Source organism: Micromonospora haikouensis (assembly GCF_000876225.1).
Lineage (GTDB): Bacteria > Actinomycetota > Actinomycetes > Mycobacteriales > Micromonosporaceae > Micromonospora > Micromonospora haikouensis.
In genome coordinates this window covers 3,965,273-4,022,943 of the sequence record NZ_JXSX01000001.1, presented here as the reverse complement: position 1 = coordinate 4,022,943, position 57,671 = coordinate 3,965,273, and the positions used below count along the sequence as shown (strand labels likewise).

Annotated in this window: 28 protein-coding genes and 1 pseudogene (1 of these 29 cut by a window edge); 4 read left to right on the top strand and 25 right to left on the bottom strand. The window is 74.6% G+C overall.

Annotation, left to right across the window (positions count from 1 at the left end):
• Positions 1–16: 16 nt before the first annotated feature.
• Entirely contained in the window at positions 17–2,131 is a 2,115-nt protein-coding gene (locus tag TK50_RS16350) for a cellulase family glycosylhydrolase (protein ID WP_422119932.1), read from the top strand.
• A 99-nt stretch (positions 2,132–2,230) separates the two neighbouring features.
• Here TK50_RS16350 and TK50_RS16345 read toward each other — a convergent pair whose 3' ends face one another.
• The 7 genes from TK50_RS16345 to TK50_RS16315 form a co-directional block, all read right to left on the bottom strand.
• On the bottom strand, positions 2,231–2,833 hold the full coding sequence (locus TK50_RS16345) for a hypothetical protein (RefSeq protein ID WP_144420259.1): 603 nt from the start codon (positions 2,831–2,833) through the stop codon (positions 2,231–2,233).
• Positions 2,834–2,863: 30 nt separating this feature from the next.
• On the bottom strand, positions 2,864–4,057 hold the full coding sequence (locus TK50_RS16340; RefSeq protein ID WP_043963512.1) for an ABC transporter permease: 1,194 nt from the start codon (positions 4,055–4,057) through the stop codon (positions 2,864–2,866).
• Positions 4,054–4,794, bottom strand: a complete 741-nt coding sequence (locus tag TK50_RS16335; protein ID WP_043963511.1) for an ABC transporter ATP-binding protein — start codon at positions 4,792–4,794, stop codon at positions 4,054–4,056. The genes TK50_RS16340 and TK50_RS16335 overlap by 4 nt, the downstream gene beginning before the upstream one ends.
• Positions 4,794–6,029: an efflux RND transporter periplasmic adaptor subunit gene (locus tag TK50_RS16330; RefSeq protein ID WP_043963510.1), complete on the bottom strand. Its 1,236-nt coding sequence runs from the start codon at positions 6,027–6,029 to the stop codon at positions 4,794–4,796. The genes TK50_RS16335 and TK50_RS16330 overlap by 1 nt, the downstream gene beginning before the upstream one ends.
• Before the next feature lie 46 nt (positions 6,030–6,075).
• On the bottom strand, positions 6,076–7,695 hold the full coding sequence (locus TK50_RS16325; RefSeq protein ID WP_229406268.1) for a sensor histidine kinase: 1,620 nt from the start codon (positions 7,693–7,695) through the stop codon (positions 6,076–6,078).
• The gene (locus tag TK50_RS16320; RefSeq protein ID WP_043964726.1) at positions 7,692–8,456 is read right to left on the bottom strand and encodes a response regulator transcription factor; all 765 of its coding nucleotides are present in this window, start codon (positions 8,454–8,456) and stop codon (positions 7,692–7,694) included. The genes TK50_RS16325 and TK50_RS16320 overlap by 4 nt, the downstream gene beginning before the upstream one ends.
• 70 nt (positions 8,457–8,526) lie before the next feature.
• Complete coding sequence (locus TK50_RS16315) at positions 8,527–9,789, bottom strand: efflux RND transporter periplasmic adaptor subunit (RefSeq protein WP_043963509.1); 1,263 nt, start codon at positions 9,787–9,789, stop codon at positions 8,527–8,529.
• A 209-nt stretch (positions 9,790–9,998) separates the two neighbouring features.
• Between TK50_RS16315 and TK50_RS16310 the strand changes: the two genes are divergently transcribed.
• Positions 9,999–10,559 (top strand): hypothetical protein, encoded by a 561-nt coding sequence (locus TK50_RS16310; protein WP_043963508.1) that lies wholly within the window; start codon positions 9,999–10,001, stop codon positions 10,557–10,559.
• A gap of 49 nt (positions 10,560–10,608) precedes the next feature.
• Here TK50_RS16310 and TK50_RS16305 read toward each other — a convergent pair whose 3' ends face one another.
• From TK50_RS16305 to TK50_RS16285, 5 genes are all read right to left on the bottom strand, one after another.
• On the bottom strand, positions 10,609–11,331 hold the full coding sequence (locus tag TK50_RS16305) for a hypothetical protein (protein ID WP_043963507.1): 723 nt from the start codon (positions 11,329–11,331) through the stop codon (positions 10,609–10,611).
• Positions 11,332–11,455: 124 nt separating this feature from the next.
• Positions 11,456–12,613, bottom strand: a complete 1,158-nt coding sequence (locus TK50_RS16300) for a serine hydrolase domain-containing protein (RefSeq protein ID WP_043963506.1) — start codon at positions 12,611–12,613, stop codon at positions 11,456–11,458.
• Between the two features lie 3 nt (positions 12,614–12,616).
• On the bottom strand, positions 12,617–13,444 hold the full coding sequence (locus TK50_RS16295; protein ID WP_043963505.1) for a carbohydrate ABC transporter permease: 828 nt from the start codon (positions 13,442–13,444) through the stop codon (positions 12,617–12,619).
• Positions 13,441–14,400 (bottom strand): carbohydrate ABC transporter permease, encoded by a 960-nt coding sequence (locus TK50_RS16290; protein ID WP_043963504.1) that lies wholly within the window; start codon positions 14,398–14,400, stop codon positions 13,441–13,443. Before TK50_RS16290 ends, TK50_RS16295 begins: the two co-directional genes overlap by 4 nt.
• Complete coding sequence (locus tag TK50_RS16285) at positions 14,397–15,758, bottom strand: ABC transporter substrate-binding protein (protein ID WP_043963503.1); 1,362 nt, start codon at positions 15,756–15,758, stop codon at positions 14,397–14,399. The genes TK50_RS16290 and TK50_RS16285 overlap by 4 nt, the downstream gene beginning before the upstream one ends.
• 359 nt (positions 15,759–16,117) lie before the next feature.
• On the opposite strand from TK50_RS16285, the gene TK50_RS16280 reads away from it, so the two are divergent.
• Positions 16,118–17,173 (top strand): LacI family DNA-binding transcriptional regulator, encoded by a 1,056-nt coding sequence (locus TK50_RS16280; RefSeq protein ID WP_043963502.1) that lies wholly within the window; start codon positions 16,118–16,120, stop codon positions 17,171–17,173.
• Between the two features lie 66 nt (positions 17,174–17,239).
• Positions 17,240–18,187, top strand: a complete 948-nt coding sequence (locus tag TK50_RS16275; RefSeq protein WP_043963501.1) for a glycoside hydrolase family 68 protein — start codon at positions 17,240–17,242, stop codon at positions 18,185–18,187.
• Positions 18,188–18,226: 39 nt separating this feature from the next.
• Here TK50_RS16275 and TK50_RS16270 read toward each other — a convergent pair whose 3' ends face one another.
• The 13 genes and pseudogenes from TK50_RS16270 to deoC form a co-directional block, all read right to left on the bottom strand.
• Positions 18,227–19,678: an MFS transporter gene (locus TK50_RS16270; RefSeq protein WP_199486080.1), complete on the bottom strand. Its 1,452-nt coding sequence runs from the start codon at positions 19,676–19,678 to the stop codon at positions 18,227–18,229.
• A gap of 154 nt (positions 19,679–19,832) precedes the next feature.
• Positions 19,833–20,567: pseudogene (locus TK50_RS34930) on the bottom strand (thioesterase II family protein); the annotation flags it as partial.
• Between the two features lie 14 nt (positions 20,568–20,581).
• Positions 20,582–21,679 (bottom strand): class II histone deacetylase, encoded by a 1,098-nt coding sequence (locus tag TK50_RS16260; protein WP_043963499.1) that lies wholly within the window; start codon positions 21,677–21,679, stop codon positions 20,582–20,584.
• Between the two features lie 97 nt (positions 21,680–21,776).
• Positions 21,777–22,082, bottom strand: a complete 306-nt coding sequence (locus TK50_RS16255) for a hypothetical protein (protein WP_043963498.1) — start codon at positions 22,080–22,082, stop codon at positions 21,777–21,779.
• Between the two features lie 96 nt (positions 22,083–22,178).
• On the bottom strand, positions 22,179–26,147 hold the full coding sequence (locus TK50_RS32975; RefSeq protein WP_043963497.1) for a bifunctional SDR family oxidoreductase/pyridoxal phosphate-dependent aminotransferase family protein: 3,969 nt from the start codon (positions 26,145–26,147) through the stop codon (positions 22,179–22,181).
• Positions 26,144–27,265 carry a DNA alkylation repair protein gene (locus TK50_RS16245; RefSeq protein WP_043963496.1) on the bottom strand — a complete coding sequence of 374 codons (1,122 nt, stop codon included), beginning with the start codon at positions 27,263–27,265 and terminating at the stop codon, positions 26,144–26,146. The genes TK50_RS32975 and TK50_RS16245 overlap by 4 nt, the downstream gene beginning before the upstream one ends.
• Positions 27,262–33,645, bottom strand: coding sequence for a type I polyketide synthase (locus TK50_RS35445; RefSeq protein ID WP_043963495.1), 6,384 nt, complete (start codon positions 33,643–33,645; stop codon positions 27,262–27,264). The genes TK50_RS16245 and TK50_RS35445 overlap by 4 nt, the downstream gene beginning before the upstream one ends.
• Positions 33,646–33,682: 37 nt before the next feature.
• Positions 33,683–42,871, bottom strand: coding sequence for an SDR family NAD(P)-dependent oxidoreductase (locus tag TK50_RS16235; RefSeq protein WP_052503807.1), 9,189 nt, complete (start codon positions 42,869–42,871; stop codon positions 33,683–33,685).
• Positions 42,872–42,881: 10 nt separating this feature from the next.
• The gene (locus TK50_RS32290; protein WP_052503806.1) at positions 42,882–52,424 is read right to left on the bottom strand and encodes a type I polyketide synthase; all 9,543 of its coding nucleotides are present in this window, start codon (positions 52,422–52,424) and stop codon (positions 42,882–42,884) included.
• Positions 52,421–53,581, bottom strand: a complete 1,161-nt coding sequence (locus tag TK50_RS16225; protein ID WP_198956574.1) for an aromatic ring-hydroxylating oxygenase subunit alpha — start codon at positions 53,579–53,581, stop codon at positions 52,421–52,423. Before TK50_RS16225 ends, TK50_RS32290 begins: the two co-directional genes overlap by 4 nt.
• A gap of 99 nt (positions 53,582–53,680) precedes the next feature.
• Complete coding sequence (locus tag TK50_RS16220) at positions 53,681–54,916, bottom strand: NAD(P)/FAD-dependent oxidoreductase (protein ID WP_043963494.1); 1,236 nt, start codon at positions 54,914–54,916, stop codon at positions 53,681–53,683.
• Between the two features lie 1,511 nt (positions 54,917–56,427).
• A complete protein-coding gene (locus TK50_RS16215; protein WP_043963493.1) occupies positions 56,428–57,195 on the bottom strand; it encodes a GntR family transcriptional regulator in 768 nt (255 codons plus the stop codon).
• Between the two features lie 76 nt (positions 57,196–57,271).
• On the bottom strand, positions 57,272–57,671 hold the 3' portion of the coding sequence (gene deoC, locus TK50_RS16210) for a deoxyribose-phosphate aldolase (protein WP_043964721.1). 308 nt of this gene lie beyond the right edge of the window; only the last 400 of its 708 coding nucleotides appear in the window; its start codon lies beyond the right edge, outside the window; the stop codon is at positions 57,272–57,274.

Here is a 57,671-nt window from a genome sequence, read left to right as displayed (position 1 = left end):
CCCGGCAAGGAGTGTCATGATCGGCACACGAGGCACCACCCGACGGACCCGATGGCGGGTCGGCGCGTTCACCAGCGCGGTCACGATGCTGCTGGCCGCCGTCGGCGTCCTGGTCGCGGGCACCGCGCAGGCGGCGGCGGGCTGCGCGGTGACCTACCAGGTCAGCAGCCAGTGGCAGGGCGGGTTCGGCGCGAACGTGAGCGTGACCAACCTCGGCGACGCGATCAACGGCTGGCGCCTGACCTGGACGTTCCCCGCCGGGCAGCGGGTGACCCAGGCGTGGAACGCCACCGTCACCGCCGCCGGCGACGACGTCACCGCCGCCAACGTCGGCTACAACGCCGCCATCGCCACCAACGCGTCGGTCTCGTTCGGCTTCAACGGCTCGTGGTCCGGCACGAACCCGAGCCCCACCTCCTTCGCGCTCAACGGGGTCGCCTGCACCGGCGGCGTCGGCCCGACCACGGTCCCGCCGACCAGCACGCCCCCCACCACGCCGCCGCCGACCACTCCCCCGCCCACGACGCCCCCGCCGGCCGGCGACGCGATGGCGGCCGTGGCCGCGATGCAGCCCGGCTGGAACCTCGGCAACTCGCTCGACGCCGTCGGCGCCGACGAGACCGCCTGGGGCAACCCGCGCATCACCGAGGCGCTGCTGGACAACGTGAAGGCGCAGGGCTTCAAGAGCGTCCGCATCCCGGTCACCTGGAGCGCGCACCTGGGCAGCGCGCCCAACTACCCGATCGAGGCGGCGTACCTGAACCGGGTCAAGGAAGTGGTCGACTGGGCGCTCGCCGACGACCTCTACGTGATGATCAACATTCACCACGACTCGTGGCAGTGGATCAACACCATGCCCACCGACCGGACCACCGTGTTGGCCAAGTACAACGCCATCTGGACCCAGCTGGCGAGCACGTTCCGCGGCTCGTCGCCGAAACTGGTGTTCGAGAGCGTCAACGAGCCGCAGTTCACCGGCAGCTCCGGCGACGCCCAGAACGCCACCCTGCTGGCCGAGCTCAACACGTCGTTCCACCGCATCGTGCGCGCCTCCGGCGGCAACAACGCCACCCGCCTGCTGGTGCTGCCCACCCTGCACACGTCGTCGGAGCAGGCCCGCATCGACGAGCTGGTCGCCACGTTCAACGCGCTGAACGACCGCAACCTCATCGCGACCGTCCACTACTACGGCTACTGGCCCTTCAGCGTGAACGTCGCCGGGGGCACCCACTTCGACGCCACCACCCAGAAGGACCTCACCGACTCCTTCGACCGGGTGTACGACGCCTTCGTCGCCAAGGGCATCCCCGTCATCGTCGGCGAGTACGGCCTGCTCGGCTTCGACCGGCACACCGGCACCATCGAGCAGGGCGAGAAGCTGAAGTTCTTCGAGTACTTCGGCCACTACGCGCGGGCCAGGAAGCTCACCACCATGCTGTGGGACAACGGGCAGCACCTCGGCCGGACCTCGTTCCAGTGGAGCGACCCGGAGCTGATCGCCCAGATCAAGTCGAGCTGGACCACCCGCTCCGGCACCGCGTCGTCGGACCTGGTGTTCAACTCGAAGTCCAGCGCCATCAGCGCCAAGACGCTCACCCTGAACCTCAACGGCACCACGTTCCAGGGCCTGCGGCAGGGCAGCACCGACCTGGTCCAGGGCACCGACTACACCGTCAGCGGCAGCCAGCTCACCCTGACGGCGGCCGCGCTGACCCGGCTGACCGGCAGCCGGGCGTACGGGGTCAACGCGACCCTGCACGCGCGGTTCTCGGCGGGCGTGCCGTGGCGCATCAACATCATCACCTACGACCGGCCGGTCCTGGGCAACGCCACCGGCACCACCAGCGCGTTCACCATTCCGACCCAGTTCCGGGGCGACCAGCTCGCCACCATGGAGGCGAAGTACGCCGACGGCAGCAACGCCGGCCCGCACGACTGGACGTCGTTCAAGGAGTTCGACGTCACGTTCCAGCCCGACTACACCGGCAACTCCATCGCCCTGACCTCGGACTTCTTCGCCGCGGTCACCGACAACGCCCCGGTCACGCTCACCTTCCACTTCTGGAGCGGCGAGAAGGTCACGTACAAGGTGACCCGCTCGGGCAGCACCGTCACCGGCACCACCGCCTGAGACGATCGCACGGACACCGCGGGCCCGGTCCCGCCCACGAACGCCGTGGGCGGGACCGGGCCCCGCGCGTCGACCGCCACGGGCCGCAGGAGCCGCGGCTCAGCCGCCGGCGGTGACGGAGGTGGCGGTCATGGCGTTGTCCGTCAGCGCGCCGCCCTGCACGGTCACCTTCTGGCCGCGCTTGATCGCCGTCAGCTTGCTGGCCCGGGTGGTCCGCACGGCCGTGTCGTCGGTGGTGCGGACCGTGACCACGGTGCCGTCGACGGTCTCGACGTAGAGGGTGTCGCCGTCGACCAGCGTCACCGTGCCGGTGGTGGTGCCCGCCGTCGCGCCGGTCGCGGCGGCGCTCGGCTGGTCGCCGGGGCCCTGGCCGCGTCCCGAGCCGGCCGCCCCGTTGGCCAGACCCGCCGGGAACGGCCAGGACGGGACCGCGGCGCCCGCCGCCGGCTCGCCCCACCGCTGTTGCACCTGCACCCCGCCGCCGAAACCGGCGACGACGAGCACGAGCGCGCCCAGGACCAGGGTGCCCCGGTTCCACCACCGGCGCGGGGCGGCGGCGGCCAGCGCGGCGGTGAGGCCGTCGTCGGGTTCCGCCGCCACGGCCGGCGACGCGGCGCCGCGGTCGTCGTCCGGCTCCGCCGGCCCGCCCGGCGCCGTGGCGCCGCCGACCCGGGCGAAGACGACGGTGTCGCTGTTGTCCATGTCTGATCCTTGCCTGTCGGGCACGCTGGCCTACTCGTAGCGCAGGGCGTCGATGGGGCGCAGCCGGGCCGCCCGCGCCGCCGGCAGCCCGCCGAAGAAGAGTCCGATCGCGATGGAGACGCCGAGGGCCAGCGCGACGGAGCTGGGCACGATCACGGGCCGGACACCGACGATGGTGAACCGGGAGCCGAGCAGCGCGGCGGCCACCCCGAGCGCCCCGCCGAGGAGGCTCAGCAGGGTCGCCTCGATCAGGAACTGGGTCAGCACCGTCCGGCGACGGGCACCGAGCGCCTTGCGGATGCCGATCTCCCGCGTCCGTTCGGTGACGGTCACGAGCATGATGTTGGTGATCCCGATGCCGCCGACCAGGAGGCTGATCGCGGCGACCGCGCCGAGCAGGGTGGTGAAGGTGTCGGCCGTCTCGGTCTGGGTCTGCAACAGCTGCGCGGCGTTCTGGATCCGGTACGGCGCGCTGGCCGAACCGGTGGTGGGCAGCCGCTGGGCGAGCACCGTGGAGATCTGGGCCTGCACGGCGTCCACCTCGCCCGGGTCGGCCGCCTCGACGAGGATCGAGCTGATCGGCCCGTACCCGGTGAGCACCTCCCGCACGGCGCTCAGCGGCGCGACGGCGGTGTCGTTGGCGTCCTGGAAGCCGGTCGAGGACTTCGGCGCGAGCACCCCGACCACCGTGAACAGGGCCCCACCGGCGGTGACCTGCCGGCCGACCGGGTCGAGGCCGGCGAACAGCTCGTCGGCGACGGTCTGCCCGATGACGACCACCCGGCGGGCCTGCGCCTCGTCGTCGGCGGTGAACGCGGCCCCCGCGGCCACCGGCGAGTTGGACGCGGCGAACCAGCCCGGCCGGGTGCCCACGAACTGGGCGACCTCGTGCTCGGCCCCCTCGTAGGTCACCGTGGTGGAGGTGGTCGCCAGCGGGGACACCGAACGGACGCCGGGGGCGAGCACCGGGTCGGCGAGCGCGTCGGCGACCTCGACGGTCAGGCCGCCCGGCCCCGAGCCGCGGTTGGTGCCGGTCACGGTGAGGGTGTTGGTGCCCAGCGCCTCGATCCGGCTGGTGACGGCCTGCGCCGACCCGTTGCCGACGGCCACCAGCAGGATCACCGCGGCGACGCCGATGAGGATGCCCAGCATGGTCAGCGCCGAGCGCAGCTTGTTGGCGGCCACGCCGCGCAGGGCGAACCGGATCGTCTCGGTGACGGTCATCGGCCGGCCACCGCCGCGTGCCGGCCCGTGCGGTCCTGGCGCTCGTCGGAGCGGACCCGGCCGTCGAGGAGCCGGATCAGCCGCCGGGCGCGGTCGCCGACCTCCGGCTCGTGGGTGATCAGCACGATCGTCCTGCCAGCGGCGTTGAGCTGGTCGAACACCGCCAGGATGTCCTCGGTGGAGCGGCTGTCCAGGTTGCCGGTGGGCTCGTCGGCGAGCACCAGCGCGGGCTCGGTGACCAGCGCGCGGGCCACCGCGACGCGTTGCTGCTGCCCGCCGGAGAGCTGATTGGGGTGGTGGTCGGCGCGGTCGGCCAGCCCCACCGCGTCCAGCGCGGCGAGCGCCCGCCGCCGCCGCTGCCCCGCCCGCACGCCCGCGTACGCCAGCGGCAGCTCGACGTTGGCCACCGCGCTGGTGCGGGGGATGAGGTTGAACGCCTGGAAGACGAACCCGATGAGCCGGTTGCGCACGAGGGCGAGCTGGCGGTCCGCCAGGCGACCGACGTCGACGCCGTCGAGCAGGTAGCTGCCGCCGGAGGGCGCGTCGAGGCAGCCGATGATGTTCATCAGGGTGGACTTGCCGGACCCGGAGGATCCCATGATCGCCACGTAGTCGCCGGCGTCCACCGTCAACGACACCCCGCGCAGCGCGTGTACGGCGGCGGGGCCCTCGCCGTACACCTTGGTCAGCGCGCGGACGTCCAGGACCGGACGGCGCGGCGTGGTCCGGGGCTCCATCAGCGGGTCCCGGTGCCGGCCCGGGGGCCGCCCTGTCCCCCGGCGGGGAAACCGCCGCCGGGGAAGCCTCCGCCGCCGGGGAAGCGGCCCCCGCCGCCGGTCAGGCCGCCGCTGGTGCCGGAGGTGCTGGTCTCGGGCAGCACGACCCGCTCGCCCTCGGTGAGCCCGGAGGTGATCTCGTACGCCCGGTCGCCGGCCAGGCCGACCTGCACCCGCCGGGTCTCCTGGCCGGTGTCGGTGAGCACGGTGACGATCCGCCGGTCGCCGCTGCCGGTCACCGCGGCCGAGTTGACCAGCAGCACGTTCTCGGCCGTGCCGGTCACGACGGCCACCCGCACGGTCTGCCCCGGCCTGGCCCCGGCGGGCAGGTCGGCCACGTCGAGGGTGACCCCGTAGGTGACCACGCCGTTGGCGGTGGTGGCCTGCGGGTCGATCGCCCGCAGCTCGCCGGTGGCGGTGGCCCCGTCCAGGGCGTTCCAGGTGACGGTGGCCGGCTGACCGGCCTTGAGCCGGGTGGCGTCGGCCTCGGCGACCGCGGCGGTGACCTGGAGCTTCGACAGGTCGGCGAGGTCGACGAAGCCGGACGAGGTGCCGCCGGACGACCCGCCGGAGGCGGCCCCGGACGAACCGGAGCCCGACGAACCCGACGAACCCGAGCCCGAGGAGCCGGAACCCGACGAGCCGCCGGACGGGCCGCCGACGGTGCCGTTGACGGCGACCACGGTGCCGGCCATCGGCGCGGTGAGCCGGGTGCCCTCCACCGCGGCCTCGGCCTCGTCGACGGCCAGCTCGGCCTGGGTCACCTCGTTCTCCGCCGTGGAGGTGTCGGAGCCGGCGTCCCGCGCCCGGTCCAGCGCGTCCTCGGCGGCGTCCAGGTTCGCCCGGGCCACCTTGAGGTCGCGTCGGGCGTCGGCCGGGTCGACCTCGGCGAGCAGCTGCCCCTTGCGTACCTTCTGACCGACGGTCACCGCGACCGAGGTGACCGTCCCGGCCGTGGCGAAGGTGGCGGTGGCGGTGGCGGCGCTCTCCAGCGAGCCGTCCGCCGTGACCGTCGCGGTCACCGTGCCCCGGGAGACCTGGACCGTCCGGGTGCCGCCGGTCGTCCCGGCCCGCGCCGACGCGTCGCCGCGCACGGACAGCCAGGCCCAGGTGCCGCCGCCGACCAGCATCAGGGTCAGGACGGCGTTGACCGCCACGGTGGGCCGGCGCAGGGCCGCCGGCAGGCGTGCACGCATGGAGGGGATCCTGGCGGCCCTGCCTCGGAGGATCTTCGACGTCACCTCATAGCTGGCTCGGAGTCGGCGGCGGCGCGTCGGGGACCGGCCGCGCCGGCCGGTCGCCCTCCGCCGGGGAGCCGGCGACGGGCAGCAGTACGCGGAAGGCGGTGCCCGCCCCGGGGCCGCTGTGCAGCTCGATCCAGCCGCCGTGGGCGTGCACGATCGACGCCGCGATGGACAGGCCGAGCCCGGAGCCGCCGCCGTCGCCCCGGCCCCGGCTCGCATCGGCCCGGTAGAGCCGCTCGAAGACCCGGGTGGCGTGCTCGGCGGGGATGCCCGGGCCATCGTCGTGCACCTCCAGCACGGCCAGACCGCCGGTGGGCGGTGCGGGCGCCGGCCCGGACCGGACCACCACGCCGCCCCGGGCCGGCGCGGGCGGCGGGCCGGCCACGGCGGCGGGCAGCCGGCCGATGCGGACGGTCACCCGCGCCCCCGGCCCGGTGTGCTGCATGGCGTTGCCGACCAGGTTCGCCGCGACCTGGCGCAGCCGGTGCTCGTCGCCGAGCACGGTCGGCGGCTCGAACGTCTCGTCGTCCTCGGTGAGCGTGGTCAGCCGGACCCGCCGTCCCGGGGCCCGGGCGTGCGCGTCGCGGATGGTGTCGGCGGCGACCTCCAGCACGTCGACCGGGCGCAGCACCGGGGCGCGGTGCCGGTCCAGCCGGGCGAGCAGCAGCAGGTCCTCGACGAGCACCCCCATCCGGGCGGCCTCGGCCTCGATCCGGCCCATCGCCTCGTCCAGGGCCGGTCCGGGCGGGGCGCCGCCCCGGCGGTACAGCTCGGCGAAGCCCCGGATCGAGGTCAGCGGGGTGCGCAGCTCGTGCGAGGCGTCGGCGACGAACTGGCGCAGCCGGCGGTCGGCCGCGGCGCGGGCGGTCATCTCCGTGCCGATCCGGTCCAGCATGAGGTTAACCGCCGCGCCGAGGCGGCCGGGCTCGGTGTGCGGGTCGGTGTCGTGCAGCCGGCGGGCCAGGTCGCCGCCGGTGATGCCCGCGACGACGCGTTCCATCCTGGTCAACGGGCTCAGCCCGAGGCGGACCACGAAGGCGGCGAGCAGGCCCAGCACGATCAGGACGCTGCCGGTCACCGCGACGTCGATCACCACGAGCCGGTCGACGGTCCGCTCCGCCTCGGCCAGGGACGCGCCGAGCACCACGACCTCCCCGCCGTCGCCGACCGGGACCGCCAGCAGCCGCCACGCGCCCCCGTCGCCGGCCACGGTGTACGGGCGGCCGGTCCGGGCCCGCGCCGCGACCTCGGCCAGCGGGCCGGGATCGGGCGCGGCGGCCGACGGCGTGCTGCTGCGGTCGGGGTCCCGGGTGCCGTCGGCCCGGTAGTGGACGACCAGTTGGTCCGGCCCGAGGCGCGCGAACCGGCCGGGGTTGCGCGGCCCGCCGGTGGTCGCGCCCCCGGCCGGGAACCCGGAGGCGGCGCGCGGGGCGTCGGTGAAGGGGCGGGCCAGCCCGGTGAGCTGCTGGTCGACCCGCTGCACCAGGTATCCGCGCAGCAGCACCAGCCCGGCGGCGTTCGCCCCCAGCAGGGCCAGGGTGGCGAGGATTCCGACGAGGAGGACCAGCCGGGACCGCAGCGTCCAGTGCGCCCAGGGGCGGATCGGCCGCCGGCTCACTCGTCGCCGCGCGGCAGCCGCAGCGTGTAACCCACGCCGCGCACGGTGTGGATCAGCGGCGGCCCAAGCTTGTCGATCTTGCGACGCAGGTAGTAGACGTAGGACTCGACGATGCGCCCGTCCCCGCCGAAGTCGTAGTTCCAGACCCGGTCGAGGATCTGCGCCTTGCTGACCACCCGGCCGGCGTTGGTGAGCAGGTAGCGCAGCAGCCGGAACTCCGTCGGCGACAGGTCGACCGGACGACCGGCCCGGCGCACCTCGTGCGCGTCGTCGTCGAGTTCCAGGTCGGCGTAGCGCAGGACGGCCGGGGGCGGGGGCACGGGCGGCGCGGCCACGGGCTGCTCCGGGTGGCTGCGCCGCAGGATGGCCCGGATGCGCAGCACCACCTCCTCGAGGCTGAACGGCTTGGCCACGTAGTCGTCCGCGCCGACGACCAGCCCGGTCACCCGGTCCTCGACGGTGTCCCGCGCGGTGAGGAAGAGCACCGGCACCGGCCGGCCGGCCGCGCGCAGCCGGCGGGCGACCTCGAAGCCGTCCACGTCGGGCAGCATCACGTCGAGGACCACGAGGTGCGGGTCGAACTCCTCGACCAGGGCCAGCGCCGCCCGGCCGCTGGCGGCCACCCGGGTCTCGTACGAGACGAGCCCCAGGGTGACCGCGAGCAGCGTGGAGATGTTCGGTTCGTCGTCGACCACGAGGACCCGCGCGGCGCAGGCGCCGTCGACGGCCGTGGCGGCCCGTCCGGTGGGTGGCCGGAGAATGTCGGTTCGCACCACCACTGCCTACCGGAGGCTGCTCCACGCGCCCTGTGCGGAAGCTGTGTCCCCGCTGTCACCAGGAGCGGAGCACCAGCTCACCGGTGGTGAGGCCGGAGGTCACCTCGGTGAACCGGCCACCCCGCAGCCCGACGGTGACGGTGCGCGGCGTGCCCTCGACGCCGACGCGGACGGTGCCGGTCCCGCCGGCGACGTCGCGTACGGCCGTGGACGGCACCCGCACCGCGTCCGCCACCGCCGCGGTCTCGACGGTCACCGCGGCGCTCTGCCCGACGAGCAGGTCCTGCGGCGCCTCGGTGAAGGAGAGCACGACGCCGTAGCGGACCAGGCTGCCGTCGCTGACGCCGACCGGGTCGACCTGGACGACGGTCGCCGGGAAGGTGCGGTCGGGTCGGTCGGGGAGGGTGAGCGTCGCCTGCTGCCCGACGGCCAGGGCCACGGCGTCGGCCTCGGGGAACCTGGCCTCGACCTGCATCGCGAACGTGTCGGCGAGGGTGATGAAGGTGCTGCCCCGGCCGACCTCGCTGCCCACCTTCCCGGCGACGGACAGGACGGTGCCGGCGATCGGCGCGGTGATCGTGGTGCCGGCCAGCGTCTCCCGCGCCTCGGCGAGACTCGCCTCGGCCTGGTTGACCCGGCGCTGGGCCTGCAGGATCGGGTCGGCGGCGGCGCCGGCCGCGCCGCCGCCGGCGCAGGTGCCGCCCGGGGCGGGCGCGGTCGGGCCGGACGCGGACGGGCGGGCCGACCGGCCGCCGGTGGCCGTCGGCGCGGGCGTCGACCTGGTGGCCGTCGGCGCCGGGGAGGCGGTCGCGGAGCTGGCGGAGGCACCGGGAGTCGGCGCGGTCGCGGTGGCCGAGCGCAGGGCGACCGGTCGTACGCCGGCACCGGTCGGGCAGTCCGCCGCCCCGTCGGCCGTGTCCTCGCGGGCCCGGGCGAGCGCGTCCCGCGCCTCGGTCAGGTCATCCTCGGCCTCGTCCACCGCCTCGGCGGCCGTCGCGGCGTCGTCGTCGGCGACCGCGGCCAACCGCTGTCCCGCCCGCACCACGTCGCCCGGCCGCACCGAGATGGTCTGCACCGTGCCGACGACGGAGAAGCCCAGGGCGCGGGTGGTCGCCGGCGCCACGGTGCCCGAGGTGGCCACCTCGACGGCGACGGGGCCCCGGTCGACGGCCACGGTAGCCGGGCGGGCGGGCGTCGGATCGGCGCTCGTGGTCAGCAGCCACGCGCCGCCGGCCACGAGCAGGAGCAGGGCGGCGCCGCCCGCCACGACCCGACGAGCACGCCGGGTGCGCCACCGTCGGTTCAGGCCGTCTCCCATGGGCGGCCAGTCTGCCCACCACGGCTCGGCACCGGCTCGGCCTCAGCTCGGAGTTGCCTGGGAACGCCCCGGCCCGGCGGGTTGCCGCGCCGACGAGCCGTCGCCGTGGTGCGGCGCGGACTCCGAGGCAACTCCGAGCCGGGACCGAGCGGCCGGTGAGGTGGGCCCGGTTACCTGGACGGGCCCCGGAGAAGGTTGAGGAGTTTCCCATGTCGTTGTCTGGAAGAGGCCGGCTGCTCGCGACCGCGCTGACCGTCGTCGCGTTGGCGCTGTCGACCGCATGCGCCGGCACGGACGACGCGGCGGCCCCGACCGGCGACAACGGGCAGGGCGGCCAGAACGCCTTCGCCGCCTACCGGGACTGCCTGCAGGACAACGGCGTCACCCTGCCCTCGGGCGGCGCGCGGCCGTCCGGCTTCCCGACGGCCCGGCCGTCCGACTTCCCCAGCGCGCGTCCCTCGGCCCGACCGGACGCCTCGGCGGGCGCGAGACGCGGCGGACCGGGCATGGGACGCCCCGACGGCGTCGACGAGGCCACGTGGGAGAAGGCGCAGCAGGCGTGCGCCTCGGTGCGGCCCAGTGGCGGCCCGGGCGCCCGGCCGGGTGGCTCCGGCGCGCCGGGGGGTGGGCAGGACGACGGTCGCCGCGCCGCCTACCGCACCTGCCTGAGCAACCGGGGCGTCGACCCCGCCGACATCGACTCCGGCGACCCGAAGACGACCGAGGCGCTGGCCGCGTGCGCGGCGGTCAGCCCGTCACCGGCGTCCTGAGCCGCCGCCTCCCGGCCTCCTGACCGCCCGGCGCGCCCCCGCCGGGCGGTCAGGAGAAGCGTTCGACGGTGACGGGCAGCAGCCCGGCCATCCGCAGCGTGGTGGTCAGCTCCCGCAGCATCGGCCGGACGGTGTCGTCCCGCCCGCCGGCCAGCTCGGCGGTCAGGTCCAGGCACCACGGCCCGCCCGCGCCGATGCGGCGCAGGTGCCAGGTGAACGCGTCGTCGCCGACGCGCCGGCGGGCGACGCCGAGCACCCGGGCCGCGGGGTCGGCCGCGTCGCCCGTGACGGTCATCCGCCACGTGGCGCGCAGGTGCGCCAGGCCGTCCGGCCCCAGCGCGTCGGCGAACAGGACCCGGTAGACCCGGGTCTCGGCGAACCCGGCCGCGCTACGGCCGGGTGCCAGCGGCAGCGGTGCCGTGGCCAACGGGGTCGAGTCGTGGAAGTGGCCACGCAGCGTCGCCTCGTCGGGCAGCTCGCCGCCGCCGAGCTCGCGATAGGTGGCCGCCGCCGCGCGGCGGGGCACGGCGACGACCCGGCTGCGCAGGGCGGCGTCGAGGCGCATGGTCCGGCTGAAGTCCGCCGAGCTCCACCAGCCGCCGTCCTGCGGGGTCCACGCGGCGCTGTGCAGGCGCACCGCCGAGTGGTCCGCCGCGAACACGAACTCCTCGACGACCACGCCCTCCGGCCGGCCGCGCGGCTCACCGCCGGCCGGGCCCGGATGGACCAGGTGGTAGTCCAGGGCGGCCGGCCCACCCTCCCCCACGCTCATCGCGCCATTGTGGACCTCGCGGCCGCCCCGTCCGGGCCGACCCGCCGCCCGGCACCCGACGGGATCGGCGGGGGGGCGACGGATCGGGCCGGACGGCGTCCGCATCGCCGTACCCGGTGCAGGGTCAGCCCTCCAGGCACCGGCGCACGGCGGCGACCAGCCGGTCGCCCCGCTCGTCGTCCACCCCGCCCATCTGGTTGACCACGTACGCGAAGCCCACCTCGTGGGCGTCGTCGCCGAAGGCCACGTGGCCGCCCGCGCCGTCGTGGCCGAAGCTGCGTGCGCCCAGCAGCGGCCGGGCCGGCGGGGAGTCCAGCAGGAAGCCGGTCCCCCAGCGCTGCCCCCCGTCCGGCGGCCCGTAGCGCTGCTGGCCCCAGACCCGGGGCGTGGTCGCGTCGTCGACCGACGCGGCGGTGAGCAGGCGTGGGCCGCTGCCGACGTCGGACACGGCGGCGGCGTAGAGCCGGGCCAGGCCCTCGGCGGTGCTGACCGCGCCGGCCCCCGGGATCCCGGCAGCCTGGATGACCGGGTCGTTGAAGCTGACCAGGCCCTCGTCGTCGGCCGGGAAGGGATAGGCGCCGTTCATGGTCAGCCCCCGCTCGGCGACCGGGTCCGGGGCCGGCACCGCGCCGGCCGGCGGTGCCAGCATCCAGGCCACCGCGGCACGGTCGGCGTCGGGAAGGCCGATCCAGGTACGCAGGCCGAGCGGGTCGGCGAGCGCGGCGCGGAAGAACGCGCCGGGCAGTTGCCCGGTGACCCGGCGGATCACCTCGCCGACCAGCCAGCCGTAGGTCATCGCGTGGTAGCTGTGCGCGGTGCCCGGCGGCCAGAGCGGCGGCTGCGCCTCGATCGCCTCGATCACCGGCGTCCAGGCGACCACGTCCGCGCGGGTCAGCGGCCGGTCCAGGGCCGGCAGGCCGGCCTGGTGGGTGAACAGCCAGCGCACCGGGATCCCGTCCTTGCCGTGCTGGCCGAACTCGGGCCAGTACCGGGTGACGGGGGCGTCCAGGTCGAGGCGGCCCTGCTGCACCAGCAGGTACGCGCAGACCGCCAGGATCCCCTTGGTGCAGGAGAAGACGACCGCCGGGGTGTCGGCGGCCCACGGGCGGCCGGAGCGCGGGTCGGCGAGCCCGCCGTACAGGTCGACGACCTTGCGGCCCCGCACGTAGAGGGCGACCGCGGCGCCCACGTCGCCGCGCGCGGTGAAGTTGTCCCGGAAGACGTCGACGACCGGGCCGAAGCCCTCGTCGGCGTCGCCGTGGACCGGTGCAGGCGTCGTCACGCGCTATCCCTTCAGCGATCCCTGGATGAGGGCCTTGATGAACTGGCGTTGGAAGATCAGGAACACGATGAGGGTGGGGGTGAGGATGAGCAGGGAGCCGGCGCACAGCAGCACCAGATCCGTCCCCCACTGCCCCTGGAACGCCCCGAGCGCGCCGGCCATGGTGCGTTTCGTGGCGTCGTCGACGAGCACGATGGCGAGCAGGAACTGGTTCCAGGTCCACAGGAACAGCAGGATGGTCAGCGACGCGATGGCGGGCCGGGCCAGCGGCACGTGGACGCGCCAGAACAACTGCCAGGTGTTGCTGCCGTCGACCCGCGCCGCCTCGGAGAGTTCCTTGGGCACGGTGGCGAAGTGCGCCCGCATCCAGAACACCGAGAACGGCATGTACAGGCCGATCAGCGGCAGGATGATCGCCCACCGGGTGTTGAGCAGGCCGAGGTCGCGCATCTGGTAGTACAGCGGGGTGACCACGGCCTCGAACGGCAGGGTCAGGCCGAGCAGGAGCAGGCCGAAGGCGATCCGGCCGCCGGGCACCCGCAGGTGTCCCAGCCCGAAGCCGGCCATCGTGGCGATGACCACGCCGATCGGCACGACCCCGACGACGATCAGCAGGCTGGAGCGCAGCAGCGCGCCCATGTTGGCGGCGGTGAACGCGTCGGCGAAGTTGCCCCACTGCGGGTCCGCCGGCCAGGCCAGTCCGGTGGGGACGGTGCCGCGCGGCTGCAACGCCGCCGACAGCATGCTCAAGAACGGCAGCAGCGTGACGACGACCAGCGCGATCAGGAAGATCCGGCCGGTCAGTCGCTCGCTGCGGCTGGTGAGGTTCATGCCTTGTCCTCCCGGGTCAGCCGCTGGATCGGCAGCACGCAGGCCAGCACCAGCACCATGAGCACCACCGCCAGCGCGGAGGCCAGCCCGACCTGCCGCTGGGAGAAGGCGAGCCGGTAGATCTCCAGCCCGGGCACGGTGGTCTGGATGCCGGGGCCGCCGCTGGTGGAGATGTAGACGATGTCGAAGCTGGCCAGGGCGGCGATGATGGTCACGGTCAGGCAGACGCCGACCTCCTGGCGCAGGCTCGGCAGGGTGACGGCGAAGAACTCCCGCACCGGTCCGGCGCCGTCGATGCGGGCCGCCTCGTACAGCGCCGGGTCGATCTTGCTCATGCCGGTGACGAGCAGGATCGTGCACAGGCCGAGCATCACCCAGGTGCCGATCACGCCCACCGCGGGCAGCGCCGTGTCGAACTCGCCGAGCCAGGCCCGGGTGACCCCGCCCAGGCCGACCGCCCGCAGCACCTGGTTGACCAGGCCGTCGGTGGACAGCAGCCAGCTCCACGCGATGCCGGCCGCGACGAGGGGGATCACCTGCGGCAGGAACAGCACGGTACGCACCACGGTGCCGAACGCGCCGCCGCTCATCCGGCGCACGAGGCTGGCGACCAGCAGCCCGAGGGCGACCGGGACGAAGCTGAAGAAGACGATCAGGACGAACGCGTTCCCGATGATCTTCAACAGGTCGCTGTCGGTGAACACGGTCAGGTAGTTGGTCAGCCCGACCCACTCGGCCTGGCCGATGCCGTTCCAGCGGTACAGCGAGTACTGCATCGTGAGCAGCAGCGGGCGCAGCACGAAGAACCCGTACATGAGCAGGGCCGGCAGGACCCACAGCCAGCCGAGCCACCCGGCCGTGCGGCCCCGCCGCCTCCGGCGGGGCCGCACGGGTGACTGCCGGTCCGCGCCGCCGGCCGGGACACCGGCGGCGGTGCCGCCGACGGCAGCGGTCATCGGGACAGTTCCTTCTCGTACTCGGCCTGGACCGCCTTCACGTACCCCTCGGGGGTCTGCTGCCCGGCGATCAGCTTCTGCAGCTCGGGGGTGATCGCCGCGGCGAAGATGCCGCCGGTGGCGTTCGCGGTGAAGTCGACCGCGCCGTTCTCCGCGCCGAGCTGCTGCGACGCCTTGAGCGTCTCGGCCAGCACGGTGCCCTCGGCGACGGGCGGCAGGGGCAGGTCGGCGGGGCCGCCGGGGCTGGAGCCGCCGACCTTCACGGAGATCTCCCGGGCCTTGGCGTCGGTGTGCGCCCAGTTCAGGAAGTACGCGGCGGCGTCCGGGTTCTTGGCCCGGGCACCGATGCCGAAGGTGTTCGGCGCGGACATCGCCACGTGCTTGCCGCCGGCGGCCTCGGTCGGGAACAGGAAGAAGCCCGCGTTGCCGGCCATGTTCTTGTCGAGGTTGCCCGACTCCCAGTCACCGTTGAACATGAACAGGCCGCCGCCCTTGGAGAAGTCGCCGACCATGGTGGCGTAGTCCAGGGCGTTGGCGTCCTTGGTGAAGTAGCCCGCCTTGGCCCACCGCTGGATGGTCTCGGTGGCCTTCAGCGCGGCGGGGGTGTCGAAGGTGGCGCCGGGCTTCTGGAAGATCCAGTCCGCGATCTGGGCGGGGTCGCCGAACTGGTTCTGCAACGCCTGGTGCGGGAAGTTGATGCCCGCGGTGTTCTTGTTGAACTGCACGATCGGCTGCACGCCGGCGGCCTTGGCCTTGGCCAGCAGCTCCTCGAACTCGGCGACGGTGGCCGGGGGCTCGGTCATGCCGACCTGCTGGGCCAGCTTCTTGTTGTAGAACACCCCGGTCACGCTGTAGCCGAGGCCCAGCCCGTACAGCGAGCCCGAGCCGCGCACCTTGCCGCCGTCGGCCAGCCGGAGCTGGACGAGCTGCGAGGCGGGGAACTTGTCCCAGCCGTAGGCCGCGACGTAGGGGTCGAGGTTCTTCAGCAGGTCGTCCTTGACCAGGTCGACCATGGTGGGCAGGCGGATGATGTCGGGCGCGTTGTCCGAGGCGAGCACCCGGGGCGCGTTCTCCGTGATCACCGTGAACTGGTCCTCGCGGATGTTGAACTTCACATTCGGGTGCTGCTTGGTGAACTCGTCGGCCAGCGCCTTGACCAGCGGGAAGCCGGTCTCCGCGTACAGCTCCAGGGTGATCGGCCCGGTGCCGAGTTCGGTGCTGACGGGTGCGTCGGACCCGGTCGACGACGGCTGGTCCGACCCTGGTGCGCTACACGCGCTCATCACCAGGCCGGCGGCCAGGGCCGGCACCAGCAGTGCCAGGCCGCGCCGCGAGAACCTGGTCGAGAAATCCGGCACGTCAACCACTCCTTGATGTCACGCCGCGTCACGCCGCCCGGCGGGCCGGCGCGCACCGGCCCCGACCGTGTCGTGCCGGGACCGGGCGACCCGCCCTGCGGGTCGCGACCGAGCCGGTCGACATGATCACGGGGAGGGTCGAGGTGCCCTTCCGCACGACCAAACGGCGTAGCTAAAATGATTTAGCAGAGCATGCGCGCGGTGCTCCGAACCTGTCAAGGACGAGTTCGCAACGACTCGGAAACGGCCGGTTCACATGTCCCGCGGCCCGTCACCCACCCGCCGGGGTGGCCCTCGTGACCCGCGCATGATGATGTGACGTGGCGGCGCCGGACGCGTCGCGGTGATTCGGAGGAGTCATGGGCCGCAACAGAGCAACCCTGGCCGATGTCGCGCGGCTGGCCGGACTGTCGAAGACGGCCGCCTCGATGGTGCTCAACGGGCGGGAGGGGACCCGGCTGTCCGCCGAGGCCCACCAACGCGTCTTCGCCGCCGCCGAGGAGCTCGGGTACCGGCCCAACATGGCCGCGCGCAGCCTGCGCACCCGCAAGACGGCCACCATCGCGTTCGTCTCCGACATCGTCGCCACCACCCGGTTCGCCGGCGACCTGATCCGGGGCGCGCTGGACGCCGCCCGGGAACGGGACCACGTGCTGCTGATCACCGAGACCCAGGGCGACGCGGCGTTCGAGCGGTACGCCATCGAGGCGATGCTCGACCGCCAGGTCGACGGCGTCGTCTACGCGGCGATGGCCACCCGCCGGCTCACGGTGCCCCCCGCCATCCTCGGCGGCCCGGTGGTGCTGCTCAACGCCGTCAGCCCGGACGAGCTGCCCTGCGTGCTGCCGGACGACGAGCAGGCGGCGGTCGCCGTCACCGAGGCCCTGCTCGCACACGGCCACCGCGACCGCATCGCGTTGATCGGCCGCAACCGCCTCAAGGAGGGTGATCCGGAGGTCTCCATCGCCGCGCCGGCCCGCCTGCGCGGGATCCGCGCCGCCCTCGCCGCGGCCGACGTCGGCCTGCTCGCCGAGTGCTTCTGCGCGGAGTGGCTGCCGGAGCACGGGTACGCCGCCATGCGCACCCTGCTGTCCCGCTCGCCCCGGCCGACGGCGGTCGTCTGCATGAACGACCGGCTGGCGTTCGGGGCGTACCAGGCGCTCGGCGAGGCCGGCCTGGCCATCCCCGACGACATCTCCGTCGTCTCGTTCGACGACGATCCCATCGCCGCCTGGCTGCGCCCCGGCCTGACCACCGCCGCCCTGCCGCACGAGCGGATGGGTCGCCGCGCCGTGGAGCTCGTGCTCGACGGGGGCGCGGCCGGGCCGTCGTACGTCCCCATGCCGCTGCGTCGCCGCCGGTCCGTCGCCGCGCCGGCCGCCGACGTCCCGGCGCCCCGGCGGCCCCCGGCGTAGGCCGGCGAGCGCCGCCACCGCCGGCCAAGGTAGTTGCTAAACCGATTCACTGGTAGGTTGCCGGCCATGCTGCGATTGCCGGACCACTGGGTGTGGGACAGCTGGTACGTCCAGGACGACGACGGCCGGTGGCACGTGTTCTTCCTGCGCGCCTCCCGGGCCCTGCACGACCCCGAGCGCCGCCACCACCGGGCGTCGATCGGCCACGCCGTCTCCACCGACCTGCGCTCCTGGACCCTGCTCCCCGACGCGCTCGTGCCCGCCGACGCGCCCGCCTGGGACGACCTGGCCACCTGGACCGGCTGCACCCTCCGCGGCCCCGACGGGCGGTGGCACCTGTACTACACCGGCGTCGGACGCGCCGAGGGCGGCCTCGTCCAACGCGTCGGCCTGGCCGTCTCCGACGACCTGACCACCTGGCACCGGCACGGCGACGGCCCCGTCGTGGAGGCCGACCCGACCTGGTACGAGCTGCTCGACCGGGACGCGTGGTACGAGCAGGCCTGGCGCGACCCCTGGGTCTTCGCCGACCCCGACGGCGACGGCTGGCACATGCTCGTCACCGCCCGCGCCAACCGGGGCCCCACAGGCGGCCGGGGCGTCATCGGGCACGCCACCTCGCCCGACCTGGTCACCTGGACCGTCCGGCCGCCGCTGTCCGCGCCCGCCGGGTTCGGTCACCTCGAGGTGCCGCAGGTCGCCGTCGTCGACAGCCGGCCCATCCTGCTGTTCTGCACCAACGCCGTCGCGGACCCGCGCCTGCGCGACCACCGGATCTGGGTGGCGGACGCGCCGAGCGTGCGCGGCCCCTGGGACGTGGCCGCCGCGCGCCCCGTCCCGCACCCGCACCTGTACGCGCCCCGCCTGGTCCCCGACGGCGACCGGGGGTGGGCGCTCATCGGCTTCCTCGACCGGGTCGACGGCGCGTTCGTCGGTGAACTCACCGACCCCGTGCCGTTCCGCCTCCCGGAGGCCGACCCGTCACCCGCCGGGACGGCTGCCACCGGGCGGTAGCCGTCCCGGCGGGCGGTGACCCGCCGGGACGGCCGGCCGTCAGGAGGCCGCCTGCGCCGGCACGGCGTCGTCCGCGCCGGCCTCGGCGTCGCCGGCCGGGCGGTCACGGACCATGGTCAGCACCGCCACCGCGAGCAGGACCGTGATCACGGTGCTGATCGCCCCGACGAGGTTGAGCCCGCCGGTGAAGGCGTCCCGGGCGGCGGCCAGTAGCGCCGCGCCCGCGTCGCCGGGCAACTGCTGCGCCGCGGCGACGGCCGCGGCAAGGGTGTCGCCCGCGGCCGAGCCCTCGGGGGCGGTGAACTGGCTGCGGTAGACGATCGCGCCGACGCTGCCGAGCACGGCGACGCCGAGCGCCATGCCCAGCTCGGTGCTGGTCTCCGACACGGCGGACGCGGAGCCCGCCTGCTCGGGGGGCGCCGACCCGACGACGATGTCGGTGCCCAACGCGATGAGCGGGCCGCCACCGGCGTAGACGAGCAGGAAGCCGACCACCAGCTGGGTGAGGCCGCCCTGGCTGTCGAGCAGGGCGAGCATCAGGTGCCCGACCGCCGAGACCGCCAGGCCGGCGGCCACCACCCGGGCCGGCGCGATCTTCCCCGCCAGCACCGGCGACAGCATGGACGTGACGATCAACGCGAGCGCCGCCGGCAGCAGCCAGAGCCCGGCCCGCAGCGGCGAGAGCCCGACGACGAGTTGCAGGTACTGCGTCACGAACAGGTACGTCCCGCCGGCGATGAGCATGCTGAACAGCATCGCCACGAGGGCCGTGGCCAGCGGGCGGTTGCGGAACAGCCGCAGGTCGATCAGCGGGCTGGCCAGGGCACGCTGCCGGCGGACGAAGAACACCCCGACGACCAGGCCGGCGACGACGGCGAGCAGCGGCAGCGGGCCCGCGTCGTCCTTGGCCAGCTCCTTCAGGCCGTAGATGATCGGCAGGATCGCGGCCAGGGACAACGCCACGCTGGCCAGGTCGAGCCGGCCGGCGTCGGCGTCCCGGTACTCCGGCAGCAGCCGCGGCCCGGCCACCAGCAGCACGGCCATGATCGGCACGTTGAGCAGGAACACCGAGCCCCACCAGAAGTACTCCAGCAGCGCGCCCCCGACGACGGGGCCGAGCGCGACACCGACGGAGAACATGGTGACCCAGACCGCGATGGCGACGCCCCGCTGGCGCGCGTCCTGGAACATGTTGCTGATCAGCGCGAGGGTGGAGGGCATCAGGGTGGCCCCGGCGACGCCCAGGGCGGCGCGCGAGGCGATCAGCATGGCCGGCGTGTCGGCGTACGCGGCGACCACGGAGGCCACGCCGAACGCGGCGGCACCGATCAGCAGCAGCCGCCGCCGGCCGATCCGGTCACCGAGGGTCCCCATGGTGACCAGGAACCCGGCGATCATGAAGCCGTAGATGTCGATGATCCACAGCATCTGCGGGGCGCTGGGCAACAGGCTCTCGCTGATGTGCGGCACCGCGAGGTGCAGGACGCTCATGTCGATGGAGAGCAGGAGCGTCGGCAGCGCCAGCACTGCCAGGCCGAGCCATTCCCGGGGGCCCGCCCGGTGCTGCGGTTCGATCGTGGTGCTCAATGTGGATCCTTTCTTGATGTGTCGCCGGACGGGGGAAACAGTGGGTCGTCAGGTGCGTGACCACCGCCTCGGCGACGTATGGCTCGTACAGGTAGAAGTGGCCGCCGGTGAACATCCGGCGGGCGAAGGGCCCCGTCGTCTCCAGCGACCACAGGTGCAGCCGGTCGGCGACGACGATCGGGTCGTCCGCCGCGCCCAACGACAGGATCGGCACGCCGGTGCCGGTTGCCGGCCGCTCGTAGGTCTCCATGGCCTCCAGGTCGGCGCGGATCGCGGCCAGCGCGGGTCGCACGAGGTCCGCCCGGTACAGCAGGTCGGGGGCGATGCCGCCGATGTCCACCAGGTGTTCCAGCAGCTCGGCGTCGGTGCGCCGGTGCCCGTACGGCGGTTCGCTGGGGAAGCAGGGCGGCTGCCGGGCCGACACGACGAGGTGCCGCGGCGGCAGTCCCGCCCGCTCCATCGCCCGGGTCAGCTCGTAGCCGAGCACGCTGCCGAAGCTGTGCCCGACGATCGCGTACGGCAGGGGCTCCCGCTCGGCGAGCGCCCGGGCGAGGCCGTCGACGAGCGGCTCGACCCGCCGCAGCGGCGGCTCGGCGGCGCGCAGGCCCCGGCCGGGCAGCTGGGCGACCAGGAACTCGACCCCGGCGGGGACGACCCGCGTCCAGGACCGGAACGCCGAGGGCCAGCCGCCGGCGTGCGGCAGCGCCACCAGCCGCGCCCACGGGGCGTCCGGCTCCGCCCCGCCGGCCGCCGGACGCGGCCGGCCACCCACCTTCAGCAACCAGGGGTTCATCGTCTGCGTCGTCCTCACGCCAGCAACGGATGGTGGGTTTCGAGGTGGGCGAGCACGCGGTTCTGGTGCGGTCGCAGACGCTGCCCCGGCAGGTGCTCCAGCGAGTGCAGGAAGGGATCGGGCGGCTCCGGCAGGCCCGCGAGCGCCGACGCGACGGCCAGCACCAGGGTCGGCTGGTACCACGCCGAGTAGCCGCCCTCGTGGGCCAGGACGATCCGCCCGCCGGTCAGCTCGTCGGCGAGGGCGCACATCCGGGCCGTCATGGCGTGGAAGGTTCGGCTGGTGCACATCATCCGGCCCATCGGGTCGTGGCCGCCCGCGTCGAGGCCGGCCGCCACGAGGATCAGCTCCGGGCCGAAGGCGCGGGCCGCCGGCTCGACCAGCCGGGTCAGCGCCGCCAGGTACGCCTCGTGCCCCGAGCCGGCCGGCAGCGGCACGTTGAGGGTGCGCCCCGCCCCCGCCCCCTCCCCCGTCTCGGTGACCAGGCCCGAGGCGGGCGGGAACAGCCCCTCCTGGTGGATCGAGACGTAGAGGACGTCCGGGTCGGTGTAGAAGGTGCGCTGGATGCCGTTGCCGTGGTGCACGTCCCAGTCGAGCACCAGCACCCGGCGTACGCCGTGCCGCTGGGCCGCCCGCGCGGCGATCGCCACGTTGTTGTAGAGGCAGAGGGCCATCGCCCGGTCGGGCTCGGCGTGGTGCCCGGGCGGCCGGACGAGGCAGTACGCCCGGTCGTGCCGCCCGTCGAGCACGGCTTCGGTGGCCTGCACGCAGGCGCCCACGGCCACCCGGGCGGCGTGGGCGCTGTGGTGGTTGACGTGCGCGTACACCCCGGCGTCGCCGGCACCGAGCGCGGAGGCGGCCTCGACGCGGTCGACGTGCTCGCGGGTGTGCACGAGCAGCAGGTCGTCGTCGCCGGCCGGTGCGGGGGTGACCTGGGTGTAGTGGTCCAGCACCCCGGCCATCCGCACCAGTCCCTCGGCGCGGCGCAGGTCGGGGTCGACGGCGAACTGGCGCAGGGGTTCGATGCCCGGGCCGACCGGCAGGTAGCCCGACCCCTGGCCGGGGTCGTGCCAGAAGCAGACCTCGTGGCTGTACCAGGCGAGATTCGGCATGTGCGACGTCCTTGGCGCTCGGGTCAAAGGGGTGGTCGGGGCCGCGACGCCGACGGGGGGGTGTCGACGCCGCGGCCCGCTCGGGGAGGGCGACCGGTTACGCGGCGACGGCCGCCTGGGTCCGGGTCTGTCCGGTCACCTCGGCGACGCGCCGCAGGTAGTGCTCCCGCTCCTCGGCCGGGGTGTGCTTGGTCCGGAACGTGGAGTCGAGCCAGGCGAGGACCTGGTCCACCTCGGCGGGGCCGAGCGGCCGGTCGCCCAGCTCCTTCTCGAACTCGCGGATGCGGGCCGTGGGCGCGAGCACGCCCTCGGCATAGCCGGACTCGTCCGGGTTGTGGTTGCGGGTGCAGGCGATGGCCTTCAGGACGGCACCGAAGAACGCCCTGCTGTCGATGTCGCTCACTGTGGTCTCCTCTCGACGGGGTTTCTTCCGCCGGCCGCCCGCTGCGGGCGGCCGGCTACACGGGTGGTGTCGCGACCGGAACGCTCCCGGCTGCCCTCAGGCGATGAGCCCGACCCGCCGGCCGGCGTCGGCGAAGACGGCGACGGCGTGGTCGAGGTCGTCGACGGAGTGGCTGAGGTTGACGATGGTCCGCAGGCGCGGCAGCGCCTTGGGCACGGTGGGATAGACGATGGGTTGGACGAAGATGCCCTCGTGCTGGCAGAGCCGGGCCATCTCCTGGGCCTGGCCGGCGCTGGCGCAGATGATCGGCACCACGGGCGTCACGCTGCCGAGGGTGTCGAAGCCGAGGGCGCGCAGCTGCGCGCGGTACCGGTCGGTGCGGGCCCGCAGCTCGCCGGTGAGGTGCGGGGCCGCCTCCATGACCTCGACGGCCGCCCGCGCGGCGGCCACCTGCATCGGGGTGCCGGCGGCGGAGAACATCCAGCCCCGGGCGTTGTTCTTCAGCGCGAAGATCAGGTCGCTGGAGCCCGCCACGTAGCCGCCGGTGCTCGGCACCGTCTTGGACAGGGTGCCCATCTTCACCGCGATCCGGGCCGGGTCGATGCCGAAGTGCTCGGTGATGCCCCGGCCGGTGGCGCCCAGCACGCCGAGGCTGTGCGCCTCGTCGACCATCAGCGGGGCGTCGTGGCGCTCGCAGAGCTCCAGGATGCCGGGCAGGTCGGCGACGTCGCCGTCCATGCTGAACACCGCGTCGGTGACGACCAGCTTGCCGGCGTCGCCCGCCCGGCGCAGGGCCCGCTCCAGGTCGGCCAGGTCGTTGTGGGCGTACGTGATGACGGTCGCGCCGGACAGCCGGTAGCCGTCGAGGATGCTCGCGTGGTTGTAGACGTCGCCGATGACCACGTCGCCCGGCCCGACCAGCGCGCCGACCGTCGCCACGTTGGCCATGTAGCCGCTGGTGTAGACGATGGCGTCCTCGGCGCCGACGAACCGCGCGATCGCCAGCTCCAACTCGCGGTGCAGGTGCAGGGTGCCGGCGAGCAGCCGGACCCCGTGCGCGCCGGTGCCGTGCCGTTCCAGGGCGCGCTGCGCCTGGTGGTTGATGTAGTCGTGGCCGATGAGCCCCAGGTAGCTGTAGGAGGCGAAGTTGAGGAACCACCGGCCGTCGAACTTGATCCAGGCGCCCTTGGACTCCTCGATGACCGGCTCGTAGAAGTAGTCGTCCCGCGCGATGACGAGCCGGTCGTCCACCGACAGCGCGTCGATGCGCCGGTCGAGGAACGTGCCGTCGGGGCGGTCGGCGAGCCGGCCGGGCAGGGTGCGGCGGGGAACCGCCCCGCCGAGGGGGGCGGCGACGCCCGGCGGACCGGCGGGCCGGGGCGCGGCGGGCGGGGGCCCGGCCGGGGCCGGGCGGGGGCCGGCGGCGGGGGCGGGCACGGGCCGCCCGTTCGCCGCCGCCGGGGGCTGCGCGGCGGCGGGCCGCCCGTTCGCCGCCGGAGGCCGTCCGTTCGCCGCCGGCTCGGCGGGACGCTCGGCCGGGCGGCGCACGACGGCGTCGCCGTCGCCGTCGCGGAACCGGTCCCAGTCCGGGACGAACCGGTGCGCCGCCGGCCCGCCCGACCCGACGGCCGCGGGCGACGCGGCCGCCACCGGGGGTACGGCGACGGGCGCGGGCGGCCCGGCGGGGCCGGCCGTCGGGGGCGCGACGGGCGACACGGGCGTGGCCGTGACGGCGGCGCGCGGGAGCCCCTCCAGGTGCCGCAGCAGCGCGCCGACGCCGGGGTGGTCGAAGAAGGTGGCCGGGTCGATCTCGACGCCCGCTCCGGCCAGCGCGGCGGAGACCTCGACCGCCATCATCGAGTCCAGCCCCAGGTCCAGCAGGTTGTCCTCGGGCGACACCTCGGCGACGTGCAGGGTCCGCTTCAGGATCGCCGACAGCTCCGGCCACAGCCGGGTGTCGGGAGAGGTCACAGGGGTCGTCATCTCGTCGTCCTTCGGGGTGTCGACTGCGGACAGGACGTAGTTGCCGGGCGGCAGCCCGAGGGTGTGCCGCAGGAGCGCGACGCCGTCGTCGGCGTGCAGCGCCGGGATGCCACGCGCCGCCGCCGCGTCGGCGACCCGCTCCCCCATGCCGACGGCCCACAGGCCCCAGCCGAGGCTGTACCAGGCCTCCCCTTCCGCCCGGCGGCGGGCGGCGTAGCCGTCGAGGTAGGCGTTGGCGCAGGCGTACGAGCTCTGGCCGAGGTTGCCGTGCGTCGCCGAGATCGAGGAGAACAGCACCACGTACCCGGGGCGCGCCCGCGCGCCGAACGCCGCGTCGAGCGCGTGCACCCCGCCGATCTTCGGGGCGAACACCTCGTCGACGCGCTCGGGCGACAGGCTGCGCGCCAGCCCGTCGCGCAGGACGCCGGCGGCGTGGAAGACGCCGTCGAACGGCTCCGCGTCGGCCAGCGCCTCCGGCAGGTCGCGCACGTCGGCGGCGAGGACCCGCAGGTCGCAGGCGGCGGCGAGCTTGTCCAACCGGTCCCGCGCCGGCCCCTGCGTCGGCACCGTCCGGCCCACCAGCGTGAGGTGGGCGCAGCCCGCGCCGGCCAGGGACTCCGCCACGTGCAGGCCGATGCCGCCCAGCCCGCCGGTGATCAGGAACCGGCCGCCGACCGCCCGGCCCGCCGGCTCGCCCGGGGTGGCGTCGACCGCCGGGTGCGCCGGGGCGTACCAGGTGCCGTCGCGCCAGGCCAGCTCCGCCTCGCCGTGGCGTACCTCGTCGAGCGTCGGCGGGGGCGTGGCACCGCCGAGGCCGAGGTCGACCAGGCGTACGCGGACCTGCGGGTGCTCGATGCGCAGGGTGCGCGCCAGCCCCCACAGCGCGGTCTGCACCGGCTCGACCGGCTCCTCGCCGGTGACCTGATGGGCGGCGTTGGTGACGATCGTGAGCGCCGGCATCGGCGGCTGCGCGGCGAGCCGCCGGACCAGGGTGAACACGCCCCGCAGGACGGCGGCGGCCTCGTCGGCGTCGCGCACCCCGCGCGGCGCGACGTAGACCACCTCGGCCGGCGGGGTCTGTGCGCGCGCCCGGTCGACGTGCTCGTCGTGCAGGTCCGTCGGGTCGAGCAGCACGGGCCCGTCGTCGGGCGACCCGGCGGACAGCTCGCGCGACACCAGCCAGGTGTGGCCGCCGGTCGGCTCCGGCTCCGGGGTCGGGGTGACCGGCTGCCAGGCCACGGCGGTGACCGACCCGGCGGGGACCGGCCGGTGCCGGGCCGGCGCCCCCGCCGGGCGGTCGGATCCGCCGGCCCGCCCCGGCGCCTTCAGGATGATCCCGTCCAGTTCGAGCAGCACCTCGCCCTGCTGGTTGCAGACGGTGGCCCGCCCGCGCACCGCGCCGCCGGACGCGCCCTGCGGGTCGGTGCGCTCGACCAGCGCCAGGACGGTGCCGGTGACCCGCCGCCGGACGGTGACCCGCCCCACGTACCAGGGCAGGCACCCCCCGGCGGTGCCGTCGTCGAGCATCCCGAGGCACTGGAAGACGCTGTCGAGCAGCGCCGGGGGGACGAGGTGCGGGTCGGTCAGCCCCCCGGACGCGCGGAGCAGGGCCAGCATCCGGCCCGGCCCCCGGTGGGCGGCGCGGATGGCGTGGAAGGTCGGGCCGTACTCGATGCCGCTGCCCCGCCGCCAGTCGGCGACGGCGGCCAGCGGCACCTCGTCGACGCAGCCGGCGCGCAGCTGGGCCACGTCCAGGTAGTGCGGGGGCGGCAGCGCGGAGCGGGTGGCCCGGGCGCGGCTGTGCGGCGTCGGGCTGGACGCGCCCGGCTCCCACGAGCCGAGCGCGCACTCCCCGTCGTCGGTCAGCGTGGTCTCGACCTCGACGGTCGTGCCGGGCGGCACCCGCAGCGGCGCGAGGAACGCGACCTGTTCCAGGCTCCAGCTCCCGCCGGGCCGCGCCGCGTCGCAGGCGGTGAGCATGGCGTCGACCTGCGCCGCCGCGGCCAGCACGGGCGTCCCGCCGATCCGGTGGTCGCGCAGCACCGGGTCGTCGGCGGTCAGCGGGTTCCGGTGGGCGCTCACAGCCGCAGGTCGAATCTGTCGGTGGCCAGGACCTGGCCGTTGACCTGGATGTCGACGAGGTGCTCGCCGGGGTAGTAGCGCCGGGTGGAGACCTCCCGCACCGGGTGGGACTTCTCCACCGTCCGGCGCTCCCCGGGGGCCAGCTCGAGGGTGGTGAGCTTGAAGACCTTCGGGATGCTCTGGCCGTTCTTGCGCACGTGGTGCACGACGTAGTCGACGGCGACGGTGTGCCGGCGGCTGTCGGTGTTCTCGACGTCGAGTCGGATGAGGGTCGACTCGCCGAGGGTCAACGACCGGGGCGACAGCCGCATCGACGGCACGCGGATGTGCTCGCCGCCGGTGACGCCGACGATCGCGAGCGCCTCCTGGTTGCCCTTCTTGACCAGGGTGCGCAGCGCGTGCCGGACGATCCAGGCGGTCTCCGGCGTCGGGCTCTCCTGCTGCCAGCGCAGCGCGGTGGCCAACGCGACGTCGGGCGCGTCCTTGGAGATGTCGTTGAGGTTGTTCGCCACGGACTTGCGGACGTACTCCGACGGGTCGCTGCGCAGCGGTTCGAGGATCTCCAGGACGGGCTGCGGGTCCTTGACGAACATGGTGAGCGTGCGTGCCCAGGGCAGGCGGGGACGGGTGCCCTCGCTGGCCATGCGGCGCACGTTGTGGCTGGGGTCGCGCGCCCAGTCGGCCATCCGCTTCATCGTCAGGTCGTAGTGCTGCTCGATGTACGGGCGGATGGCGTACTCGGCGGTGTGCCGCTTGGTGATCTCGACGAGGGCGTCGAGGGACACCTCCGGGTGGTCCAGGCCGTACTCCTCGACGAACCGGGCCACCGGCATGAGGTACCAGCTGACGTTGAACATCCCCTCCCCCTCGGCGAGCTCGTCGCCGAGGATCGACACGAGGATGCGCACGCTCTCGGGGTAGTCCTGTGGGAGCCGGCTGCGCAGCCCCTCCGCCAGGACGAGGACGCGGTCCTTCAGCTCCTTTCCGGGGATCCGCCGTTCGACCTCGACGGCGTAGTCCTCGACGTCGAACTCCGGGTGGACCTCGCGGATCTTCCCGCCGATGAGGCGGGCGGCGTCACCGTTGAAGTGGCGCTTGAGTCCGTATTCGCCAGTCATTGCATCCGGTCCTTCACGACAGAGATTCCCTCAGCGGGCGGGTAGAGGTGGATCTTAGGTTTGCGTGTTTCCTCCCTCAAGGAAGCGGGACGGCTCGTCGCGACGATTCTCGACTCGTCTCGTCCATTGGGGACCCAGTACGTCCGGCGTTCGAAGGGGTAGGTGGGAATGGTCGTCGTGCGGTGCCCCTTACCGGCGTGCACCCCCACCCAATCCACCTCACCCAGGCCACGGCTGTAGAACTCCGCCACCGCCGCATGCACCTGCGCCTGATCCGACTTCTCCCGACGCAACGTCGACAACCACACCAACCCCGGATCCGGCAACACCTGCCGACCCAACCCCGTCAACACCGGATGCGCACCGATCTCCCAGAACACCCCACCACCAGCCGCACCCACCAACCCCAACGCCTCACCAAACAACACCGGCCGACGAATCCCCCCACCCCACAACCCACCATCCGCCACAGATTCCTGGTCATGCCACCGGCCGGTGACCGACGACGCAAAACCGATCCGCGGCGCCGACACCACCACCCGCGACACCGCCTCCGCAAACGGCCCCACCGCCCCCGCCATCGCCTCCGAATGAAACGCATGACTCACCACCAACCGCTGACACCGCAAACCAGAGTCGACGCAGAACGCATCCACCACATCAGCCGGCCCCGACACCGTCACACTCCGCGGCCCATTCCACGCCGCCACCTCCAACCCCGGGTAGCCGACCACCGCCGACCCCACGTCACCGGCATCAGCGAACACCGCCGCCATCGCCCCACCCGACGGCTGCTCCTGCATCAACGAGCCCCGCGCCACCGCCAACCCCAACACATCTCTCAGCTCAAACACCCCCGCCGCCCACGCGGCCGACAACTCACCCACCGAATGACCCACCACCAACCCCGGCCGAACCCCCCACGACTCCAACAACCGCACCAACCCCACCTGCACCGCAACAATCCCCACCTGCGCAAACCGCGTCTGCACCAACTCCTCACCCCGACCACCGAACAACAACTCCAGCAACGGCACACCCGCCGGCGACACCAGCTCCGCACACTCGTCCAACGCCGCCCGGAACACCGGCTCCACCCCATACAAACCCCGAGCCATCCCCGCATACTGCGAACCCTGACCCGAAAACATGAACACCGACACCGGCGCCGCATTCACCAACCGACCCACCGCACGATCACCCGCCGCCACCGCCGACAAACCCTCCACCACACCCGCGCCATCCACACCCGACACCGCCACCCGGAACCGATGCGACGCCCGACCCACATTCGCCGTGAACCCGAAATCGCCCACACCGTCACCGGCAACCCGCGACAACGCCCGCGCATAGTCACCCGCCAAACGCCGCACACCCTCCTCACTCGACGCCGACACCTTCACCACAAACGACTCCTGCGGAACCACCTCACGCCCAGCGACAACCGGCGGCTCCTCCAGAATCACGTGAGCATTCACCCCACCCATCCCGAACGCCGACACCGCACCCCGCCGCGGCGAACCCGTTGTCCGGGGCCATGCGACGACCTGGTCGGCCACGAAAAACGGCGACTCCTCGAACCGGATGTGATCATTCGGCCGCTGCACATGCAGCGTCGGCGGAATCTGCTCCCGCTCGAACGCCAACAACACCTTCACCACACCGGCAAGACCAGCAGCCGGCTCCAGATGACCGATGTTCGACTTCACCGAACCAATCGCACAGAACTGCGTCCGCGACGTGAACTCCCGCCACGCCCGCGTCAAACCCTCCACCTCAATCGGATCACCCAAACTCGTACCCGTCCCATGCGCCTCCACCAGACCGATCCCGTCCGGACCCACCCCCGCATCCCGCAACGCCGCCACGATGACGTCGCGTTGCCCGGCGGGGCTCGGGGCGGAGTAGCGGGTGGTCCGGCCGCCGTGGTTGACCGCCGCGCCCTTGATCAGGCCCCGGATCCGGTCGGCGTCCCGCTCGGCGTCGGCGCGGCGGCGCAGCACGACCGCGACCGCGCCCTCGCCGGGCACGAAGCCGTCGGCGTCGACGTCGAACGCGCGGCACCGGAAGGTGGGCGACAGGGCCCGCAGGTCCTGCATGGAGCGGAAGTACTCGGGGCTGATCGCGGCGTGCACGCCGCCGATGACCGCCGTGTCGATGTCGCCAGCCCGCAGGTGCTGCAGCGCCGTGTGCAGGGCCACCAGCGACGACGAGCACAGCGTGTTGACCACGACGCTGGGCCCGTGCCAGTCCATCAGGTACGACAGCCGGTTCGGGATCATCGCCTCCAGGCCGAGGCCACGCCCGTCGGGCACCCCGTGCCGGGACCGCTCCTCGTGGTAGTGGTCGTGGCTGTAGGCGATCCACAGGCCGATCCGGTTCTCCCGGTCGCCCCGCCCCATCCGGCCGGCGTCCTCCAGGGCCTCCCAGATGGTCTCGTACACGATGCGGGCCTGCGGGTCGATCAGCGGCGCCTCCCGGGCGGAGATCCGGAACGGCACGGGGTCGAACTCGTCGACCCGGTCCAGGAAGGACGCCTGCGGGACGGGGCCCTCCTCGGCGCGCTGCCAGCGGCCGTCGGGCAGGACGCGGACGGTGTCGCGCCCCTCGGCCAGCAGGGACCAGTACCCGTCGAGGTCGTCGGCGGTGGGCACCCGGATCGCGGCGCCGACGACGGCGATGTCGCGCCCGGTGTCCGTACGCTCGGCGGCCCGCGCGTGGTCGACGGCCTGGGGCGGGGTGGTGACCGGCGGCGGTCCGGCGGTCACGGCCGGCGGCGTCGCCGTGGCCGGCTCGGGGGCCTCGACCGACCGGGGGGCCTCGGCCGGCTCGGGGGGCGGGGCGCTGGCGGCGACCGGGGGCGGGGCGACGGGTGGCTCCGGGGGCGGATCGGGGGCGGTCGCCGGACCCGCCGGGCCCGCCGGCGGTGCCGCCAGCGAGGCGACGAAGTCGGGGGCCTCGTCGACGAGGTGCTGGGCGAAGCTGCGGGGCGTCGGATATTCGAAGAAGACGGTCGGATAGAGCGACAGGCCGTGTTCCCGGGACAGCCGGTCGCTCAGCCCGACCAGGCCGACGGAGTCGAAGCCGGCCGAGAGGAACTCGGTGTCGGCGTGCTCGGCGTCCGTGCCGGACAGGGCCAGGAACCAGGCGAGCGCCCGCGCGACGGGCGACGCCGACGCGACACCGCCGGGGAGCGCCGCCGGCTGCGGCACCGGGGGCGGTGCGGGGGCGGCGGCCGGAGCGACCGGTGCGGCCGGGGCCGCGGTGGGCTGCGCGGCCCCGGCCGGAGTGGGCCGCCCGGCCGGGACGGCCGGCGCCGGGGGTGCCGGAGGCCGGGCCGCCGCGACCGGGGCGGGCGCGACGGCGGTCGGGGCCGGGCCGGACTCGGCGGGGGCCGGCGGCTGGTCGCTGAACGCGAGCACGGGCACCCGCTTCGACGAGATGTCGCCGAAGGTCAGCAGGGGCACACCCCGCGCGTCGAGGACGACCTGGGTGACCCGGCACGCCTCCTCGTTCCAGAAGGAGACCTCGGTGCGGACGTAGGCGGCGTCGTCGAGCGGGCCGTGCACGCTCACCCGGTCCGCCGACAGCGGGATGAACGCGGACGCGTGCTCGGTGCCGAAGACGGGGTTGTCCGGGTCGATGGCGGCGATGGTGACGCTGTCCAGCAGGCCCGGGAAGAGCTGGACGTCCGGCGGGTTCAGCCCGCGCTGCCGGCCGCCCTCGATGCGGGCGAGCGTGCCCCCGCCCGCGAGCCCGGCCACCCAGGAGATGTTGCGGTAGTAGCGGCCGTGGTGGTAGCCGATGCGGCGCAGCCACCGGTAGACCGTGGAGCCGGCGTGCAGCCGCGAGCAGGCGGCGAGCAGCTCCGGCAGCGGCTCGGTGGCCGGGGCCGGGTCGGGCTGCGGGGCGTACCGGCCGGTGACGAAGGGCGTGCCGTCGGCGTCGGCGACGGTGAACCGGCCCTGCCCGTCGACCCGGCACCGCACGCGGTGCGCGCCGGTGGGGATCAGCGGCCGGTGGAACAGCACGTCCCGCACCCCGTGGAACGCGTCGCCGCGCAGCTGCGCGCCCTGGCGCAGGAAGTCGAACCAGGCGACGCCGGGCAGCATGATCCGGCGGTACACGGAGTGCTGGGCGATGGGCGTCTCGCCCGCCCCGAATACCCGGGAGAAGGCGTACCCGGCCGGGCCCTCGTCGGCGTCCAGGGTGGTCGGGCCGCCGGGCTCGGCGGAGCGCAGGGGCTCCCGCAGGTCCAGCGCGGGCCCCCGGGCCTGTGCGGCGGGCAGCAGTCGCTTGCGCCACCCGGCCGGCCCCTGGAACGTGGCCCAGTCGACGTCCGCGCCGGCCTCGTACAGTTCCGCCGCGACGGTGGCGAGCAGCGCGGCGACGTCGCGCTCGTCGGCGGCGTCGGCCAGGCGGGCGCACAGCTCCGGGCCGGCGTCGCCGTCGGTGCCGGCGGCTGGATCGGCGGCGGCCGGGTCGTCGGTGGTCGCGGCCGGGCCGGTCAGGACCACGCTCAGCGCCTGCTCCAGCGTGGTACGCCCGTGCGCGAAGTCGGCGATCGGCGCCCAGCCGGGCGGCAGGTCCACCGCCTGCTCGGGGACGCCGGTGTCGCGCAGCGCCACGGCCAGCACGACCCCGGCGCAGATCCGCAGCAGCGGGCCGGAGAACGTCGTCACGGGGCTGCCGACGGCGGCCTCGAACCGGCCGACGATCTCCCGTACCGCCGGCACGGATCCGGTGAGCGCGAGCAGCCAGGCCGGCGGGGCCGGCGCGGCGGCCGGGCGCACGGTGACGGCGGGCCGCCGCCGGGGGGTCTCGCCGAGCGGGGCGTCGGCGGCGAGCAGACGGGCCCGCAGGGCTGCGGCGAGGCTGGCGGCGTCGGTGCCGGCGACGGCGCACCGCGCGGCGCGGTGGGGGCGTCCGAGCCGGGCGGTGGCCAGCACGTCGGGGAGGTCGTCGGCGGTCGTCGGCAGGAACTCCAGCCACTGCGCGGCCAACTCGCGCAGGCCGTCCGGGCTGTCGGCGGACAGGGGCAGCACCTCGGCGGCGCGCTCGGCACCGGCCGGGGCGGCGGGCGTGCCGGCCGCCTCGGCGACGACGTGCGCGTTGGTGCCGCCGAAGCCGAAGCCGCTCACCGCGGCCCGGCGGGTCGGTGCCGCCGGCCAGGGCTCGGCGCGCGGCGGCAGGTGGAAGGGGCTGGCGTCCAGCCGCAGGCGCGGGTTGACGGCGGGCACCGGCACGCCGGGCACCACCCCGTCCCGCAGGCAGAGGACGATCTTGGCGAGCCCGGCCAGGCCGGACGCCGAGTGCAGGTGCCCGATGCGCCGCTTCAGGGAGCCCAGCGCGACGCTGCCCCGGGCGACGCCGTGCCGGCCGAACACCTCGGTGAGCGCCCGCACCTCGATCGGGTCGCCGATGGCGGTGCCGGTGCCGTGGGTCTCGACGTACTGGACGGTCGCGGGGTCGACCCGGTCGTAGACGCGGGTGAGCAGCTCGACCTGGGCCTCCAGGTTGGGGGTGGTCACCCCCATGGTGCGGCCGTCGTTGTTGACGCCGGTGCCGGTGATCGCCCCGAGGATCACGTCGCCGTCGGCGACGGCCGCCGCCATCGGCTTGAGCACCAGGGCGACGGCACCCTCCCCGGGGACGTACCCGTTGGCCTTCTCGTCGAAGGTCTGGCACAGCCCGTCCGGGGAGAGCGCGCCGGTGCGGGAGAGCAGCACGAACGTCAGCGGGTCGACCAGCAGGTCCACCGCGCCGACCACGGCGATCTCGCAGCTGCCGGCGGCGAGGCTCTGGCAGGCCAGCCAGACCGCCGTCAGCGACGACGAGCAGGCGGTGTCGACGACGAGGCTGGGGCCGGCGAGGTCGAGCCGGTCGGACAGCCACGCCGCGACGAAGTTCTGCGAGCGGCCCCAGAGGGCTGCCGGGACCGGCGGGCCGGCAACCGGGGCGCCGGCCCGGCCGGCGGGGGCGACGCCGCGGCCGTGGTCGAAGCCGTAGGAGTTCATCCGGGCGCCGACGAAGACGCCCGCGTCGAGCCGCCGCCGGGCGGCCAGGTATCCGGCGTCCTCCAGGGCGCGGGCCCCGACCTCCAGCATGACCCGCTGCTGCGGGTCGAGCAGGACGGCGTCAGCGGCGGTGAGCCCGAACGCCTCGTGGTCGAAGGAGAACGGGTCCTGCAGGAACGCTCCCCGGTGGTGGGTGCCCTGGTGGTCGCCTTCGCCGAGGTAGAGGTCGCGGGCCCAGCGGCTGGGCGGGACCTCGTCGACCTCGACCGAGTCGTGGGTCAGCATCCACCGCAGGTCGGTCACGTCCTCGGCGCCGGGAAGCCGTACGGCCATGCCGATCACCGCGATCCGATTGTCCGTCATGGTCGCGTCGCTCCTTCCGTCCCGCTCGGTGGGCATGTCAGTGGCCCTGCTGCTGGCCGTGGACGAGCAGGGGCCGCAGCAGCGCGCCGAGGTCCGGGGCCGGCGCGGCGGGTTGCCCGCCCGCGTCGGGTGCCGGCGGCGGCGCGTCGGGCGTGGCGGGCCCGGCCGCCTCCTGGGGCGCGGCGGGCGGCGCGCCGGCGGGGCCGGGCAGCCGGGCCGCGAGGTCGGCCATGGTGCGGGCCCGCATCACCAGGGACGGGTCGACGGTGATCCCGCCGAGCCGTTCGATGGCGTTGGTCAGGTCGACGATGACCAGCGAGTCCAGGCCCAGGTCCGGCAGGGGGCAGTCGCCCGGATCCTCGCCGAGCACGTCGACGAAGGCGTCGCGCACCAGCGTGTAGGCGAGGCCGGCCGCGGCGGCCGGCGCGGGCTCCGCGACGGGTCGCGCGGGCGGTGCCGCCGGGGCGGGCCCGGCCGGCACCGTGGCGGCCGGCGCCACCGGTGCGGCGGGTGCCGCCGTCGGCGCGGGCGGCGGCGCGCTGTCGGGCACGGCGGTGCCGGGGAATACAACTCCCCCGCCCGTGCGCAGGTGCGCGGTGAAGCCGGTCAGCGCCTCGTCGAGGGTGATCGAGTGCCCGGCGGCGACGGAGTCGTCGGCCTCCATGCCGATGCCGACCCAGTTCGGCCAGGCGTGTGCGGTCACCGTCGTGCCGTCGTCGCCGGCCTGCTCGGCCAGCGCCAACTGGTAGGCGTTGGCCAGGGCGTAGTCCACCAGCCCCCGGCCGGCGTGCGGCAGCGCGCCGGCGATCGAGGAGACCAGGGCGACGTGGCCCGCGCCCTGGGATCGGGCCAGCCGCACCACGTTGCGGGAGCCGGCGACCTTCGGCGCGGTCACCCGGGCCGCCTCCGACCAGGGCCGGCGGCGCAGCGACCCGAACGGGTTGACCCCGCCGGAGCAGTGCACCACGCCGAGCAGCCGGCCCCACCGGCGGCCGAAGGACGCGGCGGCGTCGGTCAGGGCGGCGGCGTCGGCGACGTCGCACCGCAGGTAGTCGACCTCGGCGTGCAGCCGCATCTGCGCCAGGAACGCCTCGGCACGGGGGTCGGCCGGCGACCGGCCGACGATGCCGACGTTCCGCGCGCCGCCGCGCACCAGGTGCGCGACCAGCCGCCGGCCGATCGCGCCGAGCCCACCGGTGACGAGGTGGTACCCGTCGCCGTCCAGCGGGGTGGCCGGGCCGGGTGCGGCCGGGACCTGCTCCGGGACGTACCGGATTCCCCGCCGGTAGGCGACGGCGGTGTTGACGCCGGGGCGCAGCGCGGCGAACTCGGCGGCGATCTGCCGAGCGCGGGTCTCGGCCGGGTCGCCCGCGTCGAGGTCGAGGGCCGCGACGGCGAACCGGTGCTCGGCAGCGGCGGCCCGGACGGTGAACGCCCGCGCGGCGGCCTCCGGGTCCAGCAGGGCCCGGTCGGCCTCGTCGACCGGGGCCGAGCGGTGCTCGACCCAGACCACCTTCGCCTGCGGCGGGAGGGCCGCCGTGACCTCGCGGAGCTGCTCCCAGAAGCCGCGCAGGTCCGGTTCGGTGGCGGCGGACACGGGGGCGGCGGCGACCACGACGAGGGCGCGGGCGGGCGCCCCGGGGGCGGCGATGTCGGCGCCCTGGGCGGACAGCGCGGCGGAGACGAGGCCCTCGGTGGCCCGGTCGGCGGCGACCACCCGGACGGTGACGCCGTACGCCGACCCGCCGGTGAGGGGCGCGGTGGCCCGCCACCGCGTGCACAGCGCCTCGGGCGCGGCGGCGGTGGCGGCTGCGGGCGCGTCGGGCGACGCCGACGCCGTCGCGGCGGGCTGCGGCACGGTGGGCGACGGGGCCGCCACCGTCGCCGGGGTGCTGCGGGTGTGCCAGTAGCGGCCCCGGGCGAACGGGTAGGTGGGCAGCGCGACGATGCGGGAACCCGGCGCGGACAGCGCCGCCCAGTCGATGCCGGGGTGGCCGCGCCGGGCCAAGTCGGCCAGCGCCTCGTGCCAGGCGTCCGGCGGTCCGTCCGGGGCGGCCGGCGGCACGTCGGCGGCCAGGGCGGCGTCGACGCGGGCCACCGGGAGCCGGCCGTCGGCTACGGCCCGGAGCCGCTCGGCGAGGGCCGGGCCGGTGGGGCCGGTGACCGCGCTCTGGTAGTCGAGCAAGGAGCGGCCGACGTTCGCGGTGTGGCAGAGGTCGGCGGTCCGCCGGTCGTCGTCGGAGGCGGCGAACACCTCGGCGTACGCGGCGGCGAGCTGGCGCACCGCGTCCTCGCTGGCGGCGGAGACCCGGACCAGGTGCGAGCGCGGCGGCACCGGCTCGCGCGGGGCGGCGACGGGCGGCTCCTCCAGGATCACGTGGGCGTTGACCCCACCCATCCCGAACGCCGACACCGCACCCCGCCGCGGCGAACCTGTTGTCCGGGGCCACGCGACGACCTGGTCGGCCACGTAGAACGGCGACTCCTCGAACCGGATGTGGTCGTTCGGCCGGTTGACGTGCAGCGTCGGCGGGATCTGCTCCCGCTCGAACGCCAACAACACCTTCACCACACCAGCCAACCCAGCAGCCGGCTCCAGATGACCGATGTTCGACTTCACCGAACCAATCGCACAGAACTGCGTCCGCGACGTGAACTCCCGCCACGCCCGCGTCAAACCCTCCACCTCGATCGGATCACCCAGACTCGTCCCGGTGCCGTGCGCCTCCACCAGACCGATCCCGTCCGGACCCACCCCCGCATCCCGCAACGCCGCCACGATCACCTCCCGCTGCGCGGCACTGCTCGGCACGGTCAACCCGCTCGTACGACCACCGTGGTTCACGGCCGTACCCCGGATCACCCCACGAATCCGATCCCCATCCCGCACCGCGTCCGCCAGGGGCTTGACCACCACCGTGACCACACCCTCACCCGGCACGAACCCGTCCGCCGACGCGTCGAACGCCCGCGACGCACCCGTCGGGGACAGGGCCCGCAGGTTCCGCATCGCGGTGTAGTGCAGGGGGGACATCGCGAGGCGTACGCCGGCGACGATGGCCTGGTCGCACTCGCCGCTGCGAATGCTACGCACCGCCGTGTGCAACGCCACCAACGACGACGAACACAACGTGTCGATCGTCATGCTCGGACCCGACAGATCCAGGAAGTAACTCACCCGATTGGCCAGGAAGGCGTTGTGGTTGCCGAGGCCGGCGGCGGCGTCCAGCTCCGGCGGGATGTTGTAGTCCTTGTAGTGCTGGTAGCTGGCGCCGACGAAGACGCCGGTCGAGGTGGGCGTGGACAGCGGGGCGATCCCGGCGGACTCCAGCGCCTCCCAGGCGGTGCGCAGCAGCCAGCGGACCTGCGGGTCGAGCACCTCCGCCTGCTTGGCGAAGAAGTCGAAGAACCGGGCGTCGAACTCGTCGATCTGCGCGAGGAAGCCGCCCACCGGGGTGCCGTCGGGGTCGCCGTCGGCGGGCCAGCGGAAGGCGGGTGCCGGGCCGACGCCGCTGCCCCCGCCCGCGAGCAGGGACCAGAAGCCCTCGGGGTCCGTGGCGCCGGGCAGTGCGCAGGCGACGCCGACGATCGCCATGTCGTGGGCGTCGTCGCCGGTCGCCGCGTCCGAGCCGGTGGGGGCGGCGTCGGGGGTGGACGGAGCGTCGGGGGCCGGCGGCGCAGGGGGCTCGTCGGGCAGGAGGGACGCCACCACGGCGGTGAGGGCCCGGCAGTCACGCGCCTGGAGCACGTCGACCGGGCTGAGCGTCGCCCCCAGGCGGTCCTGCACCTCGGCGGCGACCATGGTGGCCAGCATGGAGTCGATGCCGGCGGCGGCGAGCGGGCTCGTCGCGCTGACCTGCGGGTCCCGCAGCACCGCGCGGACCAGGTCGACCACCGTCTCCTCCGGCAGGCGGGGGCCGCCGTGGGGGCGGGACGGCGGTGGGCCGGCGGCGGTCCCGCCGGCCGGCGGAACCCGGTCGGGCGTGGGGGTGCCGGCCGGCGAGGTCACCCGGCCCGGGTCGGGCGCGCCCGCCGCGACGGGCCGGTACACCACGTCGTCGAGGAGGACCAGGGCCCGGCCGTCGGCGTCCAGGAGGGTGGCGCTGGCCCGCCGGCTGCCGTCGGCGTCCTGCCCGGCGAGGCGCAGGTGGACGTGTCGGGTGCCGGCCGGGTCGCCCCAGCGCACCGCCCGGCCGATCGAGACCGGCAGGTAGGTGAGCGTGGAGGCGGCCGGGTCGGCCAGGGTCAGCACCGCCATGGTCTGCAACGCCGCGTCGAGGGCGGCCACCGCCCGGACGCCCGGGTCCGCGTCGGCGAGGTCGACCTGGGTGAGTACGCCGGTGGTGCCGTACGCGACGTGGCCGACGACGCGCAGCGGAGCGCCGAAGTCGACGTGCTTGGCGGCGAACCACGCGTACAGGCCGGCGGGGTCGAGCGTGCGCGGGTAGCCGGCGCGCAGGGCGTCCAGCGCCACCGGCTCCGGGGCGGGGTCGGACGGGTCGGCCGCGCCCACGGTGAGATGGCCGACGGGCCGCCCGCCGTAGGAGAAGGTGGTCGTGTCGCCGGAGGGGTCGCTGGTGAGCCGGTGCCGGCCGGTGCCCCGCGCGGTGAACGCGAGCCGGTGCAGGACGGCGGCGCGGGCGAAGCCGCTGGCGACGAGGAACGCGGCCGGCAGCGTCTCCTCGCCGAAGACGCGGTGCGCGCCCAGCAGCCGGTCCAGGACGCGGTCGTCGGGCGCGGCGGGGCGGGGCGGGCCGGCGGGGCCCGGCTGGGCAGGGTCGGCGAGGTCGCGGAAGGGGTAGGGCGGCAGCGGCACCCGGCGCAGCCCGCTGCCGGCGTGGAGCCGCCGCCAGTCGACGTCGCGCCCGGCGACGTACAGGTGGGCCAGCGCGGCGAGCAGCGTGCCGTCGGGCGTGCGCAGCTCTGCGGCGATCCGCTCGGCGGTCAGCGGCACGTACGCGGCGAGCCGGGCGGCGAGGTCCGGGCCGCAGGGCACCGGGTCGCCGGAGAGGACGGTCGCGCCGCGCAGCACCGTCGCCGATGGGTCCGGCCCGGCGCGCAGGGCCTGGCGCAGGCCCGCGCCCAACTCGTCGGCGGTCGCGCCGAGCACGGCGATCCGGTGCGGCAGGTGACTGCGCCCGACCGACGCGGAGAAGCACAGCGCGGCGGCGTCCACCGACCGGTCCCGCCCGATCAGCCGCTCCACGTCGGCGATGCGTCGGGCGAGCAGGTGCGGGGTGTGCGCCGAGAGGACGAGCAGGTGCTCGCCGACGGGCTCGTCGGGGCCGGCGACGGCAGCGGTGCGGGGCGGGGCGTACTCCTCGACGACGACGTGGGCGTTGGTGCCGCCCATGCCGAAGGCGCTGATGCCGGCCCGGCGGGGCCCGGCGGAGCGCCACGGCCGGGGCTCGGTCGGGATGGCCAGCCGGCCGGCGGGCAGGGCGATGTGCGTGCCGAGCGTCTCGAACCCGGCCAGGGGCGGGATCTCGCCGTGCCGCAGGCAGAGCAGGACCTTCACCAGACCGGCCAGGCCGCTCGCCGGTTCGAGGTGGCCGATGTTGGCCTTGACCGAGCCGACGTGCACCGGCTCGGGCCGGTCGCCGTCGAAGACCTCGGCCAGGGCGGCGATCTCGATCGGGTCACCCAGCCGGGTCGCGGTGCCGTGGGTCTCGACCAGGGAGATGTCGGCCGGGGCGAGGCCGGCGTCGGCCAGCGCGGCCCGGATGACGGCGACCTGCGCCTCGCTGCGCGGCACCGGCAGGGCGCTGCCCCGGCCGCCGTGGTTGACCGCCGCGCCCCGGATCACCGCGTGGATCCGGTCGCCGTCGCGTTCGGCGTCGTCGAGCCGCTTGAGCATGACCGCGACCGCGCCCTCGCCGGGCACGAACCCGTCGGCCCGGTCGTCGAACGGCCGGGGGCGGGTGGGCGACAGCGCGCCGAGCTGGCTGAGGCTGCGGTAGTACCAGGGGGTCAGTCCGACGTGGCAGGCCGCGACGATGGCCGCGCCGCACTGCCCCGTGCGCAGGCTCACCACCGCCTGCTGCAGGGCGACCAGGGAGGACGAGCAGAGCGTGTCGACGGTCTGCGAGGGGCCGGTCAGGTCCAGCGCGTAGGAGATGCGGTTGGCCAGGACGGCGTTCATCGAGCCGAGGGCGGTGTGCGGCCCGACGGCGTCGAGGCCGTTGGCGTCGCGGTGGTGGGTGTAGGTGGCGCCGACGAAGACGCCGACGTCCCGCCGTCCGGCGCAGCCGCTGTCGTCGACGACGGACCAGGCGTGCTCCAGCAGCAGCTTCTGCTGCGGGTCCATCTCCTGCGCCTCGCGCACGGCGATGCCGAAGAACCTCGGGTCGAGGCGGTCGATCCCGGTGACGAACGCGCCGGTGCGGCAGTAGGTGCCGGTCATGTCGGGGCCGCGCCGCTGGAAGTGCTCGTCGATGCTCCACCGGTGGGCCGGGATCTCGGTGAAGGCGTCGCCGCCGGAGCGGAGCATCGGCCACAGGTCGGTGAGGTCGCGGGCGCCGGGCAGGTCGCCGGAGACGGCCACCACCGCGATGTCGCCGCCGCGCGGAGCGGGCCGGGCGGCCGGCGCGGGGGCGGGCGCGGACACCGGCTCGGACGTGGGGGCGGCCGGCGCGGGGGTGGTCGCCTCGGGCGTGGCGACGACCGGCGCGGGCAGCGGGGCGGCGGTCGGCGGTTCGGGGGAGGCGGGGGCCGGCTCGGGGGCGGCGGGCGGTCCGGCCGCGTAACGGGTGGCGAGCGCGGCGGCCAGCTCGGCGAAGTCGCCGTACTCGAGGAAGAGGGTCGCCGGGAGGGTGACCCGCCAGCGGCGGGACAGCTCCTCGGCCAGCTCGACGCTCATGATCGAGTTGATGCCGTAGTCGGTCAGCGGCGCCGTCCGGTCGAAGCCGTCGATGCCGAGCCGTTCGGCGAGGAACTCGGCGAGCCCGTCCTCGGTGCGCCCGGCGTCGACGTCGCCGGCCGGGGACGGGCCGGTCGCCGCGGCGGCGGGCGCGGTGGCCGGCGGGACCGGTGCCGGCGACGCGGCCGGTGTCGTGCCCGTCGCCGTCTCGGCCCGGGTGCCGGCCGGGGCGTCGGGGTGGGCGATGACGACCTGCCGGACGTCGTCGCGCAGCACGGTCATCAGGGCGTCGAGCGCCTCGACGGTGCCCAGCGGCCGGACGCCCCGACGGCGGAGCTGCTCGGCAACGGCGGTGCCCATGCCCACCTCGCCCCACAGTCCCCAGTCGACGCTGGTCCAGGGCGCACCCCGCGCGTGGGCGTACGCGTCGAGGTAGGTGTTGGCGGCGGCGTACCCGCCCTGGCCGAGGTTGCCGAACGTCCCGGAGACCGAGGCGAACAGCACGGCGAAGTCCAGGTCGGTGCCGGCGACGGCGGCGGCCAGCTCGTGCAGCCCGTCGACCTTGGGGCGCAGCACCTGCGCCACGTCCTCGGCGGTGGTGCCGCGCAGCAGGCCGTCGCGGAGGGCACCGGCGGCGTGCACGACGCCGTGCAGGTCGCCGAAGCGCTGCCGGATCTCCGCCACCACGCCTGTCAGCGCGCCGGGCGCGGCGACGTCGGCGGCGAACGAGGCGATGCGGCAGCCGTACGACTCGATCCCGGCCAGGGCGTCGGCGTCGGCTCCGGTCCCGCCGGAGCGGCTGACCAGGGCGACCAGGCCGGCACCGTCGCCGGCGAGGCGGCGGGCGACGGCGAGGCCCAGGCCGCCGTGCCCGCCGAGGATCAGGTACCGGCCGTCGCGCCGCACCGGCGGCCGGCCGCTGTCGGACGCGCGCAGCGGGACGCGGACCGGAACGTGTCGCACGCCGGCGCGGTAGCCGACCTCGACCGGACCGTCGCCGCCCAGCTCGGCCACGAGCGCGTCGGCCGAGGCGGGGTCGAGGTCGACGAGGCGGGGCCGCAGCCCGGGGTATTCGATGGCGGCGGTGCGGACCAGTCCCCACAGGGCGGCCCGCGCCGGCTCGGGGGCGTCCCCGGCGGCCACCGGCTGGGCCCGTTCGGTGGCGACGAGGAAGCGACCCGAGCGCTGCCGCTGGCCGAGGGTCTTCAGGGCGGCGAGGCAGGCGTACAGGCCGGCGGCCAGCTCGGCCTGGTCCGGCCGGGCGGGACCGGTGTTCCACAGGTGCACGACGCCCTCGACGGGCGTGCCGATCTCCTCCCAGAGCCGCTGGAACGCGGCCTCGTCGGGCTGGGGCATGACCCGCCGGTCGGCCCCGGTCGCCGGGTCCGGCGCCTCGGGCAGCACCTCGACGACGCGGGCCCCGTCGGCGCGCAGCGCCCGCACCGTGGCCGCGCCCGCGGCGTCGGGGCCGCCGTCGTGCAGCACCACCCAGGTGCCGGTCGCCGGGCGGCGGGGCGCGGGGGCTTCGGCGGGGGCCCACTCGATGCGGGTGAGCAGCCCGGGAGCCGAGGCGGACCGGTGCGCCGGCAGCCGGCGCATGCGTACCCCGGTCAGCTCGGCGACGACCTGGCCGGCGGGGTCCAGCAGCACGGCGTCCGCGACGGACCAGGCGTCCTGCACGGCGGTGCGGCGCACCCGCACGGTCACCCCGGTGGTGAGGGCGGACAGGTTCGCGTACAGGGCGAACCGCGCGACGCCGATGGGCAGCATCGGGCCGGGCGCGTCGCCGTCGGCGAGATCCTGCAGGGCGCAGCTGACCACCTGGAAGACGCCGTCGACGAGCAGGGGGTGGGAGTACCAGGGCACCGGCTGGGCCACCGTGGCGAGGCTCGCCTCGGCGGTGCCGTCGCCGACGGAGAGCCGGCGTACGGTGTGGAAGTCCGGCCCGTACGTCAGGCCGGCCTCGGCCCAGCCGCGGTAGATCCGCTCGGGCGGGACCGGCACCGGGCAGGTCACCTCCCACGCGGCCGGCGGTCGGGCGTCGGCCGGCAGCGGCCCGCCGGTGCCGGTCGAGACGGCCTTGCGGCCGTCGGGGGTGACCGCGCTCAGCTCGAAGCGGGTCCGCTCGGCGAAGGTCACGTCGAGTCGGCCGGTGACCCGCTCGTCGTCGGCGACGGTGAACGGCCGGACGAAGGCGACGTCGACGAGTTCGAGCGGGGCGAACGCCCGGCGCTGGGCGACCCCGAGCAGGGCCATCTCCAGTTGTACGGACGCGGGCAGGATGCCGAAGCCGGAGGAGCGGTGCTGGGCGATGAACGGCTCGTGCCCCGCGAAGGTCTTCTCGTAGGTCTCAACCCGGTACGTCACGTTCCCTCGCTCAGTGCTCGTAGTGACGGTCGAACAGCGGATGGCCGGCGGCCTCGTCACCTGCGGTGGGTACGGAAACCTGCGCTTCGGGGCGGCGGCGGTGCGCGGGGGCGGTCTCGTGGACGCGGGGCGCGCTCAACTCGCGGCGTTCGAAGGGGTAGGTGGGAATGGTGGTCGTGCGGTGCCCCTTACCGGCGTGCACCCCCACCCAGTCGACCTCACCCAAGCCACGGCTGTAGAACTCCGCCACCGCGGAATGCACCTGCACCTGATCCGAACGGTCCCTGCGCAACGTCGACAACCACACCAGCCTGTCGTCCGCCAACACCTGCCGGCCCAGGCCCGTCAACACCGGATGCGCACCGATCTCCCAGAACACCCCGCCGCCGGCGGCGCCCACGAGCCCCAACGCCCGGCCGAACAACACCGGCCCCCGGATTCCTGCACCCCACAACTGGCCATCGGCCACCGATTCCGCGTCATGCCACTGGCCGGTGATCGACGACGCGAACCCGATCCGCGGCGCGGACACCGCCACCCGCGACACCGCCTCCGCGAACGGCTCGACCGCACCCGTCATCGCCTCCGAATGGAACGCGTGACTCACCACCAACCGTTGACACCGCAACCCGGAATCCGCGCAGAACGCGTCCACCGCCTCGACCGGACCCGACACCGTCACACTCCGCGGCCCGTTCCACGCCGCCACCTCCAACCCCGGAAACGACCCCGACCCCACCGCCTCTTCGACGTCGCCCACACCAGCGAACACCGCCGCCATCGCCCCACCCGAACGCTGCTCCTGCATCAACGAGCCCCGCGCCACCGCCAGCCCCAACACGTCGGCCAGCCCGAACACCCCCGCCGCCCACCCAGCCGTCAACTCGCCCACCGAATGACCGACCACCAGCCCCGGCCGGATCCCCCACGACTCCAACAGCCGCACCAACCCCACCTGCACCGCCACGATCCCCACCTGCGCGAACCGTGTCTGCACCAACTCCTGACCCCGGTCACCGAACAACAAGTCCAGCAACGGCACACCCGCCGGCGACACCAGCTCCGCGCACTCGTCCAGCGCCGCCCGGAACACCGGCTCCACCCCATACAAACCCCGAGCCATCCCCGCATACTGCGAACCCTGACCCGAAAACATGAACACCGACACCGGCGCCGCATTCACCAACCGACCCACCGGCCGATCACCCACCGCCACCGCCGACAACCCCTCCACCACACCCGCGCCATCCACACCCGACACCGCCACCCGGAACCGATGCGACGCCCGACCCACATTCGCCGTGAACCCGAAATCGCCCACACCGTCACCGGCAACCCGCGACAACGCCCGCGCATAATCGGCCGCCAACCGGCGCACGCCCTCCTCACTCGACGCCGACACCCGCACCACAAACGACTCCTGCCCCGGCAGCTCCCGAGACGCGACAACCGGCGGCTCCTCCAAGATCACGTGGGCGTTGACCCCACCCATCCCGAACGCCGACACCGCACCCCGCCTCGGGGCCCCCTCCACCCGAGGCCACCCCATGAGCTGATCCGCCACAAAGAACGGCGACTCCTCGAACCGGATGTGATCGTTCGGCCGGTTGACGTGCAGCGTCGGCGGAATCTGCTCCCGCTCGAACGCCAACAACACCTTCACCACACCAGCCAACCCAGCAGCCGGCTCCAAATGACCGATGTTCGACTTCACCGAACCAATCGCACAGAACTGCGTCCGCGACGTGAACTCCCGCCACGCCCGCGTCAAACCCTCCACCTCGATCGGATCACCCAGACTCGTCCCGGTGCCGTGCGCCTCCACCAGACCGATCCCGTCCGGGCCGATGCCGGCGTCGCGCAACGCCGCCACGATCACCTCCCGCTGGGCGGCACTGCTCGGCACGGTCAACCCGCTCGTACGACCACCGTGGTTCACGGCCGTACCCCGGATCACCCCACGGATCCGATCCCCATCCCGCACCGCGTCCGCCAAGGGCTTGACCACCACCGTGACCACACCCTCACCCGGCACGAACCCGTCCGCCGACGCGTCGAACGCCCGCGACGCACCCGTCGGGGAGAACGACCGCAGCCGGGAGCCGAGCTGGAAGTACTGGGGGGACATCGCGAGGTGCACGCCGGCGACGATGGCCTGGTCGCACTCGCCGCTGCGAATGCTACGCACCGCCGTGTGCAACGCCACCAACGACGACGAACACAACGTGTCGATCGTCATGCTCGGACCCGACAGATCCAGGAAGTAACTCACCCGATTGGCCAGGATCGCGTTGTGGTTGCCGAGGCCGGCGGCGGTCTGCACGACGTCGCCGACGACCATGTCGCGGTAGTGCTGGTAGCTGGCGCCGACGAAGACGCCCGTCGGCCGCTCGGAGGCGCGGCCGGAGAGCCCGGCGTCCTCCAAGGCCCGCCAGGCGGACTGGATGAGGTGGCGCTGCTGGGGGTCGATCCACTGTGCCTCGGCGGGCGAGATCCGGAAGAACGCCGCGTCGAAGCCGGTCAGCTCGTCGACGAAGCCCGCGCGGCGCAGGTAGACGGTGCCGGGCTCGGCGTCCTCGGAGTAGTAGTCGTCGATGTCCCAGCGGGACTTGGGCACCTCGCGCAGGCAGTCCTCGCCCCTGGTGACGACCTCCCACAGCTCGTCCGGGCTGCCGGCGTTCGGGAAGACCCCGTCGAAGCCGATGATCGCCATGTCGTGCCGGTCGACCGGCCCCTCCGTCGCCGCGACCGCCGGTGCGACGGGGGCCGCGGCGACGGAGGGCGCAGCCGCGACGGGAGGGGCCGGCGCGGCCGCCGGGATGGGCGAGGGTGCCGGTGATTCGACGACCGGGGCAGCGGGGGGCGCGGCCTCGGCGTCGGGCACGGCGGTGACCCCGTACGTGTCGCGCAGCTCGGTGACGAGGTTCTCCACCGTCCCCACCTCGAGCAGCAGCGTCACCGGGATGTCGACGCCGAGCCGGGCGCGGATGTCCTGGGCCAGGGAGACGGCGAGCATCGAGTCGAGGCCCTGGGCCTCCAGCGGGCGGTCCAGTTCGAGGGACTCGACGTCGGTCTCCAGCCCCTCGGCGATCCACCTGGCCAGCGCCGGCCCGAGGGAGGCGGAGGCGGCGGAGCCGTTGGCGCGGTGGTGGCCGCTCGGCACGGCGGGGTGCGCGGGCGCGGCCGGGGCGCGGCCGTTGCCGGCGGCGGTCGTCCCGGTGGCGACGCCGTCGTGCCGGGCCCGGTCCTGCGCGCCGGCGGAGCCGGGCTGACCGGGCGGCGGGGCCGGGGAGATCCGCCGCCAGGTGATGCCCTCGGCGGTCAGCACGGGCCGGTCGCCGTCGAGCACGACCAGGCTGGCGGTGAGCAGCCCCGCGTCGGGCGCGCTGCCGCGGTCGCGGCGGGCGTAGACGCGCACGGCCGCCGGGAGCGGGGCGTGCACGGTCAGCCGCGCGATGGTGAACGGCACGTACAGGCCCTGGGCCCCGCAGGCGGCGAGGGCCACCTGGAAGGCGCCGTCGAGCAGCCGGGCGTCGACCGCTCCGGCGGGGTCGCCGTCGGCGCGCAGGGTGCCGATCGCCTGGCCGTACGCGGTGGACAGCGACCGTACGCAGCGGAAGCCGGGGCCGTAGCGCAGGCCGTTGCGGTCGAAGTCACGGTACATCTCGTCGAGGCCGACCGGGGTGAACCCGACGGCGCTCGCCGGTGGCGTGAGCGCCGGGTCGGCGGGCGTCGGCTCGGTCAGCTCCAGGTCGGCCACGACGCCGGAGGTGCCGTCGCGGAAGGTGATCCGGTCGCCGGTGCGCTCGGCGGTGAGCGTGGCCGGGGGCTGCACGGTCGCCCGGAAGGTGAGGTCCCGCAGGGCGTACGCGGCGCGGCCGACGACCTCGGCGACCTTGCCGGGGTAGCCGGAGCCGGGCAGGGTGGGGTTGCCGAGGACGACGTGTTCGGCGGCCTCGGGGTGCTCGCCCCACGTCCAGCCGTGCGGGCGCGGCGGGGCCGTCGGGCCCGCCGTGAGCTGCGCGGGCGCGGGTTCGAGCCAGAGGTGCTTCTCCTCGTGCGGCGCGGTGGGGAAGCGCACGGGGGCGCGTTCCCCGGTCGGGAGGGTGTCGCCGGCGACGAACCGGCGGGCCGCCGCGTCGAGGGCGTCGCGGTCGGTGCCCAGCGGTGCGATGGTGCCGCCCGCCGCCGCCGGGTCGACGACGCCGACGTGGAGGTTGCGGGTGCCTTCGGCGCGGGCGAGGAACAGCATGAGCTTGTCGTCGAGCTGCTCGACGGTGTCGACGACGCAGGCGAGCCGGTGGGTCGCCGCGGGGCGCTGCCGGCTGGCCACGCAGAGCCAGGCCAGCGGCGGGCAGTACGGCGAGCGCAGCAGCAGGACCAGCCGGCCGGCGAGGGTCCGCAGCCCGTCGGCGGAGTCCGCCGACAGGGTGAGCAGGCCGGGGCCGGGGCCGGCGTCGGCGGGGGCCGGGGCGGGTTGCGGCGCCGCCGCGAGCACGGCGTGGGCGTTGACGCCGCCGAAGCCGAAGCTGCTGACCCCGGCGACCCGGGGCCCCGTCCAGGGCACGAGCCGGTCGGGGACGAACAGCGGCGAGTCCTCGAAGCGGAACCCGCGGTTGGGGAAGGTGAGGTTGGCCGAGGGCGGGATGCGCTCGGCCTGCAACGCCAGGATCGTCTTGATCAGACCGGCGATGCCGGCCGCCGGTTCGAGGTGGCCGATGTTCGTCTTCACCGACCCGACGGCCACGGTGGCGCGACCGGACCCGCCGAGGGCGGCGCGCAGCGCCTCCAGCTCGATGAGGTCGCCGAGCTGGGTGCCGGTGCCGTGCGCCTCGACGTAGCCGACGCCGTCGGCGTCGACGCCGGCCCGCCGCATGGCGGTGCGGATGACCGCCTCCTGGGCGGTGCTGCTCGGCGCGGTGAGGAACCCGGCGGCGCCGGTGTGGTTGACGGCGGCGCCCCGCACGACGGCGAGGATCGGGTCGCCGTCGCGCTGGGCGTCGGCGAGCCGCTTGAGGACGAGCACGCCCGCGCCCTCGCCGCGGACGTAGCCGTCGGCGTCGTCGTCGAAGGTGCGGCAGACCCCGTTCGGGGAGAGCATGCCGTTGCGCAGGAAGGATCGGGTCTTGGTCGGGGTGAGCACCAGGTTGGCCGCGCCGACGACGGCGGCGTCGATCTCGCCGGTACGCAGGTACATGGCGGCCTGGTGCAGGGCGACCAGCGACGACGAGCAGGCCGTGTCGACGGCGAAGCTCGGCCCGGTCCAGTTGAAGGCGTGCGACAGCCGGTTGGCGACCATGGACACGGCGGTGCCGGTGGCCACGTGCGGGTCGCCGTGGCCGATGCTGCCGGCCACCAGCTCGGGGAAGTCGCTGGCGATCGTGCCGACGAAGACGCCGGTGGCGGTGCCGAGGGAGGCGGCGTCGTGGCCGCAGCTCTCCAGCGCCTCGTCGGTGACGCTGAGCAGGATGCGCTGCAGCGGGTCCAGTCGCCGGGCTTCCCGGTCGGTGAGGTGGAAGCGGGCCGCGTCGAAGTACTCGACGCGGTCGACCCAGCCGGTCGGCACCTCGTCGGCGTCGGTCCACAGGTGCGCCCAGCCCCGGTGGCCGGGCGGCGCGTCGCCGACGCTGGTGACGCCGCCGGCGAGGTTGGCCCAGAACTCGTCGGGGGTGGCCGCGCCGGGGAACCGGCAGGCCATGCCGATGACGGCGAGGGCGTCGCCGTGGTCGGCGGGGGCGTCGGCGGGCCCGGCCGTACCGGCTCCGTGGTCGGCGCGGACCGTGCCGTGGCCGGCGCGGGTGTCGCCGCGCTCGGCCGGGCCGGTCGGGTCGTCCGGGTGGGCCGGGCCGGCCGGCGGCCGCTGGCGGGCCGGTTCCGGCCGGTCGGCGGCCGGGGTACCGGCCGCGGGCTGCTCCGCCGGCTCGGTCGCGGCCTCGGCGGCGACGACGGCCTCCGCGGCGGCGACGACGGCCTGCTCGGGGGTCTTGCCGGCGCCGCTGCGCACCGTGCCGGTGCCGGTGCGGGGCCGCTCGGCCGGGGCGGCGCCGGGCTGGAGCAGTTCGGCGAGCCGCTGCGGGGTGCCGGTGGCGAAGATGGCCGGCGGGGTCACCTCGACGCCGAACTCCTCGGTGAGGGCCGCCGCCGCGATCGTGACGTTGGCCGAGTCGCCACCGAGGTCGAAGAAGTTGTCCGTGGCCAGGAAGACGTCGTGGCCGAGGACGGCGGCGAAGATCCGGGCGATGCGCTGCGCCGGCGGCTCGGTCGACTCGGCCGTCGGCTGCTCGACGGCGGCGACGGAGGGCACGCCGGTGCGGATGATCGTGTCCCGGGACGGCTCGGGCAGCCGCGACCGGGCGATCTTGCCGTTGTCGGTCAGCGGCATGGCGTCGAGGCGCACGTAGGCGTCGGGCACCATGTACTCCGGCAGGCGCTGCCCGACGAACTCGTCCAGGTCGGCCTTGACGAGGGTGCGGTCGGCGACCAGGTACGCGGTGAGCCGCGGCTCGCCGCGGCCCTCGAACGGGACGGCGATCACGGCGGCGGCGGTGACGCCGTCGTAGCCGCCGAGGACGCGTTCGATCTCGGCCGGCTCGATCCGGTTGCCCCGGACCTTCACCTGGGAGTCGGCGCGGCCCAGCCACTCGATCGTGCCGTCGGTGTGCAGCCGTACGGTGTCGCCGGTGCGGTAGAGGCGCAGGCCGGTGGCCGGGTGGGTGAGGAACACCTCGGCGGTGCGGTCGGGGCGGTTGGCGTAACCCCGGGCCAGGCCGACGCCGGAGAGGTGGAGTTCGCCGGTGCCGCCGGGGGCGACCGGGTCCAGTTCGGCGTCGAGGACGTGCAGGTCGAGGTTGGGCAGCGGCTCGCCGAGCGGCAGGTACGACCCGACGGCGTCGACCCGGTGGGCGGACGCCCAGATCGTCGCCTCGGTGGGGCCGTACAGGTTCCACAGAGCGCGGGAGGTGGCGTGCAGCCGCTCGGCGACGGCCGGCGCGAGGGCCTCGCCGCCGGACAGGACGGTGAGCCCCGCCCCGGGGGTCCAGCCGGTCTCCAGCAGCAGCCGCCACATGCTGGGGGTCGCCTGGGCGACGGTGACCTCGCCGATGAGCTCGGCCAGGCGGTGCGGGTCGCGGGCCACCGCCCGCGACGCCAGCGCGACCGTGCCGCCGACGGTCAGCGGCAGCAGCAGCTCCAGCAGGGAGATGTCGAAGGCGACGGTGGTGTGCGCGAGCATCACGTCGGCCGCGGAGGAGCCGAGTCGCTCCCCGATGCCGGTGAGGAAGTTCGCCAGCGCGGCGTGCCCGATCTCCACGCCCTTCGGCTCGCCGGTGGAGCCGCTGGTGAACAGCACGTAGGCGAGGTCCGCTCCGGTGACGGTGGGCGGCACGGCCAGCGCGGAGGCGTCCGGGCCGGGGATCGGCAGGACGGTGCCGACGGTCTCGCCGAAGGCGCGGCTGGGCGCGTCGGCCAGGATCAGGTCGCAGCGGGCGACCTCCACGTAGCGGCGCAGCCGCTCCACCGGGTAGTTGGGATCCAGCGGCAGGAACGCGGCCCCGGCGCGCAGGATGCCCAGCATCGCGGGGACGAGGTCGGGGCCGCGCTCGGTGAGCAGGCCGACGACGCTGCCGGCCTCGACGCCCTGGTCGTACAGGTGGGCGGCGACGGCGTCGGCCCAGGCGTCCAGGGTGGCGTAGTCGATGCTGCGGTCGCCGGCACGTACGGCGACGGCGTGCGGCCGGGCGGCCACGGTGGCCGCGACCAGGTCGAGCACGGTGGGGCCGGTCGGCGTCGGCTCCGCCACGGCGGCGACGGGGGTGGCGGCGTCGGACCCGGCGCTGCCGGACGCCACGTCGTCGACCGCGGCACTGCCGGACGCGGCACTGCCGGACGCGGCACTGCCGGACGCGGCACTGTCGGAGACGGCGGCCGGTTCGGGGGCCGGCGGCACCGGCGCGGCGGCGCGCGGCGTGGCCGGACTGGCGGCGCCGGGGAGCATCGCGCCGAGGGCGATGTCCTCCACCCGCTCGGCGAAGTCGAGGGCGTCGTCGGCGGTCATCGCGGTCTCGCGGACGAACACGATCGGCGGCCCGTCGTGCAGGCAGAGCAGGGCGATCTCGGTGTCCGGGTCGGTGGCGGCCTCCTCGTCGGGGTCGCGCTCCAGCACCATCACGCGGGTGAAGGTCGGGGTGTCGGAGCCGGGCGGGCGGTACGCCAGCCCGAGACGGACCTCCAGGTCGGTGGCGTACCCGTGGCGGGCGGCTGCCTCGTCGAGCCGGTCGGCGAGGGCCTCGGCGTCGGCGGCGTCGAACCGGACCGGCACGCGCGCGGCGGCGAGCCCGCAGGTCGCCTCGGCCAGCGCGCGGGCCGACGAGGGCGACCAGGCGAAGTCGAAGGTGGGTGCCTCCATGCGCTCGGCGAGCACGGCGAGGAACGCGCGGACGACACTGACGGTCTCGGCCCGGGTGCGGGGCAGGTAGGCCAGCTCGTAGCGGCCGTAGTGCGCGGCGGCGGCGGAGAAGTCGTCGGCGGGCAGCGGCGCGGGACGCAGGTCGGCCAGGCGGGCCTTCCACCAGGGCTCGTGCCGGCGCAGCGGGGCCTGCGCCCCGGCGATCGCGGCGAGCCGCTCGGGCGGCGCGGCGGGCAGCGGCCGGCCGGGGGCGATGCCGAGGCGCTGGGCGGCGGCCCGCGCGGACAGCGCGCTGCCGTCGACGGCGACGAAGTCGCTCAGCAGCAGGTCGGCGTCGGGGGCGGACAGCGTCAGGGCCGAGTCGGTGATGGCCGTGGCGACGGTCTCGGGCAGCGGGTCCTCGCGGGGGATGCGGCGGACCTGGCGGGTGAAGACCGCGCCCTGGGCGGTGACGAGGGTCGGCACGCCGAGCGGGTTGGGGAAGGTGCCGTAGTCGAGGGCCTTGGAGATGCGTTCGGCCTCGGCGGCCGTGGTGCCGGCGTGGATGAGGCCGCCGTCGGCGATGCGGTCGGACTGGAGGTAGAAGCGGCGTTCCCGGCCGCCGGTGTCGACGGGTTCGGGCAGCGTCCCCGCAGCGACGTGCGGGACCAGGTCGGCGAAGAGGGCGATGCCGACCTCGGCCGTCTCGTAGGTCAGCGACAGCGCGGTGGAGTGGGTCCGGATCGGGAACCACCGTTCGAGCAGGACGGCGCCCGCGTCGACGCGTTCGGTCATCCGGTGCCAGGTCGCGGCGTGCCGGGACGCGCCCTCGTAGAGGGCCCAGGCGGCGACGTTGCTGCCGCCGTAGCGGGGCAGCGGGCCGTCGTGGAAGTTGACGGCGGCCACCCGGGGCAGCTCCAGCACGGCGCCGGGCAGGATGCGGAAGTTGACGATGCTGAACAGGTAGTCGACGGGGGTGTCGGTGAGGGCGGCGACGAGGTCGGCGCGCGGGTCGAGCACGGGCACGCCGTGCTCGGCCGCCCAGGCGGTGGCGGCCGGGTCGTCGGTGAAGACGCCCTCGACGCGTACGCCGGCCGCGACGAGCTGGTCGGCGCAGCGGGCGAGGACCCGCGTGCCGCCGATGACGAAGCAGTTGACCACGGCGGTCATCCCTCGTTCTCGACGGAGTCAGCGGTCTCCCGGGCCACCCAGGCGTCGATCTGGGAGACGACCTCCTCGTCGAGGGAGAGCTGGCCGGGCGACCACAGCGGGTTGGACAGGCCGCGGTGGGTGCGCTCGCACAGCTCCCAGTCCTCGTAGTTGGCCTTGTCCCAGAGGGCGAAGACGGCCTCGTGCGAGAAGTCGCTCTTGGCCGTCTCGGAGGGGTGGAACAGCCAGAAGTGCCGGACGATGCAGGTGCTGGGGCTCTCGGGCCAGACCCACTGCATCATCACGTAGTCGGCGGTGAAGCCGAAGAGCAGGTTCGGCAGGATCGTGATCCAGTTGATCTTCTTGAGGTCGGCCTCCGGGACCAGCGGCATGGGCGCGCGCTGGCTGCGCCCGGTCATGGAGACCGAGTTGTAGCTGTCCCGGATGACCTGCCAGGCGCCGACGATGTCGCCCTTGAGCTCGTACGTGCCCGCGTCGTCGAAGTCGGTGATGCGGTGCAGGTCCTTGTGGGCCGTCGGGAAGTGCAGGCTCTCGTTGACGTTGTGCGCCACGAGCTTCCAGTTGGAGGCGACCGGGTAGTCCTTGGCCTGCACGCACTTGAGGTCGGCCAGCTCGTAGACCCGGGCGAACTCGCCGAACTCGCCGAGGGAGGCGTCGAGGTCGGGGGCGTCGTCGGAGAAGGTGATGAAGACGACGCCGTACCGGACCTCGGTGCGCACCGGCAGCAGGCCGTTCTTCTCCTTGTCGAAGAAGTGGTCGAAGTAGGTGCCGTTGAGGCTCTTCAGCTTGCCGTTGCGGTCGTAGACCCAGCAGTGGTAGATGCAGACGAGGCTCTGCCGCTTGCCGGCGGCCTCCTCCACGAGCCGGTAGCCGCGGTGGCGGCAGTAGTTGTGGTACGCCTGGATGCCGTCGTCGCCGTTGATGATCAGCACCGAGCCGGTGCCGATGGTCAGGGTGACGTAGGACCCCTTCTCGGGGAACCGGGAGACGTGGTCCACCGGCAGCCACCGGCGGCCGTAGATGCGTTCCATCTCCCGGCGGTACTGCTCCTCGCCGGTGTAGAACGCGTGGGACCGGCCACGGCCGCCGGTGTCGTAGTAGGCCCGCTGGTCGTCCTGTTGGCCGATGAGGTCGAACATGCTGGACGCGCGCGTCATCTGCTTGGCTCCTTGAGGATGAAGTGCACCGAACGAGGGGCGGAGGGCCGCGGCCCTCCCCCCGTCGTGCCGCGCTCGCCCGGCGCGGCCTCACTCAGGTCAGGACGGTTCGTAGATGCGCTTGTGCTGGGGCACGCCGGCGTCGTCGTAGAGCCGGTCCAGGTTGTCCGGCGCGAAGATCTCGTAGCCCTCCACCCCGCCGGCGATGATGCCGAGCATCTTGGTGGTCCACTCCTGGCTGGTGCTGATCGCGCCCAGCACGGTCTCCAGGTAGGGGGTGAGGGTGAGTTCGGCGACGCTCGTCGTGTAGTCGTAGACGGGGGCGGTCTCCTCGTCGCGCACCTTCACGTAGTCGGCGAGGGCGTCGTCCATGGTCCGCGCCCCCGACAGTCCCTCGTGGATGCGGTCGGCGAGCAGCTCGCCGTGCAGGAAGGCGTCGGTCATGCCCCAACCGGTGATCGGGTCCTTGTGGTATCCGGCGTCGCCGACGAGCGCCCAGCCCGGCCCGTGTGACTGGCGGTAGTAGTTGTCCGGGTAGCGCATCGGCCGCAGCGGCTCCTCGCGCCGGCCCTGGTCGCGCAGCTGCTGGGCCATCTCCGGCTCGACGTCGTCGAGGACGGCCAGGAAGCGGGCCTCGGGGTCCTGGCGGAACTCCTTGAGCTGCCGCCGGGTGCAGATGACGGCGACCATGTTGAGGTCGTCGTTGGTCGGCCAGGTGCCGTACCACTGCTCGTGGAAGCCGGTCTTGTGGTGCAGGCCCCAGTCGAGCCCGCTGTAGTAGGAGTAGTAGGTGAACCCGGCGGCGGGTCGCACGTTGTACAGCTCCGCGCCGACCTTCCTGGCCACGGTGGAGTGGAAGCCGTCGGCGCCCACGACGACGCTGGCCCGGAACTCCCGGTCCGGCCCGTCGCCCTCGCGTCCGCGGATGCCGACCACCCGGCCGTCGGCGAAGACCAGGTCGGACACGGTGAACTGCTCCAGGACCTCGACGCCGGCGCGCCGGGCGGCGTTGACCAGGATCTCGTCGAGCACGACGCGCCGGGGGCAGTAGACCGCGTCGATCCCGTCGATGGGATCGGCGAAGCCCACCAGGGGGATGCCGTGGTTGGCGTAGTTCATCTTGCGGATGGCCGGCGTCTTCGCGTCGATCACCTCGTCGAGCAGACCCCATGCCTGGAGGCGGGCCAGCCCGGACTGGTGGATGTAGTGGGTCGACACCGCGTCGCTCGGAAAGGAGGAGCGGTCGACCATCAGAACCCGGTGGCCACGCCTGGCCAATAGCATTGCGACCGGCGAACCAGCGCAGCGTGCACCGACAACGATTACATCGAACATGGGGCTTGCTCCGATCAGTCGTCAGCCCGAGATAAAGCAACCGTCCAATGCGGGTGTGGGATGGCCAAGAGGCTAGTTACGGCGTTCCAGTCGGTCAATGGATAGGTAGGGGTACCCGGTTGCCGCAGGCACCTATCGGAACGACCACCGAGGCGGCAAGCCCCTGCATGTTGACCATGAACCCCGACAAATACCCGAACGAAGTGTGACGCGTATCACATCTGCAAAGTTTCCTGAAAGCAAGCTGGGAATACGGCTGACCAGCGGCAATCACTATCAGTAATACGTAACGACACCGGAAACCGCAGCGCTGAGCCGGTCGACACCTCGTCCGGTCCCGACGGAAGGGATCCTTGCCGGCGAAGCCCATAGGCGGGGGGATCAGCCCCATAAGGCGGCGAACGAGCCGAGATGGGGGCCAGCCCAGCCGTTCCCACCGAACGCTACATTCCGGTCATCACCCCTCTGAGCTGCGGCGATGTGGCGGCAACGCGGCCAGTTTGGTTGATCGACGACAATTAACCGACGCGACGCCCGCCGGTCACCCGGAATCAGTTCGGTTGCCTTTGGCGATTTCTGCACCGACGTGTGGTTGCCTCGGAGAACATTTGCCCTGGATAACCACAGGGCGTCGGGGCGGGCCGGTCCGCCTCGGCCCGCCCGGCCCGTCCGCGCCCCGCGCCGCGTTTCCTCAGCCGCGCCGCCAAGCCGGCGGGCCGAGGAATCGAAGAAAGGAATCAGGGCGGGATCGCATTTCGGCGGGCCGAATTCGTAATAGGAGGAAGCATGCCGGTGACGTTTGCCGCCCGCTGGCAGATCCGACGCCCGCCCGGATTGGTCGTTTCCGCCGCGCCGCCGCGAGAACGACGGATGGGGCGCCGCTCCCGGACGCGACAACGCGCGCACTGAACGGGGCCGGGCACCGGTGGACGATCGCCCGCAGAACAGTTCTCGGCGATCGCCGAATCACATTAGCCGGCCGGTGGACGGATAGGCGCGGCCAGCCGGCCCCACGAGAACGCGCGGACGACTCGCCCCTCACCCGCCGGGCGGCGACGGCGCGCCCCCGGGGAGGACTCCGCCGCGCAGCCGGGCGACGCCGGGCGCGGACCCCGGCACCCCGGCGAACCGCCGCCTCAGCAGCCGCGATCCCCATGTCACTCCCGAGTGACACCGTCCGGCCCCCGGTCTCGGACGACCGCCACCGGCGCCCGGGGACACGGCGGCCACCCGGCACCGCAATGCGCCGCGCGAATCCCACGGACGACAATTCCGCGAGACGACTTCCCGGCATCCGACGCGGCTCGGCGCCCCGTCCCAGGCACGACCCTTCGCCGACCTCGCACGCCGCGCCACCGGGAAGACGGCCGACCGCCTTCCACAGCTCACACACAGGATTGCAACGCGCGCTGCAACACATCGAGGCATGACAATGAGATCACGGTCACGTTCCACCTGGCGGACTCCGCGCGGGGTGCCCATAATCGGGCCGACCCGATGTGCTCCCGCGATCAGCGGCGGCTGAGCAGGGAGGTGACCCGCATCCGTTCGCTGTGGATCCACACGTCGGAATACTCGATCGCGCGACCGTCGTCGAGGTAGGTGATCTGCTCCAGGTAGAGCAGGGGGAAGTGCTCCGGCACGCCGAGGGCCTCGGCGATCCGCCCGGTGGCGGCGGTCGCGGTGAACGTCCGCCGGCCGGTGGTGATCTTCAGCCCGTAGTCGTTCTCCAGCAGGCCGAACAGGGACCGGTCGGCCAGGTCCGCCCGTTCCAGGCCGGGGGCCAGATCGGTGCGGACGTAGTTGACCAGCCACGCCACCGGCCCGCTGGCGGCGCAGCGCAGCCGCTCCAGCCGCAGCACGGACTGCCCGGGGTTCAGGTCGAGCAGCGTGGCCAGCGGCGGCGGGGCCGCCATCACCCGCTGGGTCACCACCTGGGTGGTGTACGAGACGCCCTGCCGGGCGAAGTCCTCGGACAGCGTGGTCAGCTTCTGCGCGATGGACGGCTCGATGGCGGTGGAGGTGACGAAGGTGCCCCTCCCCCGGACCTGCACGAGCAGGCCGTCACGGATCAGCGTGGACAGGGCCCGGCGCAGGGTGCCCCGGGAGATGCCCAGGTCGGCGGCGAGCTCGGGCTCGCTGCGCAGCCGGTAGTGCGGCGGCCACTCGCCCGCCAGGATCCGGGCCCGGATCTGCTCCGACACCTGGGCGTGCAGGGGCGCCGGAGCGTCGCGGTCGAGCCGCTCGGTCGCCTCGTGCGGGCTGGACTGGTCGGACATGGTGCCTTCCCGTGGGGGCCGTCGCCCCTCGACGTGGTGGCCGGTGCCGCCACCGCCGTCGAGGGGCGACGGACGGTCAGTAGCTCGTGGTGTGCTCGTTGACTTCGTCGGTGACGATAGCCACCCCGGCGCTGGTGCCCAGCAGCACCGCCCCCGCCCGCAGCAGGGACACGGCCTGCGCGAAGGACTTGATGCCGCCCGAGGCCTTGACCCGGACCCCCTGCGGGGCGCGGTCGACCAGGTAGGCGATGCTGTCGGGGTTGGCGATCTCCACCGCGCCGCTGCTGGCGTTCTTCAGGAACGCGACGCCGGCCTCGATGGACAGCTCGACGGCGGCCTCCCGCTCGGCCGGGGTGAGCAGCGGCAGCTCCAGCATGACCTTGATCGGCACGCCGGCCGCCCGGACGACGCCGGCGATGTCGTCGCGGAAGTCGTCGTAGCGGCCGCTCTTGAGCCAGCCGATCTGCACGCCGATG

Bases quoted from the DNA above. Each gene is read 5' to 3' on its own strand.
- TK50_RS32290 (WP_052503806.1), bottom strand. From the start codon at position 52,424: ATGACCGCCGTGGTCAACTGCTTCGTCATCGGCGGCACGCGGGTCCTC.
- TK50_RS16345 (WP_144420259.1), bottom strand. From the start codon at position 2,833: ATGGACAACAGCGACACCGTCGTCTTCGCCCGGGTCGGCGGCGCCACG.
- TK50_RS16315 (WP_043963509.1), bottom strand. From the start codon at position 9,789: ATGGGAGACGGCCTGAACCGACGGTGGCGCACCCGGCGTGCTCGTCGG.
- TK50_RS16340 (WP_043963512.1), bottom strand. From the start codon at position 4,057: ATGACCGTCACCGAGACGATCCGGTTCGCCCTGCGCGGCGTGGCCGCC.
- TK50_RS16270 (WP_199486080.1), bottom strand. From the start codon at position 19,678: ATGAGCGTCCTGCACCTCGCGGTGCCGCACATCAGCGAGAGCCTGTTG.
- TK50_RS35445 (WP_043963495.1), bottom strand. From the start codon at position 33,645: ATGACGGACAATCGGATCGCGGTGATCGGCATGGCCGTACGGCTTCCC.
- TK50_RS16215 (WP_043963493.1), bottom strand. From the start codon at position 57,195: ATGTCCGACCAGTCCAGCCCGCACGAGGCGACCGAGCGGCTCGACCGC.
- TK50_RS16290 (WP_043963504.1), bottom strand. From the start codon at position 14,400: ATGACCGCTGCCGTCGGCGGCACCGCCGCCGGTGTCCCGGCCGGCGGC.
- TK50_RS16295 (WP_043963505.1), bottom strand. From the start codon at position 13,444: ATGAACCTCACCAGCCGCAGCGAGCGACTGACCGGCCGGATCTTCCTG.
- TK50_RS16225 (WP_198956574.1), bottom strand. From the start codon at position 53,581: ATGACGCGCGCGTCCAGCATGTTCGACCTCATCGGCCAACAGGACGAC.
- TK50_RS16310 (WP_043963508.1), top strand. From the start codon at position 9,999: ATGTCGTTGTCTGGAAGAGGCCGGCTGCTCGCGACCGCGCTGACCGTC.
- TK50_RS16220 (WP_043963494.1), bottom strand. From the start codon at position 54,916: ATGTTCGATGTAATCGTTGTCGGTGCACGCTGCGCTGGTTCGCCGGTC.
- TK50_RS16280 (WP_043963502.1), top strand. From the start codon at position 16,118: ATGGGCCGCAACAGAGCAACCCTGGCCGATGTCGCGCGGCTGGCCGGA.
- TK50_RS16245 (WP_043963496.1), bottom strand. From the start codon at position 27,265: ATGACTGGCGAATACGGACTCAAGCGCCACTTCAACGGTGACGCCGCC.
- TK50_RS16350 (WP_422119932.1), top strand. From the start codon at position 17: ATGATCGGCACACGAGGCACCACCCGACGGACCCGATGGCGGGTCGGC.
- TK50_RS16335 (WP_043963511.1), bottom strand. From the start codon at position 4,794: ATGGAGCCCCGGACCACGCCGCGCCGTCCGGTCCTGGACGTCCGCGCG.
- TK50_RS16330 (WP_043963510.1), bottom strand. From the start codon at position 6,029: ATGCGTGCACGCCTGCCGGCGGCCCTGCGCCGGCCCACCGTGGCGGTC.
- TK50_RS16305 (WP_043963507.1), bottom strand. From the start codon at position 11,331: ATGAGCGTGGGGGAGGGTGGGCCGGCCGCCCTGGACTACCACCTGGTC.
- TK50_RS16260 (WP_043963499.1), bottom strand. From the start codon at position 21,679: ATGCCGAATCTCGCCTGGTACAGCCACGAGGTCTGCTTCTGGCACGAC.
- TK50_RS16275 (WP_043963501.1), top strand. From the start codon at position 17,240: ATGCTGCGATTGCCGGACCACTGGGTGTGGGACAGCTGGTACGTCCAG.